The sequence below is a fragment of the Streptomyces niphimycinicus genome (assembly GCF_018883605.1).
GTDB classification, from domain to species: domain Bacteria; phylum Actinomycetota; class Actinomycetes; order Streptomycetales; family Streptomycetaceae; genus Streptomyces; species Streptomyces niphimycinicus.
In genome coordinates, this window is record NZ_JAHLEM010000084.1 from 1 (window position 1) to 55184 (window position 55184).

59 protein-coding genes and 2 pseudogenes (1 of these 61 running past the window's edge) are annotated in these 55184 nt (G+C 70.5%); 27 read left to right on the forward strand and 34 right to left on the reverse strand.

Annotation, left to right across the window (positions count from 1 at the left end; all coding sequences use genetic code 11):
- Positions 1–237: NAD(P)-binding protein (locus KN815_RS09955; RefSeq protein WP_216341403.1), on the reverse strand; the 237-nt coding region annotated here is incomplete at its 3' end.
- Positions 238–322: 85 nt separating this feature from the next.
- Between KN815_RS09955 and KN815_RS09960 the strand changes: the two genes are divergently transcribed.
- Positions 323–1000 carry a TetR/AcrR family transcriptional regulator gene (locus tag KN815_RS09960; RefSeq protein ID WP_253208870.1) on the forward strand — a complete coding sequence of 226 codons (678 nt, stop codon included), beginning with the start codon at positions 323–325 and terminating at the stop codon, positions 998–1000.
- A 41-nt stretch (positions 1001–1041) separates the two neighbouring features.
- Positions 1042–1548: a DinB family protein gene (locus KN815_RS09965; protein WP_216341404.1), complete on the forward strand. Its 507-nt coding sequence runs from the start codon at positions 1042–1044 to the stop codon at positions 1546–1548.
- Positions 1549–1575: 27 nt separating this feature from the next.
- Here the strand turns inward: KN815_RS09965 and KN815_RS09970 are convergent, their stop codons facing one another.
- Entirely contained in the window at positions 1576–1989 is a 414-nt protein-coding gene (locus KN815_RS09970) for a nitrile hydratase accessory protein (protein ID WP_216341405.1), read from the reverse strand.
- Positions 1986–2588 carry a nitrile hydratase subunit alpha gene (gene nthA, locus KN815_RS09975; protein WP_216341406.1) on the reverse strand — a complete coding sequence of 201 codons (603 nt, stop codon included), beginning with the start codon at positions 2586–2588 and terminating at the stop codon, positions 1986–1988. The genes KN815_RS09970 and nthA overlap by 4 nt, the downstream gene beginning before the upstream one ends.
- A gap of 233 nt (positions 2589–2821) precedes the next feature.
- Between nthA and KN815_RS09980 the strand changes: the two genes are divergently transcribed.
- Positions 2822–4072 carry an IS110 family RNA-guided transposase gene (locus KN815_RS09980; RefSeq protein ID WP_216341407.1) on the forward strand — a complete coding sequence of 417 codons (1251 nt, stop codon included), beginning with the start codon at positions 2822–2824 and terminating at the stop codon, positions 4070–4072.
- Between the two features lie 17 nt (positions 4073–4089).
- Here KN815_RS09980 and nthB read toward each other — a convergent pair whose 3' ends face one another.
- Together nthB and KN815_RS09990 are read right to left on the reverse strand one after the other, a co-directional pair.
- On the reverse strand, positions 4090–4761 hold the full coding sequence (gene nthB / locus KN815_RS09985; RefSeq protein WP_216341408.1) for a nitrile hydratase subunit beta: 672 nt from the start codon (positions 4759–4761) through the stop codon (positions 4090–4092).
- A 138-nt stretch (positions 4762–4899) separates the two neighbouring features.
- A complete protein-coding gene (locus KN815_RS09990; RefSeq protein WP_216341409.1) occupies positions 4900–5769 on the reverse strand; it encodes an alpha/beta fold hydrolase in 870 nt (289 codons plus the stop codon).
- A gap of 273 nt (positions 5770–6042) precedes the next feature.
- On the opposite strand from KN815_RS09990, the gene KN815_RS09995 reads away from it, so the two are divergent.
- Positions 6043–6558, forward strand: a complete 516-nt coding sequence (locus tag KN815_RS09995) for a CGNR zinc finger domain-containing protein (protein ID WP_216341410.1) — start codon at positions 6043–6045, stop codon at positions 6556–6558.
- Between the two features lie 58 nt (positions 6559–6616).
- On the opposite strand, the gene KN815_RS10000 is transcribed toward KN815_RS09995, so the two are convergent.
- A complete protein-coding gene (locus KN815_RS10000; RefSeq protein ID WP_216341411.1) occupies positions 6617–7081 on the reverse strand; it encodes a hypothetical protein in 465 nt (154 codons plus the stop codon).
- A gap of 26 nt (positions 7082–7107) precedes the next feature.
- Positions 7108–8160 (reverse strand): WYL domain-containing protein, encoded by a 1053-nt coding sequence (locus KN815_RS10005; protein ID WP_507229899.1) that lies wholly within the window; start codon positions 8158–8160, stop codon positions 7108–7110.
- Between the two features lie 160 nt (positions 8161–8320).
- Here KN815_RS10005 and KN815_RS10010 point away from each other — a divergent pair, with 160 nt between their 5' ends.
- A complete protein-coding gene (locus KN815_RS10010; protein WP_216341413.1) occupies positions 8321–8728 on the forward strand; it encodes a DUF3224 domain-containing protein in 408 nt (135 codons plus the stop codon).
- Between the two features lie 13 nt (positions 8729–8741).
- On the opposite strand, the gene ung is transcribed toward KN815_RS10010, so the two are convergent.
- The 5 genes from ung to KN815_RS10035 form a co-directional block, all read right to left on the reverse strand.
- Positions 8742–9422: a uracil-DNA glycosylase gene (gene ung, locus KN815_RS10015; protein WP_216341414.1), complete on the reverse strand. Its 681-nt coding sequence runs from the start codon at positions 9420–9422 to the stop codon at positions 8742–8744.
- A gap of 161 nt (positions 9423–9583) precedes the next feature.
- Positions 9584–10345 carry an SDR family oxidoreductase gene (locus KN815_RS10020; RefSeq protein ID WP_216341415.1) on the reverse strand — a complete coding sequence of 254 codons (762 nt, stop codon included), beginning with the start codon at positions 10343–10345 and terminating at the stop codon, positions 9584–9586.
- Between the two features lie 18 nt (positions 10346–10363).
- Positions 10364–11125: a 3-oxoacyl-ACP reductase FabG gene (fabG, locus tag KN815_RS10025; RefSeq protein ID WP_216341416.1), complete on the reverse strand. Its 762-nt coding sequence runs from the start codon at positions 11123–11125 to the stop codon at positions 10364–10366.
- Between the two features lie 205 nt (positions 11126–11330).
- Positions 11331–11726 carry a DUF3037 domain-containing protein gene (locus KN815_RS10030; RefSeq protein ID WP_216341417.1) on the reverse strand — a complete coding sequence of 132 codons (396 nt, stop codon included), beginning with the start codon at positions 11724–11726 and terminating at the stop codon, positions 11331–11333.
- The gene (locus tag KN815_RS10035) at positions 11723–12547 is read right to left on the reverse strand and encodes a HipA family kinase (RefSeq protein WP_216341418.1); all 825 of its coding nucleotides are present in this window, start codon (positions 12545–12547) and stop codon (positions 11723–11725) included. Before KN815_RS10035 ends, KN815_RS10030 begins: the two co-directional genes overlap by 4 nt.
- Positions 12548–13163: 616 nt before the next feature.
- Between KN815_RS10035 and KN815_RS10040 the strand changes: the two genes are divergently transcribed.
- Complete coding sequence (locus KN815_RS10040; protein WP_216341419.1) at positions 13164–13997, forward strand: PIG-L family deacetylase; 834 nt, start codon at positions 13164–13166, stop codon at positions 13995–13997.
- A gap of 180 nt (positions 13998–14177) precedes the next feature.
- Here the strand turns inward: KN815_RS10040 and KN815_RS10045 are convergent, their stop codons facing one another.
- From KN815_RS10045 to KN815_RS10065, 5 genes are all read right to left on the reverse strand, one after another.
- Positions 14178–14816: an NsdA family TPR-like regulatory protein gene (locus KN815_RS10045; RefSeq protein ID WP_216341420.1), complete on the reverse strand. Its 639-nt coding sequence runs from the start codon at positions 14814–14816 to the stop codon at positions 14178–14180.
- A gap of 171 nt (positions 14817–14987) precedes the next feature.
- Positions 14988–16289, reverse strand: coding sequence for an MFS transporter (locus KN815_RS10050; protein ID WP_253208871.1), 1302 nt, complete (start codon positions 16287–16289; stop codon positions 14988–14990).
- A gap of 445 nt (positions 16290–16734) precedes the next feature.
- Positions 16735–17136, reverse strand: a complete 402-nt coding sequence (locus tag KN815_RS10055; RefSeq protein WP_216341421.1) for a hypothetical protein — start codon at positions 17134–17136, stop codon at positions 16735–16737.
- On the reverse strand, positions 17133–19223 hold the full coding sequence (locus KN815_RS10060; protein WP_216341422.1) for a hypothetical protein: 2091 nt from the start codon (positions 19221–19223) through the stop codon (positions 17133–17135). Before KN815_RS10060 ends, KN815_RS10055 begins: the two co-directional genes overlap by 4 nt.
- The gene (locus tag KN815_RS10065; RefSeq protein ID WP_216341423.1) at positions 19220–19648 is read right to left on the reverse strand and encodes a hypothetical protein; all 429 of its coding nucleotides are present in this window, start codon (positions 19646–19648) and stop codon (positions 19220–19222) included. Before KN815_RS10065 ends, KN815_RS10060 begins: the two co-directional genes overlap by 4 nt.
- 384 nt (positions 19649–20032) lie before the next feature.
- Here KN815_RS10065 and KN815_RS10070 point away from each other — a divergent pair, with 384 nt between their 5' ends.
- Together KN815_RS10070 and KN815_RS10075 are read left to right on the forward strand one after the other, a co-directional pair.
- The gene (locus KN815_RS10070; RefSeq protein WP_253208872.1) at positions 20033–20614 is read left to right on the forward strand and encodes a DJ-1/PfpI family protein; all 582 of its coding nucleotides are present in this window, start codon (positions 20033–20035) and stop codon (positions 20612–20614) included.
- Positions 20615–20702: 88 nt separating this feature from the next.
- Entirely contained in the window at positions 20703–21251 is a 549-nt protein-coding gene (locus KN815_RS10075) for a GNAT family N-acetyltransferase (protein ID WP_216341424.1), read from the forward strand.
- Between the two features lie 131 nt (positions 21252–21382).
- Here the strand turns inward: KN815_RS10075 and KN815_RS10080 are convergent.
- The 3 genes and pseudogenes from KN815_RS10080 to KN815_RS10090 all read right to left on the reverse strand — a co-directional run.
- Positions 21383–21862: pseudogene (locus KN815_RS10080) on the reverse strand (MarR family winged helix-turn-helix transcriptional regulator); the annotation flags it as partial.
- A gap of 186 nt (positions 21863–22048) precedes the next feature.
- Positions 22049–22675 (reverse strand): HutD/Ves family protein, encoded by a 627-nt coding sequence (locus KN815_RS10085; RefSeq protein WP_216341425.1) that lies wholly within the window; start codon positions 22673–22675, stop codon positions 22049–22051.
- Positions 22676–22787: 112 nt separating this feature from the next.
- Positions 22788–23351, reverse strand: coding sequence for a TetR/AcrR family transcriptional regulator (locus KN815_RS10090; protein WP_216341426.1), 564 nt, complete (start codon positions 23349–23351; stop codon positions 22788–22790).
- Between the two features lie 74 nt (positions 23352–23425).
- On the opposite strand from KN815_RS10090, the gene KN815_RS10095 reads away from it, so the two are divergent.
- On the forward strand, positions 23426–24121 hold the full coding sequence (locus KN815_RS10095) for an alpha/beta hydrolase (protein ID WP_216341427.1): 696 nt from the start codon (positions 23426–23428) through the stop codon (positions 24119–24121).
- Between the two features lie 44 nt (positions 24122–24165).
- Here the strand turns inward: KN815_RS10095 and KN815_RS10100 are convergent, their stop codons facing one another.
- From KN815_RS10100 to KN815_RS10110, 3 genes are all read right to left on the reverse strand, one after another.
- Positions 24166–24519 (reverse strand): VOC family protein, encoded by a 354-nt coding sequence (locus KN815_RS10100; RefSeq protein ID WP_216341428.1) that lies wholly within the window; start codon positions 24517–24519, stop codon positions 24166–24168.
- Positions 24520–24624: 105 nt separating this feature from the next.
- Positions 24625–25188: a dihydrofolate reductase family protein gene (locus KN815_RS10105; RefSeq protein WP_216341429.1), complete on the reverse strand. Its 564-nt coding sequence runs from the start codon at positions 25186–25188 to the stop codon at positions 24625–24627.
- Positions 25189–25421: 233 nt separating this feature from the next.
- Positions 25422–25907 carry a GNAT family N-acetyltransferase gene (locus tag KN815_RS10110; protein WP_216341458.1) on the reverse strand — a complete coding sequence of 162 codons (486 nt, stop codon included), beginning with the start codon at positions 25905–25907 and terminating at the stop codon, positions 25422–25424.
- 484 nt (positions 25908–26391) lie between these two features.
- Between KN815_RS10110 and KN815_RS10115 the strand changes: the two genes are divergently transcribed.
- Positions 26392–27303 carry a universal stress protein gene (locus KN815_RS10115; protein WP_216341430.1) on the forward strand — a complete coding sequence of 304 codons (912 nt, stop codon included), beginning with the start codon at positions 26392–26394 and terminating at the stop codon, positions 27301–27303.
- 47 nt (positions 27304–27350) lie between these two features.
- Here KN815_RS10115 and KN815_RS10120 read toward each other — a convergent pair whose 3' ends face one another.
- The 6 genes from KN815_RS10120 to KN815_RS10145 form a co-directional block, all read right to left on the reverse strand.
- A complete protein-coding gene (locus KN815_RS10120; RefSeq protein WP_216341431.1) occupies positions 27351–28277 on the reverse strand; it encodes a LysR family transcriptional regulator in 927 nt (308 codons plus the stop codon).
- 64 nt (positions 28278–28341) lie between these two features.
- Entirely contained in the window at positions 28342–29733 is a 1392-nt protein-coding gene (locus KN815_RS10125) for an MFS transporter (protein ID WP_216341432.1), read from the reverse strand.
- A gap of 100 nt (positions 29734–29833) precedes the next feature.
- The gene (locus KN815_RS10130; RefSeq protein ID WP_308403645.1) at positions 29834–31054 is read right to left on the reverse strand and encodes a M20 family metallopeptidase; all 1221 of its coding nucleotides are present in this window, start codon (positions 31052–31054) and stop codon (positions 29834–29836) included.
- Between the two features lie 8 nt (positions 31055–31062).
- Positions 31063–31737, reverse strand: coding sequence for a DUF1028 domain-containing protein (locus KN815_RS10135; RefSeq protein ID WP_216341433.1), 675 nt, complete (start codon positions 31735–31737; stop codon positions 31063–31065).
- Positions 31734–32231 (reverse strand): RidA family protein, encoded by a 498-nt coding sequence (locus KN815_RS10140; protein WP_216341434.1) that lies wholly within the window; start codon positions 32229–32231, stop codon positions 31734–31736. The genes KN815_RS10135 and KN815_RS10140 overlap by 4 nt, the downstream gene beginning before the upstream one ends.
- A 10-nt stretch (positions 32232–32241) precedes the next feature.
- A complete protein-coding gene (locus KN815_RS10145) occupies positions 32242–33537 on the reverse strand; it encodes a flavin-containing monooxygenase (RefSeq protein ID WP_216341435.1) in 1296 nt (431 codons plus the stop codon).
- A gap of 214 nt (positions 33538–33751) precedes the next feature.
- On the opposite strand from KN815_RS10145, the gene KN815_RS10150 reads away from it, so the two are divergent.
- On the forward strand, positions 33752–34546 hold the full coding sequence (locus KN815_RS10150) for an SDR family NAD(P)-dependent oxidoreductase (RefSeq protein ID WP_216341436.1): 795 nt from the start codon (positions 33752–33754) through the stop codon (positions 34544–34546).
- 127 nt (positions 34547–34673) lie between these two features.
- Here KN815_RS10150 and KN815_RS10155 read toward each other — a convergent pair whose 3' ends face one another.
- Complete coding sequence (locus tag KN815_RS10155) at positions 34674–35807, reverse strand: alpha/beta fold hydrolase (protein WP_216341437.1); 1134 nt, start codon at positions 35805–35807, stop codon at positions 34674–34676.
- Between the two features lie 84 nt (positions 35808–35891).
- On the opposite strand from KN815_RS10155, the gene KN815_RS10160 reads away from it, so the two are divergent.
- Positions 35892–36938, forward strand: a complete 1047-nt coding sequence (locus KN815_RS10160) for a helix-turn-helix domain-containing protein (RefSeq protein ID WP_216341438.1) — start codon at positions 35892–35894, stop codon at positions 36936–36938.
- Here the strand turns inward: KN815_RS10160 and KN815_RS10165 are convergent.
- Both KN815_RS10165 and KN815_RS10170 read right to left on the reverse strand, forming a co-directional pair.
- Positions 36901–37599 carry a hypothetical protein gene (locus tag KN815_RS10165; protein WP_216341439.1) on the reverse strand — a complete coding sequence of 233 codons (699 nt, stop codon included), beginning with the start codon at positions 37597–37599 and terminating at the stop codon, positions 36901–36903. The two genes, KN815_RS10160 and KN815_RS10165, sit on opposite strands and share 38 nt — an antisense overlap.
- A gap of 86 nt (positions 37600–37685) precedes the next feature.
- Positions 37686–38139 (reverse strand): annotated as a pseudogene (locus KN815_RS10170) (Lrp/AsnC family transcriptional regulator).
- Between the two features lie 112 nt (positions 38140–38251).
- Between KN815_RS10170 and KN815_RS10175 the strand changes: the two are divergent.
- The 6 genes from KN815_RS10175 to KN815_RS10200 all read left to right on the forward strand — a co-directional run bounded on the left by KN815_RS10175 (position 38252) and on the right by KN815_RS10200 (position 44861).
- A complete protein-coding gene (locus KN815_RS10175; protein ID WP_216341440.1) occupies positions 38252–38872 on the forward strand; it encodes a LysE family translocator in 621 nt (206 codons plus the stop codon).
- Between the two features lie 94 nt (positions 38873–38966).
- Entirely contained in the window at positions 38967–40151 is a 1185-nt protein-coding gene (locus KN815_RS10180; protein ID WP_372458309.1) for a pyridoxal phosphate-dependent aminotransferase, read from the forward strand.
- Positions 40152–40623: 472 nt separating this feature from the next.
- Positions 40624–42051, forward strand: a complete 1428-nt coding sequence (locus tag KN815_RS10185; RefSeq protein WP_216341441.1) for a family 2B encapsulin nanocompartment shell protein — start codon at positions 40624–40626, stop codon at positions 42049–42051.
- Positions 42052–42150: 99 nt separating this feature from the next.
- The gene (locus KN815_RS10190; RefSeq protein WP_216341442.1) at positions 42151–43473 is read left to right on the forward strand and encodes a family 2 encapsulin nanocompartment cargo protein terpene cyclase; all 1323 of its coding nucleotides are present in this window, start codon (positions 42151–42153) and stop codon (positions 43471–43473) included.
- Positions 43474–43478: 5 nt separating this feature from the next.
- Complete coding sequence (locus KN815_RS10195; protein WP_253208873.1) at positions 43479–44390, forward strand: geranyl diphosphate 2-C-methyltransferase; 912 nt, start codon at positions 43479–43481, stop codon at positions 44388–44390.
- 87 nt (positions 44391–44477) lie between these two features.
- On the forward strand, positions 44478–44861 hold the full coding sequence (locus KN815_RS10200) for a VOC family protein (RefSeq protein WP_216341444.1): 384 nt from the start codon (positions 44478–44480) through the stop codon (positions 44859–44861).
- Between the two features lie 12 nt (positions 44862–44873).
- On the opposite strand, the gene KN815_RS10205 is transcribed toward KN815_RS10200, so the two are convergent.
- Positions 44874–46007: an FAD-dependent oxidoreductase gene (locus tag KN815_RS10205; RefSeq protein ID WP_216341445.1), complete on the reverse strand. Its 1134-nt coding sequence runs from the start codon at positions 46005–46007 to the stop codon at positions 44874–44876.
- 341 nt (positions 46008–46348) lie between these two features.
- On the opposite strand from KN815_RS10205, the gene KN815_RS10210 reads away from it, so the two are divergent.
- From KN815_RS10210 to KN815_RS10235, 6 genes are all read left to right on the forward strand, one after another.
- Complete coding sequence (locus KN815_RS10210; RefSeq protein ID WP_253208874.1) at positions 46349–48775, forward strand: SpoIIE family protein phosphatase; 2427 nt, start codon at positions 46349–46351, stop codon at positions 48773–48775.
- A gap of 103 nt (positions 48776–48878) precedes the next feature.
- On the forward strand, positions 48879–49016 hold the full coding sequence (locus tag KN815_RS10215; protein ID WP_216341446.1) for a hypothetical protein: 138 nt from the start codon (positions 48879–48881) through the stop codon (positions 49014–49016).
- A gap of 125 nt (positions 49017–49141) precedes the next feature.
- Positions 49142–49561 (forward strand): YciI family protein, encoded by a 420-nt coding sequence (locus tag KN815_RS10220; protein ID WP_216341447.1) that lies wholly within the window; start codon positions 49142–49144, stop codon positions 49559–49561.
- Complete coding sequence (locus KN815_RS10225; protein WP_216341448.1) at positions 49558–50772, forward strand: RNA polymerase sigma factor; 1215 nt, start codon at positions 49558–49560, stop codon at positions 50770–50772. Before KN815_RS10220 ends, KN815_RS10225 begins: the two co-directional genes overlap by 4 nt.
- Before the next feature lie 55 nt (positions 50773–50827).
- Positions 50828–51373 carry a YciI family protein gene (locus tag KN815_RS10230; RefSeq protein WP_216341449.1) on the forward strand — a complete coding sequence of 182 codons (546 nt, stop codon included), beginning with the start codon at positions 50828–50830 and terminating at the stop codon, positions 51371–51373.
- Positions 51374–51532: 159 nt separating this feature from the next.
- Entirely contained in the window at positions 51533–52315 is a 783-nt protein-coding gene (locus KN815_RS10235) for a DUF899 family protein (RefSeq protein ID WP_216341450.1), read from the forward strand.
- Between the two features lie 15 nt (positions 52316–52330).
- Here KN815_RS10235 and KN815_RS10240 read toward each other — a convergent pair whose 3' ends face one another.
- Entirely contained in the window at positions 52331–53254 is a 924-nt protein-coding gene (locus KN815_RS10240; RefSeq protein ID WP_301184564.1) for a LysR family transcriptional regulator, read from the reverse strand.
- 233 nt (positions 53255–53487) lie between these two features.
- Here KN815_RS10240 and KN815_RS10245 point away from each other — a divergent pair, with 233 nt between their 5' ends.
- The 3 genes from KN815_RS10245 to KN815_RS10255 all read left to right on the forward strand — a co-directional run.
- Positions 53488–54201, forward strand: coding sequence for an SDR family NAD(P)-dependent oxidoreductase (locus KN815_RS10245; RefSeq protein ID WP_216341452.1), 714 nt, complete (start codon positions 53488–53490; stop codon positions 54199–54201).
- Positions 54202–54300: 99 nt separating this feature from the next.
- Positions 54301–54681, forward strand: coding sequence for a nuclear transport factor 2 family protein (locus KN815_RS10250; protein ID WP_216341453.1), 381 nt, complete (start codon positions 54301–54303; stop codon positions 54679–54681).
- Between the two features lie 88 nt (positions 54682–54769).
- Positions 54770–55184 carry the beginning of a YbfB/YjiJ family MFS transporter gene (locus tag KN815_RS10255; RefSeq protein ID WP_216341454.1) on the forward strand. 842 nt of this gene lie beyond the right edge of the window, so the window shows 415 of its 1257 coding nt (coding positions 1–415); the start codon lies at positions 54770–54772; its stop codon lies off the right edge, out of view.

Genomic DNA, 55184 nt, shown 5'->3' on the forward strand with positions numbered 1-55184 from the left:
GGGGGTGCGCAGCCCGCCGCCGCCCTGCCAGGCGGCGAGCGCGCGGACGTCGTCGCCGAGGTCGACGGCGTCCAGGGCGCGCTGGGCGTTGGGGGCGAGCGAGATACCGGCGCCGACGGGCTCGAGGCGGGCGGCCCGCTCCAGGACGGTGAGGGACCAGCCGCGGCGGTGCAGGGCCGCGGCGGCGGTGAGCCCGCCGACTCCGGCACCGATGACGATGGCACGGGGCTGCTGCATGACTCCTCCAAGCCAACTACAGGTGTAGTACTCATGATGTTACTACATTTGTAGTGCGGGCGGCGGATGGGCTTAGGTTGGCCCCATGACCGCTGATCGAACCGCCGTCTCCGCATCGGCCGCGTCCGTCTCCGCATCGGCCGCGTCCGTCTCCGCATCGGCCACGTCCGCCGCCTCCCGTGCCGAGCTGATCGCCGACACCGCCCTGGGGCTGCTTGCCGAGCGCGGGATGCGGGGGCTGACGCACCGTGCGGTGGACGAGGCGGCCGGGCTGCCGCTCGGCTCGACCTCCAACCACGCCCGGACCCGTGCCGCCCTGCTCAAGGCGGCGGTCCGGCGGCTGGCCCAGCGGGAGGCGGAGGTGCTGACACCGGACGAGATGCCGCGCTCCGCCGAGGCGGCGCCGGACGGGGCCGATCCGGTCGTCGAGCCGGCCGACGCGCTCTCACTCGCCCTGCACCGCTCGCTCACCGGCCAGCGCGATCTGCTGATCGCCCGCTATGAACTCGCACTGGAGGCGACCCGCCGCCCCGAGCTGCGGGAGTTCTACGACGCGACGGGGCGCGGCTTCCGGGAGCCGCTCGAAGCGATGATGACGGCGCTGGGCTCCACCGAGCCCCGGCGGCACGCGCGGTCGCTGGTCGCCTGGTGCGAGGGGCTGATGTTCAGTTGCGCCGCGGGCGCCGACCACGACGCCGTACCCGACCGCACGACACTGCGCACCGGCTTCACGGAGCTGCTGCGCGGGATGCTGAACGAATAACGCGTGGCGGGCCGGGTGGCCGGACCGCCATCATGACCGCCATGACGACCACAGAACGCCCCGAGCCGCCCCGGACCGCCGATGAACGCACCAGCCTGGAGGGGTGGCTGGACTTCCACCGCGCGACCCTCGCCCTCAAATGCGAGGGGCTGGACGACAAGCAACTGCGCGAGGCGTCGGCGCCGCCGTCCGAACTGACCCTGCTCGGCCTCGTACGGCATATGGCCGAGGTCGAGCGGAGCTGGTTCCGGCGGGTGTTCGCTGACGAGGACACGCCGCCGATCTGGTACAGCGACCAGGACCCGGACGGAGACTTCCACATCGCCGACGGGGACACCGCGCAGAGCGCCTTCGCCATCTGGCGGGACGAGATCACCAAGGCCAGGGAGGCCGCCGCGGGCCACTCCCTGGACGAGGTCGTCACCCGTCCCGGCCGTGGGGACTACAACCTGCGCTGGATCTATGTGCACATGATCGAGGAGTACGCCCGCCACAACGGCCACGCCGACCTCATACGCGAGCGGATCGACGGCGTCACCGGCGAATAAGACACGTATCGAGGGCGCCCCGGGGTGTCAGTGGGCGTGGTGGTGCTCGTGGTCGTGGTCGTGGTCGTGGCCGTGGCCGTGGCCGTGGTCGTGGTCGTGGCCGTGGCCGGCGCGGTGGTCGTGGCCCGGGGGCCGTTGCGCCAGGGCGAGGGTGCGGGCGGTGACTTCGTCCGCGGTCACGGCACACCGCCCGGCGAGCGTGTCCTCCAGGGCGGCCAGCCAGAGCCGGTAGTAGTGGTACGGCTCGTCGGGTGCCGCCGCCTCCCAGGCCGCGATCCGGGCGATCAGCGCGGCCTGGAACTCCGGCCAGGTGAACACGCCCGCCTCGGACAGGCTGACGGCCATGCCGAAGGCACGGCTCTCCCACGGCTCGGCGAACACCAACTCGCCGTTGAAGCGCGGTGGTGCGGCCGGGCCCTCGATGTCCAGTGGCGCGGTCATGGTGCCGCCACCTTGGCCACGCCGACCATCGCCTCCCGGGTGACCAGCGGCACGAGCTGTTCCTCGGAGAGGTGCTCGGTGCCGGCCGGACGCTCGGGCAGCACCAGCCAGCGCACCTCGCTGGTGGAGTCGTGGACGGTGATCCGCACATCGTCGTCGAGTTCGAGGCCCATCTCGGACAGCACGGTACGGGGCTCCTTGACCACGCGGGCGCGGTAGGCGGGGTCCTTGTACCAGCTCGGCGGCAGGCCGAGCACCGGCCATGGATAGCAGGAGCACAGCGTGCACACCACCACATGGTGGGTGGTCGCGCTGTTCTCCACGACGACGATGTGCTCGCCCTGCGGCCCGGAGAAGCCGAGTTCCGCGATCGCCGCGGTGCCGTCCTGGAGCAGCCGCCGCCGGTACTCCGGGTCGGTCCACGCCCTGGCGACGACCTTGGCGCCGTTGAGCGGGCCCACGTTGGTCTCGTAGGTGGTGATGATCTCGTTCATCACCTTCGGGTCGATCAGGCCCCGCTCGGTGAGCAGTTGCTCGAGCGCCTCGGTGCGCAGGGCCACGGGAGGGGCCTCGCCCGGTCCGCCGTCGGTGGTGGTCACTGGTGGACCCTCCTTGCTGCGGGCCTCGTTGAGAGGTTCGTGGTTAGATGCCGGTGAGAGCCGGGGTGACGGCCCGTGGTGGTCGCCCGTTCAGGGCCCGCATGACACTGCCGCCCCCGGCTCTTCCGGAGCTGTCGACCGGCAACAGAGGGACGCGCCGCAGAGCGCCAGTCAGTGACCCCCCGGGGACCAGCTCCGTCACCGGCCTGTCGCTGATAGGCCCAAGGAGAGCTGTGGCACTGCCCGAGAGCGCGTACTACGTCGGGATCGACTGGGGCTCGGCCGAGCACGCGGTCTGCGTCCTGACCGAAGCCGGCCGCGTCAAGACCGAGTTCACCATCACCCACACCGCAACCGGGTTCGCCGACCTGGCCCGCAGGCTCGCCAGGCTCGGGGATGCCGAGGCCGTACCCGTGGCGATCGAACGGCCCGACGGACGGCTGGTCGACCTGCTGCTGGAGGCCGGGCACCCGGTGGTGCCGGTGAAGTCCAACGCCATCAAGGTATGGCGGGACGCCGAGGTCCTGTCGGGGGCGAAGTCCGACCCCGGCGACGCGATGGTCATCGCCGAGTACCTGCGGCTGCGGCACCACAAGCTCTCCGCCGCCCGCCCGTTCACCGGGCAGACCAAGGCCCTGCGGACCGTGGTCCGCACCCGCGACGACGTAGTGCGGCTGCGGGAGATGGCCACCAACATGCTCTCCGCGCTGCTGGACGCCTTCTGGCCCGGCGCGAAAACCCTGTTCGCCGATGTGGAGTCGCCGATCGCGCTGGACTTCCTCACCCGCTACCCGACCCCCGCCTCCGCCACGGCCCTGGGCGAGAAGCGCATGGCCGCGTTCTGCGCCAAGCACTCCTACAGCGGCCGACGCAGCCCCGCCGACCTGGTAAGACGCCTGCGCTCGGCGCCCGCCGGCGTCACCGGCGAAGCCGAGACCGAAGCCGGACGCGACGCGGTGATCGCGCTGGTCACCGTGCTGCGGACGGTGGGTACCGTGAAGAAGGACCTCGACCGGTCGGTCAACGCCCACCTCGGCCAGCACCCCGACGGACACATTTTCGCCTCGCTGCCACGGGCCGGACAGGTCAACGCCGCCCAGATCCTGGCCGAGTGGGGCGACTCCCGCACCGCCTACGACGGCCCGGACGCCATCGCAGCGTTCGCCGGTGTCGCCCCGGTCACCAAGGCATCCGGACGCATGCGCGGGGTGTCCTACCGGTGGGCCCGCAACAAGCGCCTCCGCCGGGCGGTGACCACCTTCGCCGACAACAGCCGCCATGAGAGCGCGTGGGCGGCGGACATCTACCAGCGGGCCCGGGCCCGGGGCCGGGGCCTGGACCACCCGCACGCCGTGCGTGTCCTGGCCCGCGCATGGATCCGCGTGATCCACCGCTGCTGGCTCAACCACGAGCCCTACCAGCCCGACCGACACGGCGGACTGCAACGTCTCACAACCCCACAACCACTCGCTCAAGCGGTCTGAGGTTGACACAGGGGGTGTCATGAGGTGGCCTCCAGGTAGTTCTCGAACAGCTCGGCGGTGACCGCGAAGGGCTCGGCGCCGGCGCCCCACAGCTCACGGGAGTCGAAGCGCACCGAGTAGACGTACTGCGGGTTCTCGCCCTGGAAGTGGGCGTTGGTGTCCGGCAGTACGAAGGCGGGCCGGACGGTCTCGACGACTCCGGTGTGTCCCCGTGCGTAGCCCGGCAGCCTGGTGTGCCCGGGCACCGGCATGGCCTTGGTCCGCACCCGCTCGCCGGCGGCGAAGGCGGGCTCGCGGTCCACCGGGCGCAGCGAGCCCGCGGCGCTCGGCGCGTAGTCGGGCACGGCGGGCTCGGGGATCGGCGGCTCCGCCACGCCTTCGCCCCGCAGATTGCGGGCGCGGGCACCGATCGCGCCCGGCGCGAGGATGCCACTGTCGGTGAGCATCAGCTCCGCGCCGCCCAGCCAGCGCCCGTAGTAGCCGTCGTCCAGGTAGGCGGCGCGGTCCAGGCGCTCGAGCCCGTGCCGGAAGGCGTCCACGTTGATGCCACCGGAGGCGATACGGCTGGAGAGGGTGGCCAGCGCGAAGGCCCGGCCCTGCCAGGGCTCGTCGAAGACCGGCTCATCGCGCCTCGGTGGATGAACGGGGCCCCATCCCGGGGTGCCGCCCATATCAGCGATGCCCTCCATGGCATGCCTCCCCATATGGCCACATAACGTAAGTATGGGCCCGAATCGTATGCGACGGGTGTCATCCGGGCCGCGATGACGGCGCCGCGAAGGCCCCGGGACCGCACCCGAACGCTGCGGTCCCGGCACCTGGGCGGGTCAGACCAGGACGCGGCCGAGGAAGTCGCGGATGTAGTCGGTGATGGGCCCCAGATGGCTTTCGAGGGCGAAGTGCCCGGAGTCGAGCAGGTGGATCTCGGCGTCGGGCAGGTCCTGGCCGAACGCCTCCGCGCCCGCCGGGCCGAAGATCTCGTCATTGGCGCCCCAGACCGCCAGCAGCGGGACCCGGGAGTCGCGGAAGTACTGCTGGACCCGCGGATAGAGGTCCACGTTGGTGGGGTAGTCGCGGAAGAGCCTGAGCTGGATCTCGTCGTTGCCGGGCCGGTCCAGGAGCGCCTGGTCGTGCACCCAGTTGTCGGGGCTGACCAGGGTGGGGTCGGCGACTCCGTTCAGATACTGCCAGCGCGTGATCTCGGCGGTCAGGGCACCGCGCACGGGGCCCTCGGTCTCCGGGCCGGGGGCCTCGGCGTAGGCGAACACACCGTCCCAGAACGGCTTGACGAAGCCGTCGACGTAGGCGTTGCCGTTCTGGGTGATGATCGCGGTGATGCGGTCCGGGTCGCGCAGCGCGAGCCGCCAGCCGATGGGGGCGCCGTAGTCCTGTACGTACATCGCGAACCGGTCGACACCCAGGCTCCGCAGCAGGCCCGAGGTGACCTCGGTGAGGGCGTCGAAGCTGTAGGGGAAGTCCTCCAGGGAGGGCATCGCCGACTGGCCGAACCCGATGTGGTCGGGGGCGATGACGCGGTACCGGTCGGCGAGCGCCGGGATCAGGTGCCGGAACATATGCGAACTGGTCGGAAAGCCGTGCAGCAGCACCACGACGGGCGCCTCGGGGTCACCGGCCTCCCGGTAGAAGACCTCCAGGCCATCGACGGTGGCGGTGCGGTGGTGGACTACGGCAGTCATCACTCTAACCTTTCTACGCGGCTTCAGCGGTTACAAACCCAGTCGAGCACGGCCGAGCTAACCAGTCAAGAAGATTTAGAGGGTTAGATTGAATCCTGGGTCGCCGTCTCCGTGCAGCGGCGCCCTGATTCCAGCCTCCGCCCGTCCGCGACCGTCGGCCAGCGCGGTCGGCGCGGTCGGCGCGGTCGGCGCCGAGTCGCCCCGCGACACCTGATACAACCGCTCGCACGCTGTGCTAACCTGTCACACGAGGCAAAACGGTTAGGACGTGTCATGGTGACCACGCAGGAGCAGCAGGACACGCTGCTGGAACTCCTCAACAGCACACCGGTGGTCTGCGGGGTCGTCCAGGACCAACTGGCGGATCCGGAGACGGCAAGGCCCTGGCAGCAGGCGCACGGCGGCAGCGGCACCGCCAAGGAGCACGCCTGGCTCCTGCGCGCGCGGGACGCGCTCCAGGACGTGGTGCGCGGCGGCCGGCCGGCCGATTCGCTGGCCCCGCTCCTCGACGGGGTCACCTCCCGCCCCGGGGTCTCCTCCGAGGGAGTTTCCTGGGAGCTCGACGCCCCGGAGGAGCGCCGGATGGCGGTGGAGGCGGTGCTGGCCTGGAGCGCGCTGCGGGAGACGATGTCCGGGCGGCTGCGGCCGTGCGCCAACCCGGAGTGCCGGCGCTTCCTCCTCGACCGCAGCAAGACCAACAAGGCCCGCTGGTGCTCGATGGCGGTCTGCGGCAACAGGATGAAGGCCAGGCGCCACTACCAGCGCACCCGCGACGGAGCGGCCGAGTAGCCGTCGCCGTAGCGGCAGCCTCGGCCCTGGTCGGCCACCGAGATCCGTCAGAAGGGCCCTAATCCTCGACGGCGCCCTCCAGAGCCAGCGTCAGCCGCAGGATGGCGGCTCGCACCCCGTCGCCGTACGGGTCCTCGCCGAGCGCACCGGCCGCCGCCCGGGCCAGCGCCAACTGGCCCCGGGCCGCCTCCTTCTGGCCCAGCTTCAGATAGCCGGTGGCCACATTGAGGTGGAGGGAGGGGAAGAACGCGCGCGGCGCCAGGGCCCCGGTGAGCCCGTCCGCGGCGGCGAGGGCCCGCAGGTGCCAGATCAGCTCGTCGAGCGGATCGTCCTGGGTGTCGGCCAGATAGTGGGCGAGGGCGCAGCGGTGGAAGGGGGCGCCGTCCCGTTCGATCTCCTGCCACAGTGCGGCGAGGCGGTTGCGCGCCTCCTCCCGGTCACCGCCCCGGTGCAGCATGACCGCCTGCCCGATCCGGGTCAGTACGGCATCGCCCTTGGGCGCCTCCCGCTGCGCTTCCGTCATCGCGGCCTCCCGTCCTTCGAGCGGAGCTAGGGGGTGTCCTGCGGATCATGCACCGTTCGCCCGGCCCCGTTCGGCGTGTCGTGGATCGGCGGGGCCCCGGGGGTGTCGTCCGTCGGCGCGCCGTAGCGGCGGGCGAGTTCGGCGACGGCGCGGGCGACGGCCGACCGCAGCTCGGGCGGCCCCAGCACCTCGGCGTCGGTGCCCAGCCGCAGCATGTCGTGGACCGCGACCGGCAGCGACTCCACGGGGAGGACGACACGCCGGCGCCCCCGGTCGTCGGGCGGGCCCGCCACGGCCACCGCCTCCGCGCCCACCGCCCCGAACTGCATCGGGAGCAGCTTCACCCCGCGCTCGGAGAGCAGGAGTTCGGCCTCGCCCTGGAAGCGCGAGGACTCCAGGCGGTGGGACGACTCCTCCCAGTAGGCGGCGAGGTCGAACCCGGCGGGCCGTTCGAAGACCTCCGCCAGCACCTCGGCGGTGAGGATCCGGGAGACCCGGTAGTTGCGCACGGTGTCCTCGACCCTCGCCACCAGGTACCAGATGCCGCCCTTGAGGACGAGGCCCAGCGGGCACAGCTCCCGCCGCACCTCGCCGCGCCAGCGGCGGTAGTGCACCCGCAGGAGCCGCCGCTCCCATACGGCCTCGGCGGCCGCCGCCAGATGGGGCACCGGCTCGGCGTCCCGGAACCAGCCCGGCGCGTCGAGGTGGAAGCGCTCCTGGATGCGGCGGGAGCGCTCCCCCAGCTCGGCCGGGAGCGCGGCCCGCAGCTTGAGCTGGGCCGTGGTGAGGTCGGCGCCCAGGCCCAGCTCGGCGGCCGGGCCCGGCATCCCGGCGAGGAAGAGCGAGTCGGCCTCGTCGCCGGTGAGCCCGGTCAGCCGGGTGCGATAGCCGTCGAGCAGCCGGTAGCCCCCGGCCGGGCCGCGGTCGGCGTACACCGGCACACCGGACGCGCTCAGCGCCTCCACATCGCGGTAGACGGTGCGCACCGAGACCTCCAGCTCGGCGGCGAGCTCGGGCGCGGTCATCCGGCCCCGGTTCTGAAGCAGCAGAAGCAGCGAGAGAAGGCGGTCGGCACGCATGCGGTCCATTGTGGCCGCCGTACCTGACAAAGGGTGTCAGGTACGGCGGCCAGGATGGTTTCCACGGCCGATCCACAGCCGATCCGGCCTCTGATCAGCCCCTGACCGGCCTTGACCGGCCTCCGACCGACCCTGACCGGCTCCTGAAAGGACATCCGCTATGACCACGCACACCACCGGCCACTTCACCTACGCCGACTGGAAGGAGACCGCCCTCGAAGAGGCCCAGGACGGCGGCGTGAAGCTGGCCCAGGCCGTGGTGACGAACGCCTTCTCGGGCGGCATCGAGGCACCCCGGACCAGTTGCGATTACGCGATCACCTATCTGTCCGAGAAGACCGGCGTCTGCTGCGGCTACGAGCTGCTGACCGGCACCCTCGACGGGCGCGCGGGCAGCTTCGTCGTACTACAGCACGGCAGTTGGGGCGAGGACGCCACCGTCCACTGCACCTTCGAGGTGGTGCCCGGATCCGGCACCGGCGAGCTGACCGGACTCACCGGATCGGGCACCTTCGCCGCCGTACGCGGGGAGACCGAGATCCCCTACAGCTTCGACTACACGCTCTAGCAGGGTGGTCCGGTCAGGCGCCGAGGTCCGGGATCCGCCAGTCGATCGGGGTGTGTCCCTGGGCCTTGACCGCCTCGTCGATATGGGTGAAGGGGCGCGAGCCGAAGAACTTCTTCGCCGACAGCGGGGACGGGTGCGCCCCCTTCACCACCGCATGCCGCGACTCGTCGATCAGCGGCAGCTTCTTCTGGGCGTAGTTCCCCCAGAGCACGAAGACGGCCGGATCGGGGCGCGAGGCCACCGCGTGGATCACCGCGTCGGTGAACTTCTCCCATCCCTTGCTCTTATGGGAGTTGGCCTCGCCGCCCCGGACCGTCAGCACCGCGTTGAGCAGCAGCACCCCCTGCCGCGCCCACGGCATCAGATAGCCGTTGTCGGGCACCGGGTGGCCGAGCTCCTCCTTCATCTCCTTGAAGATGTTCCGCAGCGACGGCGGGGTCTTGACGCCCGGCCGCACCGAGAAGCACAGACCGTGGCCCTGGCCCTCGCCGTGGTACGGGTCCTGCCCGAGGACGAGCACCTTCACCTGGTCGAACGGCGTGGCCTCCAGGGCGGCGAACACCTCCTCGCGCGGCGGGTACACCGGCCCCTTGTCCCGCTCCTCCTCGACGAACTCGGTGAGCTCCTTGAAATAGGGCTTCTCCAGCTCCTCGCCGAGGACCCCGCGCCAGGACTCGGGCAGCACATAGGGCACGTCTACAACCTCCGGTCGTGTTCCGTCTAGGGCACAGAACCTACCGGTGGCCACTGACACAACGCCTCGTATGGACCGGGCACCGGTCCACGGTGCCCAGCCTCATCTGGACCCGGCACCGGCCCGCGGCGCCCATGGCGCGGGGCCGGACCGGGCGCCGGTCAGCCGATCCCGGCGCCCAGCAGAATGCCGCCGTCCACCACGAGCGTCTGGCCGGTGACCCACGCCGCCTGGTCGGAGGTGAGGAACGCGGTCGCGCCCCCGATGTCCTCCGGCGCGCCGAGCCGCTTCAGCGGATAGGCCGCGGCGGCCTCCTCCTCCCGCCCCTCGTACAGGGCGGTGGCGAACTTGGTCTTCACCACCGCCGGCGCGATGGCGTTGACCCGCACCCGCGGGGCGAACTCCTGGGCGAGCTGCACCGTGAGGTTGATCATGGCGGCCTTGCTGACGCCGTACGCCGCGATGAACGGCGAGGACGACATCCCGGCGAGCGAGGCGATGTTGACGATCGTGCCGCCGTTCTCCTGCTGCCATGCCTTCCAGGTCCGCTGGGCGAAGCCCAGTGCCGAGACGACATTGGTCTCGAAGACCTTACGGATCACATCGAGGTCGAGATCGGCGATGGGCGAGTACACCGGGTTGGTGCCGGCGTTGTTGACCAGGTGGTCGATCCGGCCGAACGCCTCCATCGTCCGCTCGACGGCGGCCGCCTGGTGCGCCTGGTCGTGGGCCTTCCCGGCGGCGTAGATCGCACGGTCGGGCCCGAGCCGCTCCACGGCCTCCTTGAGCGCGTCCTCGTTGCGCCCGGTGATGCACACCCGGTCGCCGCGGGCCACCATCGCCTCGGCGATGGCGTAGCCGATCCCCCGGCTCGCCCCGGTGATGAGCGCGGCCTTGCCGCTGTCCTGTATCTGCGCGGTCATCTGGTGGGTGACTCCTGATCAGTTGAGCGGGCCGCCGGCCACGTACAGGACCTGGCCGGAGACGAATCCGGCCGCCTCGCCGGTGAAGAAGGCGACCGCGTTGGCGATGTCGCCGGGCTCGCCGACCCGCTGCACCGGGATCTGGCTCGCGGCGGCCTTCTGGAAGTCCTCGAAGCCCATGCCGACGCGCTGGGCGGTCGCGGCGGTCATGTCGGTGGCGATGAACCCGGGGGCCACGGCGTTGGCGGTGACGCCGAACTTGCCGAGTTCGATGGCGAGGGTCTTGGTGAAGCCCTGCATTCCGGCCTTGGCCGCGGAGTAGTTGACCTGGCCGCGGTTGCCCAGCGCCGAGCTGCTGGAGAGATTGACGATCCGGCCGAAGCCGGCGTCCACCATGTGCTTCTGGCAGGCGCGCGACATCAGGAACGCACCCCGCAGATGCACGTTCATCACGGTGTCCCAGTCGGACTCGCTCATCTTGAAGAGCAGATTGTCGCGGAGCACACCCGCGTTGTTGACCAGGATCGTCGGCGCGCCGAGTTCCTCGGCGACACGCGCGACGGCGGCCTCGACCTGCTCGGCGTCCGACACATCGCAGCCCACGGCGATGGCCTTGCCGCCCGCCTCGGTGATCTTCGCCACGGTGTCCGCGCAGGACCCCTCGTCGAGGTCGAGCACGGCGACGACGCGACCCTCCTCGGCCAGGCGCACGGCGGTCGCCGCGCCGATGCCGCGGGCCGCGCCCGTCACGATGGCAACGCGCTGCTCGGTGGTGGACATGCGGGTTCTCCCTCGCATCGATGGCGGCTCACCGTCCCGGCCCGGGGAGTGAGCAACCGCTTAGTCTCTCCTGCGCACGAGACGCTATGAGGCCCGCCACCGCCTGTCAACGACCGCCCTTATGTACTCGCTCACCTCGGGGCGCTTTCACCCGGTGTGTCACCACGCCGGCACCGGGTGTGTCACCGCACCAGCAGCCGGTGTGTCACCGCACCAGCAGATCGAGCAACCGCTCGACCTCCGCCTCCGCGTCCGCCGTCAGCCCCGTGTGCACCGGCCCCGGCTGGACGACCGTGGAGCGCGGCGCCACCAGCCAGCGGAAGCGCCGCCCCGGGTCGTCCTCCGCCGCCTGACCGGCCCGCTCTCCCCCGCAGCAGACGCACTCCACCGCGCGCAGCGCGGCCCGTACCGCCTCCACGTCCGCCGAGGGGTCGAGGGCGCGCAGCCGGTCCTCGTCCAGATGGACCCGGGCCGCCACGAAGGACGTCGCGCGGCAGTAGACGACGACGCCCGCGTTGATCTGCTCACCGCGCTCGACCCGGGGCACGACCCGCAGCACGGCGTACTCGAAGACATCCCGGCCGTTGTGGAACCCGCTCACTTCGACGCCTTTCCATCGACCCACACCCGCAGCCACTCCGGGGCCCTGGACGGCTCCTCACCGGCGCGCTCGCCGAGCGTGATCCCCGCGCCGACCGTGGCCGCCCGCTCCAACAGCACCTCGACATAGGCGCGGCGCACCGCGTCCGGCCCGTCGAAGCCCGGCTCATCGGTCAGCCACTCGTCGGGGACGTCCGCCACCACCTCGGTGAGCAGCTCCTCGGTGATCTGCGGCGCCAGTGCCTCGGCCGCCGCGGCGACGTCCGGTGCGAACGGCGCGAGCACATGCTCGGAGGCGTCGTAGGGCTTGCCCGCGGCCTTGTCCAGGCCGCGCCAGCCGTGGTGCCAGATCATCGTGGCGCCGTGGTCGATGAGCCACAACTGCCCGTGCCACACCAGCATGTTGGGGTTGCGCCAGGAGCGGTCCACATTGCCGATGAGCGCGTCGAACCACACCACCCGGCCGGCCTCCTCCGCACCCACCTCGAAGGCGAGCGGGTCGAAGCCGAGCGACCCGGGAAGGTAGTCCATGCCCAGGTTGAGCCCGCCACTGGCCTTGAGCAGCTCCTGCACCTCCTGGTCGGGCTCGCTCAGACCGATCACCGGGTCGAGCTGGATCCGCACCAGATCCGGAACCCGCAGCCCCAAACGACGGCCCAACTGGCCACAGACGACCTCGGCGACGAGCGTCTTGCGCCCCTGCCCGGCGCCGGTGAACTTCATGACATAGGTGCCCAGATCGTCGGCCTCGACGATGCCCGGCAGCGATCCGCCCTCACGCAAGGGCGTGACATAGCGAATCGCGGTGACTTCGGTCAACATTTTCCCAGGCTATCCGACATACTGACCTTGCAATTCACAATCGACTCCGGGCAGAAACAGACCGAGAAATCCGCTGCCATAAGCCCTGGGGAGAATCCGGAGCATTTCGCCCGGCCCGCCGATCCCCCGCCTCCCCAGCAGCCCGTCAAGCACGGTGCGGCCCCCGGCTGTCGGCCCTGACGGGGACGGTCCAGTTTGATCATCCCGTCGGGGAACACCCGTGGATCCCTGGGATCAATCCAGGTCAGCCCCTGGCCACCGGTCAGCACCGGCTACCCGTTGGGGCGCGGCGGTTGGCCGCTGGTGGCCTGGCTGGAGGAGATTGCTGCGGCGCTGGAGGAGGGCCGCTGTCTGCACCGGCCGTCTCAGGTTTGAGAACCTGCATCCCCATCGCCCGGTCGCAGTTCGCCGAGGCCAGAGTTCTCACGCCCACGCCGGGGAGGGCCAAGCGGCCGCGCCGGGAACAGCCGGTCCGGCCGGCATGTTGCATCGACCGAGGACCGGCGTCGCACGGGTGGGAACAAGGTCATCCGCCCCGAGAGAATCCGGGCCCCGGGATCGCGGAACGCCCGCCGCGCACTCGGACCAAGACGTATTCATGCAGGAGGACTGTTTTATGACTGACCGGCCCTTGACGCTGATGGCAGTGCATGCCCACCCCGACGACGAGGCCACCCAAACCGGAGGGGTCCTCGCGCGGTACGCGGCGGAAGGCATCCGTACGGTTCTCGTGACGTGTACCGACGGCGGTTGCGGTGATGGACCGGGAGGTATCAAGCCGGGCGATCCCGGGCACGATCCGGTGGCCGTTGCCTCGATGCGCCGTCAGGAACTCGAAGCGAGCTGTGAGGTCCTGAAGATCAGCGATCTGGAGATGCTGGACTATGCCGACTCCGGGATGACGGGCTGGCCGAGCAACGACGCCCCCGGATCCTTCTGGCAGACCCCCGTGGCGGAAGGCGCCGCCCGACTCGCGGAACTCATGCGGCACTACCGCCCCGATGTGGTCGTCACCTATGACGAGAACGGCTTCTACGGCCACCCCGACCACATCCAGGCCAACCGCATCACGATGGCGGCGCTGGAGATGACCGCGCTGACACCGAAGGTGTACTGGACGACGATGCCCCACTCGATGATGCGGCGGTTCGGCGAGATCATGCGCGAGTTCAATGAGGACATGCCTGAGCCGGATCCCGCCGAGGCCGCCGCGGTGCCCGAGATCGGCCTCCCCGACGACGAGGTCACCACGTGGGTGGACACCACCGCATTCAGCGATCAGAAGTTCGACTCGCTGGCCGCGCACTCCAGTCAGGGCGAGAACATCTTCTTTCTCAAAATGGGCAAGGAGAGGTTCGGCGAGTTTATGGGCATGGAGACCTTCCTACGCGTCCAGGACGCCACCGGCGCGGCCCTACCCGAGAACGATCTCTTCGCCGGACTGCGCTGACCCGACCCCACGCGAGTTCCGCCCCGGCAGCCCGCGACCACCTGCACGGTTACCAGGTGGTCGCGGGCTGCCGACTCGGATAGGTGCGCGGTGCCCGGACGGGCGCTGTCGCCGAACCATGTCTACGCGCTGCTGGTCCTCCCATGTCTGGGTACGCGACGCCCAGGACAGGGCAGGAGGTCAATTGGCCCGTGCGAGTTCCAGGAGTTCTTCGACGCCTTCGGCTCCAGCGAACTTCTTGAACCCGGGCAGCAGGTCGCGGACGAGGGTGACGCAGCGCGGGGCGCCGATCCGATTGGCCAGCAGGAGCGATTCCTTCGCGGCGGCTGCGGCGTGGTCGGCTTCGCCGGCTTGGAGGAAACTCCCGGCCTGATAGGTCAGGAAGACGGCGCGCGTCTTGTTCCGGGCTCCGGGAAGCAGCAGCATCCCTTCCCCGACCAACTGGTGGGCACGCGCGGGCTGTCCGAGATCGAGCAGGCATTGGCCGGAGTCCACCAGGACATCGGCCGACTGCATCCAGGTGCACCAGGCTGGTGCGGGCTCGCCACCTGCGGCCTCCAGTTCGGCCTCGGCCGTGGATAGGGAGCGATGGCATGCGCGGGATTCCCCGAGCGCGGCCTGGGCTCGTGCGAGCCGCAGGTGGAGCAGGGAGCGGGCGGTGGGGTGGCGGGTGTGGAGGATGGCGCTGTGCAGAATGTTCGCCGCGTCCTTCGGCTCGTTGAGCCAGGTGGCCTGGTAAGCGAGGTTGTGGCCGTCCTTGAGAACTGACCGTTGACCGCTTTCCTGGCCTGGCTCCGACGGCGAGGCGCTTCCTATCACATCTCGCCAGAGTCGGAGCACCGACGAAAGTGCTGCTGACGCACCGACGGAACGGGTGGCATCGTGGTCACGATGCCACCCGTTCCGTGTTGTCAATCGTCGCGGCGGCCGGGCAGCTCCGGGCGGTGGTCCGCAGGCGGAAGACAGCCCAGGCACAAGCGGCCCGCGCCTCTACACCCCCTTCGGTCCCGAAACACGCGGCGGCGAGCTTTCCGCCCTGCCGTGGGGAGATCCGGTACTGTCCATCTGCCTCCAGGCCGGGAAGATCGCCGGGCACAGCGTGGCGAGCAGATACACACCGCCAACCGTCAGCAGCGTGGAGGGCAGGCCGACCGAATCCACAAGGAAGCCCGCAGCCAGTCCGCCCAGCGGAGTGACCATCTGGACTGCGGCTGTCGTCGCACTCAGCACGCGGCTGCGCAGTTCTTCCGGCACCGTCTCATACGTCACTGTGGCCATGATGGGGTTGAGCACACCGCAGGCGAGGCCCTCAACCGCCATGATCATGGCCAGCGGTGCGAAGGTGTCGGTGGAGGCGGCCACCACGAAGCGCGGCAGGCCCACGATGAGAAACGCGATCGTGAACACGGGCCACCGCCGAAAGCGGCTGCCCACCGCCCCATAGACCAGCGCCCCCGTGAGCGCGCAGACCCCGAACGCCGCGTTCAGCAGACCGAGATCGATGGAACCATCAAGCTCCTGACGGGCATCCACGGGGAGGAGCACGGCGCTCCAGCCCTGATCGAGGCCTCTGGTCATCAGCGTCATCAGGCACAGGCCCAGCAGCAACGGCGTGGCCGCCACGAAGCGATAGCCTTCCGCGAGTTCACGACGGTAGGCACGCAAGGATGCTGGCTCGACCCGCCGTTGGGCCTGCGCCTCCGGCAGGCCGCGCACCCCGAACGCGAACAGCGGCGCGGACACAGCAAAGGTCGCGGCATCCACCAACAGGACGTTCTCGGCACCGAGTACGGCGATCAGCACACCTCCGAGAGCGGATCCAGTCAGCGCCGCACAGCGTGCCGCACCGTCGTACAACCCGGCAGCCCTGGTCAGCGGCATTCCGGCGCGTTCGGCGAGTGTGGGCAACAGCACGCCGCGGGCCGTTTCACCCGGCGAACGGAACAGCCCTGTCATCGCCATCAGCACGCACAGCATCCAGAACTGCAGGATGCCGACGAACTGCAGCAGCGGGATCGCCGCAACCGCGATCCCGCAGGCGAGATCCGAGGCGACACTCACCCGCCGTCGCCCGATCCGGTCGATGACCGGACCGCCGACGAGCGCAGCGAGCACTACGGGCAGCAGTGTGCAGAACGCGACGATCCCGGCCTTGGCGGCACTGCCCGTGCTCTGCAGCACAAACCACGGCACGCCCATGTACGTGAGGCAATTCCCAGTGATCGAAACGAGGTTGGCGGCAAGAACCGCTGTCAGAGCACGGCGATCACCCGTCAAGAAGTCTTCGGGCACTACGGTGGTCTCCCATAAGGGGAAGCGCCCACCGCGAACGAAGCAGGTCAGCCGGTGGGCGAAGCGAAGTGGTCAGCGTCTGGCGCGCATAGCAAGGCGCACCGCGATGCGGTGTTCACAAGCAGCGCCTCCAACACTTCGCCGGGATGACCACCCGGCACCTCCACGTATTGTCACCTCGGACACCGGTCCTCCGCAACGACGACCCGTTCGCAATGGGTGGCTCGCACAGGGAGTCGTCCGAGATGCGCAGATGAAGGCAGGACCTGCTGACGACCTGGATCCGGGGCGACGTCGGCCTTGAGCGTTCCCGGTTTCGGAACATCCACCGATGGGTCACACCATGCAGGCCGGGAAACGATCAACGTGCGCGTGGGAACTGCCACGGAAACCCGCAGCCATGTGCGCTGATCAGTAGATTCCGTCGGTGCCCCGAGTCATTGGCTCAGCTAGGGGGCCTCTTGCCGCGGATGCTTGTGATCGTGGAAGCGTTCTCCAGTGCCTCTCGAAGTCGTTCGTTGGTCATGGCGAGGTGCTGGAGTTGGGCTGTTGCGAGAGCCAGCTCGGAGGCCAGCTCTTGGTTGCGGCGGCGGAGCTTCGCGTTCCTGGCCATGAGCCTGTCGTGCTCGCTGGGCCCGTCGGCGGGAATGGCCGGAGCGGATCGGAGGGTGCCGAGCTCGCGAGCGATGTCGGGGAAGCGTCGGCGAAACGTGGTGTTGCTCAGGCCAAGCTGGCGGGCCAGCTTCAGGACGCTGGGCTTGGTGTTGGTCTGCTGGCAGATATCGAGCATCTCGTTCATCCGCTTGCGGGCCAGGGCCTCTGGCGGATCCGAGACGCGGGTGGTCATGAGAGTGGCTCCGTTCGTGCGTTGTTGGTGAGGAACTCGGTGATCTCGGTGCGACGTTCCTGGAGGCGATGCCGCAAGAGGGGAGGCATGGCCGGACGGGTGGCCATCCTCTTCTCAAGGCGAGCCAGTTCCCGGGTCCATGCGGCGACGTTTTCAGGAGTGAGAGCGACATTTCTGCAGGACAGGGGCTTGCAGCCGCCGTGGCTGGGGAGTCCCTCGCTTCTCCCGCGTTTCGCTTTCTCGCAGAGCGCCTTGGCCGGGTCGTGGACGCAGGTGATGTATTCGCCGGGGTAGATCGCCGGATCGTGTCGTTTCATGATCCTCTTCAGCCGGTGCTTGTCGAGGACGATCTGGCCCTGGAACTGGGCTCGTTCGCCGAACTCGTCCAGCCGACGGGCGACCTCTTCGGCGGAGGGGCCGGTCAGGCCGGTGTGCTCGTGGGCGTCGATCATCGCGATGTAGGTCTCGCCGCGGGCGAGGGCCTGTTCGCTCTCGACCTCGGCCCGGAACCCGGAGGCGCTGGTGCCTGCATATCCTTCGAACATTTGGATTGATTGATGCCGATATTGCAGGGCGCCGGCGATGACTCCGCCGGGGCGCCGGGCGATGAACCAGGCGAGTGTGCGGCGGAAAATGCTGGTCTTGAACCCGGTGCGGCTTCGGCCGGCCGCGGGGATGGTGTCGGATCGGTTGGCGGCCGCACAGAGCTGGTTGACGTAGGTGATGAACTTGTTGATCTGGGTGCCCGTCGCCTTGGTGGTGAGAGCCTCGGCTGAGCCCTTCTTGGCGTCGGACCCGTGGCGAAGGCGGGCGAAGAGGTAGTCGGTCTCGGATGGCTGGAGGCTTTCGAGAATGTTGATGGCCCTGGCAACGGGCTCGCCGACGACCCAGGTCGCCTCGACTCCTGCGTCGTCGTCCTCGCCTTTGAAGGCCAGGCTGGTGATGGTCCAGCGGTAGGGGGTCTTGTCCTTGTCCCGCTTGATGTTTAGGCATCCGCGCCGGAGATGTTTCGATTCCGAGTCGCGCATGCCGCTGAGGAAGGCGATCACGATGTAGCAGGCAGCCTGCAGGTGACGGCCCAGCCGGGCCAGGCTGTGGGTTGCCGTGTGATGGGTCGCGATCCCTTCGATCCAGGGGACACCGTCGAGTCGGCCGTTGATCGGGCTGTCGAAGTAGCTGTCGGTGCCGATGCCGACGATCTCGGCGGTCGCGGCCAGGACGTCGACGTGACGGTCGACGCTGGTGCGGTCGCATCGCAGAGTGCGGGCGAGATGAATCACGTTGGGGCGCCCTCGATAGCCGGGCAGCGGGCGCCCGGCCGCGATGTGCTTGTCCATGAGGGTGCGGATGCGGAGCCCGATGTCCGCGAGGTCGTCCGGCTGCCGGAAGGTGTCGGTGCGGGTGGCCCGCCAGTGGCTGTCAGCGGCCAGGATGTCGGGAGCGAACTCGTCGATGAACTTCAAGGCCCAACCCAGGAGGGGCCCCATGGATTCCTCGGGAAGGCGGTCGGTGGCGTTCTCGCTGCGGCGGACTGCCTTCGACTCGCCCCACTCTGGAAGGTGGAGCGGGTCGAAGGAGAGCGCGTGTTCATCGAGGTGGGACCGCCAGCGCCAGAGAATGCGGACGACGCCGCGGGCGAGTGTCCGGCGGTCGGAGGACCGGGGATAGACCACAGTGAGGCGCTTGCGGTAGTCGTTCAGGTCGTCCGCGGTCAGGGTGGACAGGTCCGTGCGGTGCGGTTCCCAGCGCTTGTCCAGCCAGGTCAAGAACGCCTTCATGTGGGTGAAGGTGATCCGGATGGTGGTGATGCTCGGTGGGTCTTCACCGTCGGGCGGTGCGACGGACGGCAGGTGGTAGAAGAGCTTCTTCGCGGCTGGCCGGAAACGCTGCGGGAGGGTGGGGAAGTTCACGATAAGCGCGGTGTCGTGCTCTTTGAGTTGTGCGGGCCACAGGCGCCAGATGTCGTCGCCGTAGCGGGAGGTTTCTTCCAGCCGGGCCGTGGGCCGCAGTTGGCGGCCGTGCAGGACACAGATGTTCTGCAGGGCGAGGCCGGCGGGCGGGGAGGCGGCGAACGTGGCGAGGCTCACGGCTGTTCCCAGGGGGCTTCGACGAGGTCGAGGAGGGCGTCGGGCAGGGGATGCTGGCGTACTTTGTCGACTTCGGCAGGGGTGAACTTGGTGAGGATGTCGCGCCGGATCGCGAGCCAGGCCGGGCCGTAGCGCTTCCACCAGTCGATCTCGTTCATCTGCTGCCGCAGGGCGCCAAGGCTGTCGAGGAGGCTGAGGAGTCTGGGCAGGTGAGTGCGGGTGACCAGGCAGCTTCCGCAGTGGAAGCAGTCGAGGAACGAGTCGCCGCAAGGCGCCCCGGTCTCCGGGTTGTGATCGTGGTCCTCGCAGGCCGTCCAGGCAGTGTCCAGTTCGCCGCCCGCAAGTCTCCCATTTCCGGATCCGCTGTCGTTCGACGCCGGAACGGAATGCGCGCCGCGGCGCCGCCCACCGGACCTCACCAGCAAGGTCGGGCTGGGTCCATCCGCGCCCGAACCGGGCGTGGGCAAGTGGGTGGCGGATCAGGTCGTCCACGACGCAATCCCATCATCCTGCGTGACCAGAAGCGTACTGCGCGTGGCACCGGACTGCAGCGGAACTACACCTGACTCCCGATCCTGGCCGAACAGTTGAGCTGTACCTCCAGAAGGACGCGGTGATCCTCAGCCACGGGCCCCGGGGATGGCCGGACGGGAACTATTCGGCCGGTGCGGCCGACTTGTAGGGCAGGGCAGCACTCCCTAGCCGCGACGGCCGGTCTCGGTTCGGTCGTTCGGTCGGGACCCTCGCAGTGCCCGCAGCGCCCACAGCATCCGCGGACGTTACACCAACCAACCAAGGAGACATGGCCGATGCCTCTACGCGTTCAGATCCTCATGTACGACGGGGTGGAGGAACAGGACGTCATCGGGCCGCGTGACGTTCTCGGGCACGCCGAGGCGGCGGGCGGCGAGATACGAACGACGCTGGTGCGGCCATCGGCTCCTGGGGAGGTGACATGCTTCTTCGGCACCAAAGTCACGGTGCCGGCCGCATGGGAGCCCACCGACACCGATCTCCTGATCGTGCCGGGCGGCAGCGACCGGCTGATCAACGATCCGGATGTCCTACGGGACCTCGTACGGGCGCAGCGGGCCGGAGTCATCGTCGCCGGTGTCTGCACAGGAGTCATGGTGCTCTCCGCGGCGGGCTTGACCAAAGGCCGCCCGTGCACGACACACCACCTCGCCAAGGCCGCTCTGGCCGCCCAGGGAGGCAAGGTGATCGACGCACGAGTCGTTGACGATGGGAACCTGGTGACCACGGGCGGTGTCACCAGCGGAATCGATCTGTCGCTATGGATGATCACCCGCGAGTGCGGCGCATCCATCGCCGCAAGCGTCGAGTCCGTCATGGAGTACGAGCAGCGCGGTGTCGTCTGGCGAAGCGCCTGATCGCCATCGCACGGAGCATCTTCACTGAATCACTGAATCACTGAACTCGGCACGTGCCGCTCGGCGAGCGTGCGGTAGGTTCCCGGCCATGACTGAATCAGGGTCCGTCGCCTGGCCACCTGCCCCGATCAAGACCGAGCGGCTCGTACTCCGCGAGTCCGAGGCCCGGGACCGTGCGGCGTTCATCGAGCTGTTCACCTCGCCGGAGGTGAACACCTACCTGGGCGGCCCTCGACCGCGTGATGAGTGCGAGCGCACGTTGCCTGAAACGCCCGAGAGGCGTCCCGGCCTTTTCGTGGTCGAGCTCGACGGAGCGATGATCGGCACCATCGAGCTCAACCGGCGCGACGCGGAGCGTCGGAGTCATGTCCGTCCGGATGCCGGGGAGGCCGAACTCGGCTACCTGCTCCTGCCAGAGGCGTGGGGGCACGGGTACGCCGCCGAGGCGTGCGCGGCGGCGCTCGGCTGGTTCGCCGACGCGCTTCCCGGCGAGCCGGTGGTGCTCTGCACCCAGACCGCCAATGACCGCTCGATGCGCCTCGCGGCGAAGCTGGGTTTCACCGAGGTGCACCGGTACGAGGCGTGGGGCGCCGCACAGTGGATGGGCGTGTGGTCCCCGGACACGCCGCCCGCTTGAGCTCGTGCCCGGAAGGGGTGGTGTGCCGGCCGTCAGCCTTCGTCGGCTTCGACGGTGTCCGGGTGCTCCCGAGCCGCGGCTGGTCCTCGGTCAGTCGGGGCCGGGGGCGGGGGCGGGGTCGAGGTCGAGGTCGAGGTCTCGACGTTGAAGATCATCCTGCGCAGCACCTTGAGCGCGGCCACGTATTCCTCGTCGCTGATGCCGTCGTGGACCACAGCACGAAGTTCGGTTACCAGCTCGCGCAGCCGCAGCCTGGCGGCTTCTCCTGCGTCGGTGAGATACAGACGATGTCCGGCGTCGGTCCGTAGCCAGCCGCGGTGGAGCAACTGGGCGACGACACGGGGGATCTCGTGGTGTCCGTCTGCGAGGGGCGAAAGCTGGGCGGCTATCTCGTCGCGGCTCGGGGCCGCGGGCCAGTACTTGACGCTGTTGAGTACCCAGTACTGCGGCTGCGTGACGTCGATCCCGGCCATGGCGTCACGCAGATGCCGGGTAACGACCGCGTGCACCTGACCACTCCAGTAGCCGATGGGCTGGCCGGCCAGCATGTCGTCAGTGGCAGCCGGATCGGCCGGCGCCTGGTCGGTGGTGGTGCCAGTCGGGAAGTCCATGATCATGACGCTACATCCGCGCGCCCGGCCTGAACACTGCCGAAAGGCGCGTCAACCGCCGTCGCGGTGGCGCGGCGCATCGATATCCGGGCCCGGAATCCCTCCGGCGGACGAGATCCGCGGAGAACGGGTCGGGTAGGCGCAGCGGAGGGTGAGGTGAGCGGTCAGGTGTGAGTTCGGGCGGTGCTAGGCGGGGGCGGGCGTGGCATCCGTCGCCGCCGTCTCGACACGCACCCGGGCCACGGTCGCGTCCTGGAGAGTGAGTGGTGTCTCTTCGGCGCCGGGAAGGATCGTGTCGAAGCGCTCCAGCCGTCGGCCGCCGAGCGCGACGGTGCCGTCGAGGACCACCAGAGCGGTGGCGAACGCGGCCGAGACCGACAGTTGCGCATCGCCCCCGAGGAGGTCGAGGCTGCCGCGGATGTCGCTGCGCACCATGAGGTTGAGCGCCTGCGCCCTGCCGTGAACGGCGGTCGTGGCCACTTCGGCGGTCCCGGCGAACGTGACGATCTGGGTGTATCGCAGATCGTGGACGGCGCCGTCGATGGAGAGCTGAAGGGGCACGGGGGCGGCCGACAGCAGATGGCGCTGCACCCCGGGAAAGGGTGAGAAGGGGCCGGTGTCCTCGATGTCCGCGAGGCTCAGCCGCCACGCGGCCGTCTCCGGGGAATCCGCGGCGGGCTCACGGTGGATCTCGCGGGTCCAGCCTCGTCCGTTGGCCCACCGCTGGGGTTCGAGCGTGTCCATCGGGATGATGTGTGCGGTCTCCGCCGAGCCGTTTCCCGGTTCTCCGGTGGGCTTCTTCGGTGCTTGCATGTCGAGTTCGTCTCCATCCGGGCCGGCTTGGCCGATCGGGGTCAGTGGCAGGAGTGTCGGAGTGTCGGGGGTACGGCTTGGGCCCGGGGCGGTACGGGGGCGGTGCGGGTGCTCAGCTCTTACTCCTGGACAGGTGCTCGATCGTGCCGAGGAAGTCGCCAAAGGCCCGGTCGGTGCGGGTGGTGTCGCCGGTGGCGTCGAGGTCCATGAGGAGACCGCGGATGACGGCGAGAACGAGCGTCGCGAGATCCGGTCGGCCGATGTTGCGCAGGCCGTCTTCGAGCGGCCCGAGCCAGTCGGTCGTCGCGGTGCGCCGGAAGTTGGGCCACAACTGCTGCTCCGCGCTCTCGCGAAGCTGTCCGAACATCCGCAGGTAGGGCTGCCCGTCCGGGCCGGTGATGGAGATCCAGGCACGGTTCAGGGTGGTCGTGTACGGCTCGTCGGGGCGCGCCCGCAGCAGGTCGCCGAATGTGTCGAGCTGCCGTTGCCGCGCCCGCCCGAGGACGGCCCGCAGCAGGGCGTCGCGGGTGCCGAAGTGATAGATCAGCATGCGGGCTGAGGTGCCGGTGGCGGTGGCCAGCGGCTCGAGCCGGTCGGGGAGGCCATGCGCGAGGGCGTGATCGGCGCAGGCGTCGAGCAGCCTCTCCTTGATGTGCGGTTGCGGTCGTCTACCCACGGTTCCACTTTTTCACGTAACGGCTACTACGTCTATATTCGACAGGGGCGGTCGGGGCCGACGTGGAGGTGGCCATGAGGGTTGTGTTCGTGCACGGGGCGTGCGTACGGGACGGGTCGTGGTGGTGGCACCGCACCGCCGAGCTGCTGAAGGAGCGAGGGGTACCGAGCGTGACACCGGCGCTGCCGAGCTGTGGCGAGGCGGGCCCGCCCGGTGGTGTCGGCGGGCCGGGGCTGCCCGAGGATGTCGCCGCGGTGCGGCAGGTGCTCCAGGCAGGCGACGAGCCGACCGTCGTGGTCGCCCACAGCTACGGCGGCATCGTCACCGCGGAAGCCGCCGCGGGAGTCGGGTCGGTGCGCCACCTGCTGCTGGTCTCCAGCTACCTGCCCGAGGTCGGGCAGAGCCTGTCGGATTTCGGGGACGGCGGCCCCGCCCCGTTCCTCGACGTCGATCCCGACGCCGGCACGTTCGGGGTCCGCCCCGAACGGCTCGTGGACACGTTCCTGCAAGACTGCGACCCCGAGCTCCAGGCACAGGCGGCGGACCACCTCGCACGGCAGAGCGTGCGGGTGACCGGGCAGCCGGTCGGGGCGGCCGCATGGCAGCGGTTGCCCTCGACGTACCTCGTCTGCGCCCAGGACCGGGGCACCCCGCCGCGGCTACAGCGGGAGTTCGCCCGCCGGGCCGACAGCGTCGTCGAACTCGACGCCGGCCACCACCCGTTCCTCTCCCAGCCCGAAGCGGTCCGGGACCTGCTGCTGAGCCTGTGAGCCTGTGACGGCAACTGCGGACGAGCCGGGCCGACGGCACTCAGTTACTGGCACCGCCGGCCGAGGACACAGAACTCGTTGCCTTCGGGGTCTGCCATGACAACCCACGACTGGTCACCCTGACCGATATCGACACGCTGTGCGCCAAGAGCCTCGAGGCGAGCCACCTCGGCGTCCTGATCGTCAGGGACGAAGTCGAGATGCAGTCGGCTCTTGGCCTTCTTGGGCTCGTCAAGCAGGACGAACTCCAGCCCCGGCACGCGATCCGGCTCCGGGCGGATCTCGAACTCCACATCGGAGGAGTGGACCACAACCCAGCCAAGCGCCTCGGCCCACCACTGCCCCAGGGCCGCCGGATCTGCCGAGTGAACGATTACCTGTCGCCATTCCAAGGTCACCAGCCGAGCCTAGACCAGCCAGGAGTTCAAAAACAGGCAAGCGTGAAGAGGACCTCCTGACGTCTCCTCGGCCACGACCATTTCCGGATTCGGCGGACGAGTCGGCTAGCGCGCCACGCGGTAGCGGAGGTAGACGACTTTCGAGCTGAAGGTGCGGGTCTCCACGAGCTCGAGATCCACCCGGCGCTCGTGCTGGGGAAAGAACGGAATGCCACCGCCGACCAGCACCGGGTAGACCCTGGCCCGGTACTCGTCGATCAGACCCGACGCGGCCGCCTCGGCGGCGAGGGTCGCGCCACCGATCGCGATATCGCCCTCCCCCGGCTCGGCTCGCAACCGCTCGATCTCCTCCGCCAGGCCGCCGGAGACCAGTCGGGCATGGCCCTGCACCGCCGACAGCGTGGTGGAGAACACCACCTTGGGGAGCGGCTTCCAGAGCGCGGCCCACTCGAGCATGGAGTCATCGAGCGATGGATCCTGGTCGGCGGTCTCCCAGTACAGCATCGTCTCGTACAGTCGGCGTCCCATCAGGTGGACGCCGACCTCACGGATCTCGTCGATGGAGAGACGAAAGACGTCCTCGCTGGGCGCCGTCCAGTCGAAGCGGCCGTCCGGCCCGACGATGTAGCCGTCCAGTGAGACGCCCATCGAATAGGTCACGCTGCGCATCGGAAGTCCTCCTCGGTAACGGGTTCGACAGTACGACTGCCGAACGCCGCAGGACTCATCGCGACTCGCGGGCGCATCCGAATAGCCATGCTCAGGTGGTCGCGCCGTCTCCCGCCTGGTTTGCGGAGCATGATGCCTCCGGGTGGTGGCCTGTGCGACTGTGCGCCGCATCCTGACCGGCGACCGGGACCTCGACGACCGCCGCGTGGCCGTATTGCCGCGAGCCCCTCCCGTCAGGTGAGCGGATTCCGGCCGGCGGGGACTTCAAAGATGAGTTCGAGACCATCCTCCTCGTCCCACTGTTCCCCGACCTCCACGAAACCGAAGCCGGCGATCGTGGCCAAGGACGCGAGATTGTCGGGACTGATCGTCGCCCGCACGGTCGTGACCGCAGGCTCGGCGGCGGCCCGACGCAGCAACTCGATCAGCATGGCCCGCGCATACCCCTGACGGCGAAACTCGGGAGCAACCGAGTAGCCGATCTCGACCATGCCCACCTCATCGGGTGGTCCGTGGAACCCCGCGTGTCCGACGACGAGACCCTCATCCCCGACTGCCACCTGCCGCACCATCCACCGGGCCTGGCCGGGATCCGCGTCCATCTGTCCAAGTCGCAACCTCCACAGCCACCGCGCCCTGTCGCTGACGAAGTCCCCGGTAAGAGCCACCCCGGCCGTCCTGCTGGCCGCGGGCAGGTCCCCGTCGAGCAGAGCGGACATCACCTCGCCGGACAGCTCGACAAAGCGCGGGCGCTTGCGACTGGCGGGGAACGGCCTCTGGCGATCGGCTTCATCTGTCACGGCGTGAATGATCGTGGAATGCGCGGAAGGCGTCCAGCCAATTCCGGAGTGATCCACATGAGATCCGCCTTCGCCGCGCCTCGCCGACGCGACAAGGCGGGGTGGAGGGTACTGTCCCTGAGGCGGCCGGGCGGTGGCCGTCCTGGAGAGTCTGGGCGCGGCGTTCCGCCTGAGCTGCCGCACGGCCACAGCCGACCCTGCTGCGAGCGTTCGTGTCCGATTCGCAGGGTGGCGTGGGGGCGCGCAGCATGGAAGTGGCGGCTGCCATCGTTTCGCGAGGTGACAGGCCATGACTGGTTGAGCCCACTGGAAGCGACGGCCGAGGCCGTGTGGCCGACGGGCGTGGACGCCGGGGGACGCTCCGGCGCGATGTGCCGGTCGGAGGAGCCATAGGAGGTCGGCGATGGCGCACGCACAGGGAGATGAACCGATCGTGGTCGGCCTCGACCCCGATCCGGGCAGACGCGCGGCGCTCGGCTGGGCGGCCGACGAGGCGGACCGGCGGCGGCTGCCGCTGCTGCTGGTCCTCGCGCAGAACCTGCCGACCCCCGGGTACCGGCCGACGGGCGGGCGGCCGTCCTGGGAGGAGTGGAACGAGTCGCTGCACACGACGGGGGATCGCATGCTGAAGGAGGCGGTGGCCTTCGTCGAGTCCCGGCATCCGCGGGTGCGGGTATCGGGGCTGCTGGCCGAGGGGCATCCGGCGTGGGTGCTGCGTGAGCAGGCGCGGAACGCCACGGTGGTGGTGGTCGGGTCCTGGCGCCTGAGCGCTGTTCAGGAGGTCTTCACCTCCGCCGCCGTCGCCCTGCCGCTCATCGCCCACGCGCCCTGCCCCGTGGTGGTCGTGCCGGAGCCGGAGCACGTCCCCGAGGCGGAACACGTCCCCGAGGCGGAACGTGTCTCCGAGCGGCAGCAGCATTTCGTGGTCGGGGTCGACGGCAGCCGTCATTCCGCGGCCGCCGTCGACTTCGCCTTCGACGAGGCCGCCGTGCACGGCTCGGCCCTGCGCGCCCTCTACGTATGGCAACCTCCGCGGCTCGGAAACCCGGACGAGGAGGCCGCCGTCCAGGAGTGCCGTCGGCTGCTGTCGGAGACCGTCGCGGGGCGTACCGCCGACCATCCGGAGGTGGAGCTGCGCCAGGAGGTCGTACCGGGCCATCCGGTACAGGTCCTGACCGAGGCGTCCGAACACGCCCTCGGCCTGGTCGTGGGCACACGCGGACACGGCGGGTTCACCGGCCTGCTGCTGGGCTCCGTCAGCCAGGGCGTGACGCAGCACGCGCGCTGTCCGGTCATCACCGTCCCGAGCGCCTGACCACGGCCGCGGCCCCAAAGGCCCGGTCCGGTCCGATTCCGTGTTGTTCAGGACCCGGCGGGGCGGGGGGCGATCTCCCGCAGCAGCTCCATCACCGCACGGGCGCGGGCGGTCTGGGTCATACCCTTCACCGAGGCGATCTTGACTTCGAGCGGGGGGCTTCCGTCCCGCAGCTCCAGTTCCGCGATCTCGCCGCCGCCGTAGGTCTGGCCGGTCGCCGGCCGCTGGTTCAGCACGGAGTATCCGAGCCCCCGGGCCACCAGCGAACGTACGGTTTCATAGCTCCGGGTGCGGTAGCGGACATCGGGTGCGGTGCCGGTGGCGGCGACCAGGGAGCGGAAGTAGTCGCGGCTGTGGGGCAGATCGAGCAGGACGAGGGGTTCCGCGGACAGTTCCGCCAGCTCCACGGAGCCCTGCCGGGCCAGCGGGTGGTCGGCCGCGACGATGACATACGCCGGGGCCCGCGCGATCGTCTCGCTGCGCAGGTCCATCTCGGCCGTCAGCCCGAGGTCGTAGGTGAGGGCGAAGTCGATGCGTCCCGCGCCCAGGGCCTGGACGAGCTGGTCCGTCTCTCCCTCCACCACGTCGATCTCGATGCCCGGGTGGCGGTCGGTGCATTCGCTGAACAGGGGCGGCAGATAGTACGGGGCCAGCGTCACGAAGCAGCCGACGGCCACCGGCCCGGAGATCGTCTCGCCGTCTCCCCGGGCCTCCCGCTCGATCTCGCGCGCACGGGCCAGCATTTCCCGCGCCTGCTGCTGAAGCCGCTCCCCCGCGGGTGTCAGGGTCAGTCCCCGGCCCCTGCGGCGGATGAACAACTGCACCCGCAGGTCGCGCTCCAGGTTGTGGATGGCCGCGGACACGGCGGACTGCGCGATATGGAGCGCCCCCGACGCCTCCGTCATCGAACCGCACTCGGCGGCCACGAGGAAGTAGCGAAGCTGGAGGAGGGTGAATCCCACCGGTGACGTCATGCCTGACCCTCGCGCCTGGTGATCGGTGTCCATGCCGCTGCCGACCCTATGCGGCGGCCGGACCCTATGCGGGCGGTGCCTGGTGGCGCTCCGCGGGCGCGTCGGAGACGTCCTCGGGGCGCAGCTCGGAGACGTCCTCGGGGCGCAGCAGGGCGGAACCGGCGGTCTCCTCGAGGGACAGGGCGGCGATGAGGCCGCCGACGGCGAACACCATCAGGTAGGGGCCGGGCAGCAGGGTGCTGCCGGTCGCGGAGATGAGCACGGTCATCAGGTACGGCACGGTGCCGGCGAAGAGGGCGGCGGTGAGGTTGTAGGCGATGGACAGGCCGCTCTGGCGGGTGCGGGTGGGGAAGATCTCCGCCGACCACACCGCGTAGGTGCCGAGGATCGCGGCGAGGATCGCGCCGAGCAGCAGCCCGGCGACCCAGGTTCCGGCGAGCCCGGTCCGCATGAGGAGGAACGCGGGGGTGGCGAGGACCAGGAGGGCCGCGGTGGCCCCGACGAAGACCGGTTTGCGGCCCACGCGGTCGGACAGCAGCCCGAACACCGGGACCAGCACCAGCCCCAGCAGTGAGATCACCGTGGACAGCAGGGCGGCGCTGCCGGCCGAGTGTCCCAGGTGGTCGGTCTCGTAGGTGACCAGGTACGTCAGCACCATGTAGAAGGGCACGTGCATGGCGGCCATCAGGCCCGCGGCCTGGAGCAGATGCCGCTTGTGGCCGCGGAGCAGCTCCCGTACGGGGGTGCGCGGCACGGTGTCGTTGGCTTCGAGCGTCCGGTACTCGGGGGTGTCCTCGATCTTGTTGCGGATGATGAAACCGATGACGCCGAGCGGGGCGGAAACGAGGAAGGGGACGCGCCAGCCCCAGGCGGTCAACTGCTCCTCGTCGAGCCCCGTGGACAGCAGCAGATAGACGAACGAACCGGCGAGGAAGCCCAGCAGCGAGCCGACCTCCAGCCAGCTCACCCCGAATCCGCGGCGGCGCCGGGGTGAGCTCTCGGCGAGGAAGCTCGCCGCGCTGCCGAACTCGCCGCCCGCCGCGAATCCCTGGATCAGGCGCAGGACCACCAGGAGCACCGGGGCGGCGACCCCGATCGCCGCGTAGCCGGGCAGCAGTCCGATCGTCAGGGTCGCGCCGGACATCATGAAGATGACCAGCGACAGTGTGCGCTTGCGGCCGATCCGGTCACCGAGCGGTCCGAACACCAGGGCGCCGATGGGCCGGATGCCGAAGGACACGGCGAACACGCCGAACACGGCGAGCAGTCCGGTGGTGCTGTTCTCGTCCGGGAAGAACACGGTCGCGACGGTGCCGGCGAGATAGGCGTAGGCGGCCCAGTCGAACCAGTGCACAAACACGCCGACGGCTCCCGCGGCAACGCTTCTGCGCAGTGCGACGACGTCGGTGGCCACGTCGACCTCGGACGTGGTGTCGTCGGTGTGAGTGGTGGGCATGCGCGCCTCCTTGGGGATGGGGTGGGAGAAGCCGGAGCTGTGCGGGTGCCATGTGTGGGGGGGCGCCTCGGTCAGGAGGCCGTGTACGGGTCCGCCTCGGTCAGGAGCTCGCGCTCGCGTATCGGCTCGAACTCCGGTCCACACCGGTCCAGGCCAGCGCCACCGCCCCGTCGAGCAGGGCCCGCTGGGCGTTTGCGCCCACGCAGTGCGCGGCGAACTCGTGCTGGTGGTTGGTGGCGGGCAGGGAGCCGATGCCGATGTACGGGTGGATGGCGGGCACCGTCTGCGAGACGTTGCCCATGTCGGTGGAGGCGCGGTTCATCCGGGCGGCCTGGCCCGGCGGCGCGAACTCCCGTCCCAGGGCGAGGGCGTTCGCGCGGTAGTGGGCAAGAGCGGCCTCGTCGGTGCGGAACTCCGCGTACGGCTTGCTCTCCGGCTCGATCTCCAGCTCGCACCCGGTGGCGAGGGCGCCCGCCTCGAAGGCCCGGATGACCCGTGGCTCCAGCTCGGCCAGTTCGGCGAGGGTCTCCGCCCTGACGTACCAGCGGCCGGTGGCCCGCTCCGGGATGGCGTTCGGGGCGTCCCCGGCGTGGGTCACCACACCGTGCACCCGGGCGGAGGCGGGCAGTTGCTGGCGGAGCAGCCCGATCGCGACCTGGGCCACGGTGAAGGCGTCGGCCGCGTTGATCCCGGCCTCGGGGTAAGCCGCGGCGTGTGCGGACCTACCGGTGTACGAGATCTTGGAGTGGCTGACCGCGAACGGACGGGCCTCGGCCACGTCGACCGGCGCCGGGTGCACCATCATCGCGAGGTCCGTCCCGGCGAAGGCGCCCCGGTCGAGCATCTCGATCTTGCCGCCGCCGCCCTCCTCCGCCGGGGTTCCGTAGACCTCGACGGTGAGGCCGGCGTCGTCGGCGACGGCGGCGAGGCCGAGCGCGGCGCCGACCGAGCTCGCCGCGATGAGGTTGTGCCCGCAGGCGTGGCCGAGGCCGGGCAGCGCGTCGTACTCGGCGCACAGCGCGATCCGCACGGGCCCGCTGCCGAACCGGGCGTGGAAGGCGGTCTCCAGGCCCAGGTAGGACGTGGTGATGTCGAATCCGGCGCGCTCCAGCGGCTCGGGTACGGCGGCCGCCGCCCGGTGTTCCTCCCAGGCCGTCTCCGGGTCGGCGTGCAGCCGCTCGGACAGCCGGATCAGCTCCTCGGCGTGCCGGTCGACCTCGCGCCGGGCGGCCCCTTTGAGCCTGCCCATCGCCCCCGGGGTCTCCGTCGCCCCCGTGGTCTCCGTCGTCCCCGGGGTCTCCGTCGTCCCCTTGGTCCCCATCGTCCCCATCACAGGTCGCCCGGGACGCCGTACGAGGGAGCGGAGGCGGGGTCGAGTCCACGGCGCACATAGTCGTCCCGCTGCGGGAGCCAGACGGCGAGGAGTCCGGCGAGCCGGTCGACGGGGTCGTCGGCCCAGTCCACGCGCAGGTCGGTCACCCGCCAGTCCACGTCCGCGACGACCGCGAGGCCCGCGGAGTGCACCGGCCCCTCCTCGCCACCGGCCTCGACCGCGGCCTTCAGGGCGGTGACCAGCCGCTCCTCCAGCTCCCCCGGGGCGGCGGAGTACGCGTCGAGGAGAACGCCGGGGATGTGCTCGCCGCACAGCATGTTGCCCGCCGCCACCGCGCCGTCGGCGGTGGCCGAGGCGTGCTTGCCCAGGGTGTGCGCGCCGCTGTAGACGAACCCGGGCCCGGAGCGGCCCAGCACGGTGAGCTGACGGTGGGCGATGGACTTCACGTTCCGCGCCGCGCCGGTGACACTGGCCAGGGCGCGTTCCGCGTCACCGTGGTCCGCCAGTTCCGCCAGCAGGCTGGTGCCGAGCGTGGGGTCGGTGACGTTCTGGGACGCCGCCGCGCCGACCCCGGGCCGCAGATGGGCGACCCGGGCGGCGACCGCCGGACTGGACGAGCTGACCGCGATGCCGAACCGCTCGCCGTCGCGGACCACCAGGGAGAAGGTCATGCCCGCGCCTCCTCGGGACGCACGGCGACGGCGGGGATCACGGCGACGGCGTCGATCTCGCACAGCCACTCCGGACGGGCCAGGGCCGAGACGACCAGGCCGGTGGAGATGGGGTGGACGCCCTTGGTCCAGCGGCCCACGGTGCGGTACACCGCCTCGCGGTAGCGCGGGTCGATCAGATAGATGGTCAGCTTGACCAGGTGTTCCATCCGGCTGCCCGCCTCTTCGAGTAGCGTCTTGATGTTCGCCATGGCCTGTTCGGCCTGTGCCTCGGCGTCGCCGATGCCCACCGATTCGCTGGTGTCGAGGTCCTGGCCGATCTGGCCCCGGACGTACACGGTGTCGCCGGCGACGACGGCCTGGCAGAGGTCGTTGTCGAGGTTCTGCTCGGGATAGGTGTCGCGGGTGTTGAACGGACGGATCCGGGTGTGTCCGCCGGCAACGACCGGGGCCTTGACGGCGTTCGCCCGGCGGCCTTCGCTCGTGGAGGTCATCGTCTGCTCCTCAGTTCTTCCAGGCCGCCGGCGTGGCGCCGGGCCGGTCGGTGGTGCCGTACGCGAGATAGCCCCGCTGGGTCGTGATGTGATCGGCGATGTATCCGGCGTCGTGCCACACGCCCCAGATGAAGCTCGATCCGCGGCGGGACAGCCAGGGCAGGCCCAGGAAGTACACGCCGGGCTCGCGGGACACCCCGCGCCGCTGGTCCGGCCGGCCCCTGTCGTCGAACGCGTCCACCTCGAGCCAGCCGTAGTCGGTGGCGAAGCCCGTCGCCCAGACGATCGAGGTGACACCGGCCGCGGCGAGGTCGAGCTCCAGCCGGGGGTCGGCCACGCCTTCCGGTTCCGGCCCGAGGTCGTGGGCCCGCGGCTCCTCGGGGAGGTCGAGCCCATTGCGCTCGACATACGCGTCGGCTGCCCGGAGGAGCTCGAGGTACTTCGCGTCGCCGAGCGCGATGTTGGTGGCGAGATCCGGCGCGAAGCGCAGCACACCGTTCTCGTAGGACGCGGTCAGACCGACGAGTTCGACGCCGTCGGCGGCCAGGGCCCGGAAGTCCACGGTGTGGCCGCCGCGGGCGCCGCTCACCGCGATGGTGACGTGTTCGGCACCCTGGGGAGGCGTCTCGGCGTCCCAGCGCCCGAGCACACCGAGCCACCAGCAGAAGTCGCGTCCGCGGTACTGGCGGGCGGGACGGTCGTGCGGGCCGACGGAGAGGAAGACCCGGCGGCCGGAGCGGCGCAGCTCATCGGCGATCTGGACCCCCGAGGAGCCGGCCCCGACCACGAGGACCGCGCCCTCGGGAAGCTGCTCCGGGTTGCGGTACCCGCTGGAGTGGAGCTGCGCGGGGACGGCGCCGTCCGGGACGATGGGCGGGATCACGGGCCGCTGGAACGGCCCGGTCGCGGCCACGACGAAGCGCGCGTCGATGGGGCCCTGCGAGGTCTCGACCCGGAAGCCGGGCCGACCGGTCCGCCTCCGTACCGAGGTCACCTCGACACCGCACCGGATCGGGGCGCCTATCTTCTCGGCGTAGGTGACGAAGTAGTCGGCGATCTGCTCCTTCGAGGCGAAGGCGTCGGGATGGACGTCCGGGTCGACGTCGGAGAACTCCAGCCCCGGGAACCGGTCGTGCCACGCGGGCCCGTTCGCCACCAGGGAATCCCACCGCTCCGAGCGCCATCGCTCGGCGATACGGTGCCGCTCCAGGACGATATGCGGCACCCCGTGGGCTCCCAGGTGCTCGCTCATCGCCACGCCCGCCTGGCCCGCGCCGACGACGACTACCTCAGTCTCTTCACTCAACTTTCAGCCTCCACTCAGGCGGTAGCGCATCCCGGTGTCGCGTCGACTGTGCTGTGGGTGCTACCGCACGAGGGATCCTTGGGCATGGCCGTAGTGCTGTCCAACAGATGTTTCCGCTATAGGCGATCTGATTTTCAGATTTGGACACCCTGCGAGTGGGGTCGGGTGGTGGTCGACGAACGCCTGTCACAGGCCCGGACTAGCCTCCCGAAATATGAACCTGGAACTGGCGGGACGACGGGCGATGGTGACGGGGAGCAGCGGAGGGATCGGCGCTGCGGTGGCTCAGCGGCTGGTCGATGAAGGGTGCGCCGTTTTGGTGCACGGTCGCGACCCCGAGCGTGTCGGCGGGGTCGCGGCACGGCTTCGTGCCGCCGGCGGGGTAGTGGACACCGTGCTGGGGGACCTCGCTGATGACGATGCCGCCGGGGCGGTGGCCGAGCAGGCCCGCGCGTGGGGCGTGGAGATATTGGTCAACAACGCCGGCCCATTCGCCGAGCATGACTGGGAAACGGCGGAGCCGGCGGCGTGGTTGGACGCGATCAACGGGAACGTCGTGTCCGCCGTGCGGATGATCCAGGCCCTGGTGCCTCGGATGCGCGAGCGCGAGTGGGGGCGGGTGGTCAATGTGGGAAGCCGGGCCGCGACAACTCCGTTGCCGAACATGGTCGAGTATTCGGCGGCGAAGGCGGCGGTGGTCAACATGACAACCAGCCTGGCCCAGCATCTGGCCGGATCCGGCATCACCGCGAACACGGTGAGCCCCGGAGTCATCGTCACGGACGGCATGCGGCGGATGTTCGAAGAGGGAGCGGCGGCACGAGGCCGGCCAGGGCAATGGACGGAGTTGGAACCGCTGGTGGTGGCCGAGTACGCCCCGAACCCGACGGGCAGGCTCGGACTTGCGGAAGATGTCGCGGCAGCGGTCGCGTTTCTCGTCAGCCCGCTGGCCGGCTACATCAACGGCATCAACCTGCGCGTCGACGGAGGCATCGCGTCGGTGCCGTAACGGCCTGGTGGAGCAACTTCTCGAGGGGAACGATCTCGAGTAGGCAGTCATCGCTCAGCGTGCCCACACCACAGAAGTTGAGCCAGAACCATTCAAGCGACGGCGTTGGTCATCGGTTTGGCGGCGCTCACTTCGGCAGGTGGCGGGCGAAGAACGAGCGTAGGAGGTGGCGCACGGCGGGCACGGTGGCGCGCGGGTCGGCTCGGCCCACCATGGCGGCGCGTCCGGCGGCGGTCATCAGGCCGGCCCGCTGGAGCTGGGGGACGAGGGACGCGTAGTCGGTGAAGGCCCAGTGCTGGGTGTTGTCGAGCTGCCGCCGGGCGACCGGGCCACCGTGGGCGAGGAGCGCTGCCCAGGAGCGGTCCAGGCGGGCGTCGCGGAAGCCGTCCGTGCCGGCCAGGAGCAGCGGCCGGTCGCTCGCCTGCCTGGCCACCGGGAGGAGTTCGCCGTCCATCTGGTCGAGATATCCCTCCAGGTTGACGGCGGCGGCGATCCGCCGGTCCTCGTGGAGCGCCTGTGCGACCGCGGTGCCGCCCGCGGAATGGCCGTAGACGCCGACCCGGTCGAGGCCCAGTGTGTCCAGGACGAAGCGGAGGTCGGCGACCCGGGTGTCGATCATGGTGCGGAAGGTGGCCGCGTCGGGTGGGCCGAGCAGTACGGTCTCCCGTACCCGTTCGCGGTTCGGCCGCTCGTCGGGGAACTCCACCTCGCTCGCGTCTCCGGGGTGGTCGACGGTGATGACCGTCCAGCCGTACGAGGCGAGGTCCACCGCGAGGGAGCTGCCCATCGTGCGGGCGTCGCCGCCGCCGGGGCTGTAGAGCAGTACGGGGCGCCCACGCACGGGCCGGGGCCGGGCGCCGGTCCCTGCGTGGGTGAGCGTGGCCGCCCAGTCGACTCCCGTCCGCGGCAGCGGCTGGTGGATCCAGTGGGCGAGGTCGGTGAAGGACGCGGCGGCGCCCGGGGTCATCTGCGGAGCGCGCGGGAAGCGGTGGCCGGGGGCGGCCGGCCGCAGGACGGTGACCATGAGTTCGCGTACGCCGATCTCGCGGTCCCAGGGGTCGTTGCGGGAGGGGTCGGCGAGGTATCGCGTGGCGGCGCGGACGGGGTAGGGCCCGCCGGGCGCCGGCAGACGCAGTCGCAGGAGCGGGGCCGCGTCGCGGGCGGCGGCCGGGGCCGGGACGGCGCCGGACAGCAGGGCGGCGGCGCCGGCGAGGGCGCCCTTGAGGAGAATGCGGCGGCCGGGTGCGGAGGAAGAGGTCATGGACGGCATCCTGGGGGCGGGCGCCGGGCCGGGGCGAAGCTTGCGGCGGGAGCCCAAAGGCTGGCGCGGAGCAGGGGGATGTGCGTGATCCGGATCCATTTCACGGCGGACGATTTCGCCCGGGTGCGGTTCGCGCCGCGGCCCTCGCCCGTGCCCGAACTGCACGCCGCCCTGATGATGCTGGGCGCCCCGCATGAGGCGCTGCTGTTCGGGCGCTGGCGGAGCAGGCTGCTGCGGAGCCTGCCGAGTGCGGTCGAGCCGCTCGCGGATCTGGTGCCGGACGGAGTGGCCCCCGCCTTCCTCGACGTTCTCGGCGACACGCTGGACGAGGGGGTCGAGCTGATCAGGACAGCCCGTGCCGAGTTCGTGCGGGCCGGGATCGAGCAGGTGTACGCGCGCCGTCCGGCGCCGCCGTGGATTCGCGCCCTGCACGGTGGGGACGCCGGTGCCTGGCGGACGCTCGGACGGGCGCAGCGGGCGGCGTACGAGACGGTTCTCGCGCCGGTGTGGCCGCAGGTTCAGCACCTGCACCGGGCGGAGTTCACCCGCCATGCGGTGACCGTCGCCGAACAGGGCCTCGGCGTCGCTCTGACCGGCCTGGCCCCGGGGTCACGGCTGCGTGACACGGTCTGGGAGTGGCCCCTGCCGGGCGCCCCGGGCGTGCGGGAGGTCCGGCTCGGCGGACGTGGGCTGATCCTGCGGCCGACCTTTCACTGGCGCAGCACCCCGCTCATCCAGGACCTGCCGGACCGTCCGGTGTCGTTCGCCTACCCGGCGGGCCGGGGGCTGCCGCTTCTCCCGGATGGGAGCGACGCGCTGGACGAGCACCTCGCGGGAGTCCTCGGGCGCACCCGGCTCGCCCTGCTGCGCGCCTTGGACGAAGCCCGTACGACCACGGGCCTGGCCCGCCGTATCGGCGTCAGCGCCGCGACGGCCTCCGCCCACGCCTCGGCCCTGCGCGCCGCCGGTCTCCTCACCACCACCCGCACGGGCCGCTCGGTGCGGCATGAGCGGACGGCCCTGGCGGAACTGCTGCTGGCCGGCGGCGTGGCCGACGGCGGGAACGCCTCGACGCCGATCCAGAACCGGGGCGCTACGAACCCGGTGGCAGGAGTCCGCGGGCCAGGGTGAAGGCGGCCGTCGCGGTGGACAGGAGGGCGTTGATCCTGCCGAGGATGCGAGCGGTCCTGTCGGTATCCTGCGCATCGACGGCCGCGGCGAGGTCGTCGGCGTACTCCCGGGCCCTTACCGCCTCATCGGACGTCGCGGTGTCCGCGTCCGTGCGCAGGGCGTCGATCAGTTGCTGATGGGGGATGTCGGGCGCGTTGGCCCGATTGCCGTAGCCGCCGTGGACCACCGAATGGTGGCTGTTGACGTTCGCCACGACGAAGCCGCCCGGTCCAGTGGAGATGTGCACCCCTTCGCCTCCCGTCCAGATGAACTTGCCCTCGTACTCGGTCCAGCCCTTGTACGTCACGCTGTATCTGCCGAACCGCCAACCCTCCACATCGATCAGCTTGTGCTTGAGCGGCTCGGCCAGGATGCGCATGGCGTCCGCCCGGTTCCATCCTCGCTGGGCGAAGTAGTCGGTCATCGTCACGCGCCGGCCCGGGTTCGCCGCCCGTCGGCAGATCTCGCGGAATGCCTGCCCCTGATACATCTCCAAGTGGCCGGGAGCGACCGACGGCTCCGGCAGCCGCCGCCGATGCACGATTCCGCGGATCCATACGAACAGGGCGTAGATCAACCAGCAGAGCAAGGCGATCACCACCAGCCCCGGTGTCAACTCCACGCTCGTCACCTCTCCCCCGACGGTCCCAAGCCAACCCATTTTAGGACCAGTTGGTGCGCCGCGACCCTGGCTTGTCCGGCAATGGGCTACTGGGGCAGGGGGCGGTCGCGGACGACGTTCTTCATGACGAGGGTGGAGTTCAGGCGCTGGACGCCCGGGAGTTTGGCCAGCCGCTGGTCGTAGAGCTGCTGGTAGGCGGACAGGTCGGTGGTGGCGACGCGCAGCAGGTAGTCGGGGTCGCCGAAGAGCCGCTGGGCCTGGATGACGTGCGGGATGGCGGCCACGGCCTCTTCGAAGGTGGTGACGGTGTCGGCGTCCTCCCAGCGCAGGGTGGCGAAGACCACGGCCTCGAAGTCCAGGCCGACGGCGGCCGGGTCGAACGACGGCGCGGTAGCCGCTGATGGCGCCCTCGCGTTCGAGGTCCCGCAGGCGGCGGTGGCAGGGCGAGACGCTCAGCCCCACGCGGGCGGCCAGCTCGGTGATCGTCAGGCGGCCATCGAGCTGTAGCTCGGTAAGAATTTTCCGGTCCAGGGCGTCCACGGAGAAGATTCTCCCTCATTCGGCGCGATTGTGAGACTGAAGCGCAAACACTTTCGGGCAAATCGCACGTAATCTTCCCCCTCGGAACAAGGAATGTGAGAGGGATCGGTCGATGGACACGACGACGGTGGCGGCTTTCCTGGCAGTGGACCTGCTGCTGGTCTTCACCCCCGGCGCGGACTGGGCCTATGCGATCGCGGCCGGGCTGCGGGACCGTTCGGTCGTCCCGGCGGTCGCCGGGCTGATAGCCGGATACGCGGGGTACACGCTGCTCGCGGTGGCCGGTCTGGTGGTGCTCGTGGCGAGTTCGGCCACGGTCCTCACCGTGCTCACCGTCGCCGGGGCCGGCTATCTGATCTGGCTGGGCTGTGGCGTACTGAGACAGCCCGCCACCTTGACCGCGTCCACGGAAACCATGGCCTCCTCACGCTGGCAGATCGCGCTCAAGGGGGCCGGTATCAGCGGCCTGAACCCGAAGGCGCTGCTGCTGTACTTCTCGCTCTTCCCGCAGTTCATCCACCCCTCGGGCGGCTGGCCCGTCGCCGCGCAGACCGGGCTGCTCGGCACGGTCCACATGACGGCCTGCGCGGCCGTCTATCTCGCCGTCGGCGTCCTGGCCCGCACCGTGCTGAAGACCCGGCCCTCGGCGGCCCGGGCGGTGACCCGGGTCTCCGGTGTCATGATGATCGCCATCGGCGGTCTTCTGCTGGTGGAACGCCTGGCGGGCTCGTGAACCCGCCCCGCCCGTACGAACCATGTGATGAGGGAAGGCCAATGGGAGTCGTGGTCCCGGCAGTTACGTCCGCCATCGATCCGGAGGTCGCGGCATGAGCACCATACAGATCTCGCAGCGTGCCCGGGCCGTAGCCCCGTTCTACGCCATGGAGTTCGGCAAGCAGGCCGCCGCGCTGGAGGCCCAGGGGCATCACATCGTCAAACTCAGCATCGGCGAACCGGACTTCGGCGCGCCCCCGGCCGTCCTGGACGCGATGCGCGGGGCAATGGACGGGCGGCCCATGCCCTACACCGAGGCCCTCGGACTGCCCGCTCTGCGGCAGGCCATCGCGCGGTTCTACCGGGACGAGCACGGTGTCGAGGTCGCTGCTTCCCGGGTCGTCGTGACGGCCGGGGCCTCGGCAGCCCTGGTGCTGGCCACCGCCGCGCTCGTCGATCCCGGCGACGAGGTGCTCATCGGCGACCCGTCGTACCCCTGCAACCGGCAGATCGCCGAGAGCTTCGGCGCCCGCGTCACGCTCGTACCCACCACGGCCGGAACCCGCTTCCAACTGGACGCGGAATCGGTGCGCTCGCACTGGACGGACCGCACCCGCGGGATCATGATCGCCTCCCCCTCGAACCCGACGGGCACATCGGTACCGGCCGACGAACTCGCGGCCATCTGTGACATGGCGCGCGAGCGCGGCGCATGGCGCATCGTCGACGAGATCTACCTCAACCTCAGCGACCATGACGCACAGGGCCAATCCCCGCGCAGCGCGCTGTCGTACGACCCCGACGCCATCGTCATCAACAGCTTCTCGAAGTACTTCGGCATGACCGGCTGGCGGCTGGGCTGGTGTGTCGTACCCGAGACGCTCGTACCGGCGATGGAACGCCTGGCACAGAACTACTTCCTCTGCGCCTCCGCCCCCGCCCAGCACGCCGCGCTGTCCTGCTTCACCAGCGAGTCCCTCGCGGTCTGCGAGGCCCGCCGCGCCGAGTTCGCCGAGCGGCGCGCGCTCGTCCTCGACGGCCTGGCACGGATCGGCCTGCCGGTGCCGGTCCCGCCCGACGGCGCCTTCTACGTCTACTTCGACGTCAGTGACACGGGGCTCACCTCGTGGCAGTTCTGCGAACGGGCGCTCCAATCGGCGCATGTCGCCCTCACTCCGGGCAGGGACTTCGGCGTCCACACGGCGGACAGCCACGTCCGCCTCTCGTACGCGGCGTCGGCCGACGAGCTCCGCGAGGGGATCGCCCGGCTCGGGACGTTCGTGGCCACGCTTCGGTAGGGCGGGCGGCAACCCGTCCTGGCACATCGGGGTCCATCGTGCCGTTGTCGCCGGGAACGCCGACGAGCTCGGCACCGGCGGTGCGGAACTCGGGTGCACCGCATTCGTCGTGGCTGCCCGCCCGGTGGAAAACAGCCAGTCCCGACCGGGTGGACCGATTGTGCCGGGGCGGGGAGAGAGCGGGCCGGATCCCGCGCGAATGGCGGCACATCCCGTGCCGACGCTCACGCCCGCCTCGACACCCATGTCCCGTGACCGCGTCCGAATACCGTCGGCCACCGGGGCAAACCCCAGGCGGGGCACGATCATCTTATCGAGTTAATGCCAGCGGCTCTCCGAGGCCGAATGGGCGCACCGGCCACTACTGTTCCCGGGGTCTGGGCGGATTCCCGGATGTTTGCCCCCTCCTTTCCTCTTTGCCGGTGACGCGCACGCACGCCAGCCATCGCCCTCACGAAGGAGAGCTCGCCCGATGACTGTTGGTACCAGCTCGGAAGCGCCTCTGGAGCCGCCTCGGCAGTCCAGCCTGAGCACGGCGGCCGCCCGCAACCTCGCCACCACGACCAAGTCCGCCCCGCAGATGCAGGGGATCACCTCGCGCTGGCTGCTGCGGACGCTCCCCTGGGTGGAGGTCAAGGGCGGCACCTACCGGGTGAACCGCCGGCTGAGCTACACCGTCGGCGACGGGCGCGTCGAGTTCGTCCAGGACGGTGCCGAGGTCCGGGTGATCCCCCGTGAACTCGGCGAACTGGCCCTGCTGCGTGGCTTCGAGGACGTGGAGGTGCTGACCGCCATCGCCGACCGGTGCGTCCAGCGCGACTTCCGCGCGGGCGAAACGCTGGTGGAACGCGGCCGGCCCGCCGGGGAGTTCCATCTGATCGCCCACGGCCGCGTCAGCCAGACCTCCGTCGGTCCGTACGGCGACGAGACCGCCGTCGCCGTACTGGCCGATGGCGACCGGTTCGGTGAGGGCGCTCTGCTCAACGAGGACGCCCGGTGGGACTACACCGCCACCGCCGAGACCTCCGGCACCCTGCTCACCCTCTCCCGCGCCGACTTCGCCGCCGTGCTGTCCGCGGCGCCGAGCCTTCAGGTCCACATCCGGGAGTTCAGTTCGCTCCGCGGCCACGCACAGAACCATCGGGGCGAGGCCGAGATCGCCATGGCGGCCGGTCACACCGGCGAACCCACGCTGCCCGGCACGTTCGCCGACTACGAACTGAAGCCGCGCGAGTACGAACTCTCCGTCGCGCAGACCATTCTGCGGATCCACACCCGGGTCGCCGACCTCTACAACGAGCCGATGGACCAGACCGAGGAGCAGCTCAGGCTCACCATCGAGGCGCTGCGTGAGCGCCAGGAGCATGAGCTGGTCAACAACCGCGAGTTCGGCCTGCTCCACAACGCCGACTTCAAGCAGCGCATCCAGACCCACTCGGGCCCACCCACCCCGGACGACCTCGACGAGCTGCTGTGCCGCCGCCGCGGCTCGAAGTTCTTCCTCGCGCACCCCAGGACGATCGCGGCGATCGGGCGGGAGTTCAACTCCCGCGGGCTCTATCCGACCCATGTCGACCTGGGCGGGCAGCAGGTCCCGGCCTGGCGCGGCGTCCCGATCCTGCCCTGCAACAAGATCCCCATCACCAAGGAGAACACCAGCTCGGTCCTGGTCATGCGCACCGGCGAGGACAACCAGGGCGTCATCGGTCTGCGCCGGACCGGTCTGCCGGAGGAGTACGAACCGGGTCTGTCGGTGCGCTTCATGGGCATCGACGAAAAAGCGATCATCTCCTACCTCGTCACCACGTACTACTCCGCCGCCATCCTGGTGCCGGACGCACTCGGTGTGCTGGAGAACGTGCAGATCGCCCGCAGCCGCGACCAGGGCCAAGGAGCCTAGAGGTCCCGCCCTGCCCGGCGGCTACGAGGCCCCTGGCTCCCAGTCGGCCGAGCATGTCCGCCATCCGGGACAGCCACCCACCCCATCGAGGAGCTATGGATGCCCGCGCCTGAGCCTTCCCCTCCGCAGCCGAGTCCGCCCGCGGCCGGTTCCCCCTCCGGGGCGCGTGTCCTCGCTGAGGCCGCCGCCCGCGCCCGCGACATCAGGACCGCCTTCGGCAGCGGCAGATCCCCCGCGCCGTCCTTGCCCGCACCGCCTCCCACCGAGGCCCCTGCCGCCGACGTTCCTGCCGCCGAGGTGCGCACCGCGGGCGCCGGTCTGGGTCGGATCCTGCGTGGCCCCAGTGGCCTGGGCACGGTGGGTCTGCACCTGGCCCGGTGCGAGAACACATCGGCGCCGGTGGAGCCGCTGGAGCCGCCGACGGCTCCGGCGGATCCGGCGGAAGGCACCCCGGTCCCGGGCCTCTACCACCATCCGGTGCCGGAGCCCGACCCGGTACGGGTGGAGGAGGTCAGCCGCAGGATCAAGACCTGGGCGCTGGACGAGGTCGATCTGTACCCGCAGGACTGGGAAGACCAGTTCGACGGCTTCTCCGTGGGGCGTTATATGGTCGCCTGCCATCCGGACGCTCCCACCGTCGACCATCTGATGCTCGCCACGCGCCTGATGGTCGCCGAGAACGCGGTGGACGACTGCTACTGCGAGGACCACGGGGGATCGCCCATCGGCCTCGGCGGACGGCTGCTGCTGGCGCACACCGCCCTCGACCCCTTGTACACGACGGAGGAGTACCAGCCGCGGTGGGCGGAGTCGCTCCATTCGGACGCGCCCCGGCGCGCGTACCGCTCCGCCATGGAGTACTTCGTCCAAGCGGCCGGCGCCTCCCAGTCGGACCGGTTCCGGCATGACATGGCCCGGCTGCACATGGGGTACCTCGCCGAGGCCGCCTGGGCCCAGACGGACCACGTGCCCGAGGTGTGGGAATACCTGGCGATGCGCCAGTTCAACAACTTCCGCCCCTGCCCCACCATCACGGACACCGTCGGCGGCTATGAGCTGCCCGCGGACCTGCACGCCACGCCCGCCATGCAGCGCGTCATCGCGCTCGCCGGGAACGCCACCACCATCGTGAACGACCTGTACTCGTACACCAAGGAGCTCGCCTCCCCCGGGCATCACCTGAACCTGCCCGTGGTGATCGCCGAACGTGAGGGCATCTCCGACCGCGATGCCTATCTGAAGTCGGTCGAGGTCCACAACGACCTCATGCACGACTTCGAGGCCGCGGCCGCGGCCCTGGCCGCCGACTGCCCCGTCCCGAGCGTGCAGCGCTTTCTGCGGGGCGTGGCCGCGTGGGTCGACGGCAACCACTACTGGCACCGGACCAACACCTATCGCTACAGCCTGCCCGACTTCTGGTAAGAAGAATGGACTTATCTGTGACCAGCACCGACTTCACCACCGACGCCACCCTCTCCACCAGCGCCGCCTCCGTGTTCATCCCCGCCCCGGCGACGCCCTACCAGGGGGACATCGCCCGCTACTGGGACGGCGAGGCCAGGCCGGTGAACCTGCGTCTCGGCGATGTCGACGGCCTTTACCACCATCACTACGGCATCGGCGCCGTTGACCGCAGCGCCCTCGGCGACACCGACGACAGTGCGTACGAGAAGAAGCTGATCGCCGAACTCCACCGCCTGGAATCGGCGCAGGCCGAACTCCTCCTGGACCACCTCGGCCCCCTGGAGCGCGACGACACGCTGGTGGACGCCGGCTGCGGTCGCGGCGGCTCGATGGTCATGGCCCACCAGCGCTTCGGGTGCAAGGTCGAGGGCGTCACCCTGTCGGCCAAGCAGGCGGACTTCGCCAACCAGCGTGCCCACGAGCTCGGCATCGAGGGCCATGTCCACGCCCGTGTCTGCAATATGCTCGGTACGCCCTTCGGGACCGGGCAGATCGCGGCCTCGTGGAACAACGAGTCGAGCATGTACGTCGACCTGCACGACCTCTTCGCCGAGCACTCCCGCATCCTCGCGGTCGGCGGTCGCTATGTGACCATCACCGGCTGCTGGAACCCCCGTTACGGCCAGCCCTCGAAGTGGGTCTCCCAGATCAACGCACACTTCGAGTGCAACATCCATTCCCGCCGGGAGTATCTGCGCGCCATGGCCGACAACCGGCTCGTACCGCAGGCCGTCGTCGACCTCACCGCTGCGACCCTGCCGTACTGGGAGCTTCGGGCCACGTCCTCACTGGTCACCGGCATCGAGGAGGCGTTCATCAACTCCTACAAGGACGGCTCCTTCCAGTACCTCCTGATCGCGGCCGACCGCGTCTGACCGCCTCCTGGCGCATCGCCCCGTCGCCATGTGGCGGGGCGACGTGCTGTCGGCCGACTCCCGGGTGGTCTCCGTACACTGACGGGCATGGCATGCCGCATCAGTGAACTGGTCCTCGACTGCGCCGACGCCGAGCGGCTCGCCGCGTTCTGGAGCGAGGTCCTCGGCTACGTCGAACTCGGCCGGGAAGCCGACGGAAGCATCGAGATCGGGCCGCCCGACACCGGTTTCGGCGGTCCGCAACCCACCCTGGTCCTCAGCCCCAGCAGCGACCCGCGGACCGGGAAGCTCCCTCTGCACATCGACGTCAACGCCACCGACCGCGACCAGGACGCCGAGCTGGAGCGGCTGCTCGCTCTCGGCGCCCGGCCCGCCGACGTCGGCCAGACCGGCACCGAGAACTGGCACGTCCTGGCCGACCCGGAAGGCAATGTGTTCTGCCTCCTGCACGCCCGGCTCCAGCACCCCTGACCAGCGCGCCTCTCACGGGGTCCGCTCGTGGCCGGTGAGCATGTCGACCAGGCTGTGGGGTGCGCCCGCTCCGTAGAACATCTCGTGCACCTGGATTCCTTCGGCGGCGGCCGCGGCACTGCGGGGGAACATGGCCTGCTCGTACTCGGTGAGCGCGGCCTCGACGTCCTCGGGGTGCGCGGCGAGGGCCCTGCCCAGTTCGGCGCCGTCGTACATGGCCAGGTTGGCGCCCTCGCCGTTCGGGAGCGAGAGGTGGGCGGCGTCGCCGAGCAGGGTCACCCCCGGCTGCCGCTCCCACCGGTGCTCGATGGGCAGGGCGTAAAGGGACCGCAGGACCGGTGCGGCGTCACCGTCGGCGATCAGCGCGGTGAGTTCCGGTGCCCAGCCGTCGAATTCCTGGGCGATCCGTACGGTGGCCGCGGCGGAGTCGGCGAAGTCGATGGCCGCGAACCAGTCCCGTGGCCGGGCGAGCATCACGTAGACGTGCAGGGTGCCGGCCCGCTCCCGGTGCGCCAGGAATCCCTTGCCCGGCGCGACCGCGAACAGCGATCCGCTGCCGACGGCTTTCGCGCTGGCCGGGTGCCGGGTGTCGGCGTCGAACAGGCAGGTCTCGACGTACGACATGCCGATGTACTCGGGTGCCGCGCGGGAGAGCAGTGGCCGGACTCGGGACCACGCGCCGTCGGCGCCGACCAGCAGGCCGGTGGAGACGGTGCTGCCGTCGGCGAAGGTCACCTCGTGGCGGCCCGCGCCGAGGGCACGGGTACCGCTGACCTTGTGGCCCCACCGGACGGTGCCGGCCGGGAGCGAGTCGAGGAGCATCTGCCGCAGCTCGCCGCGCAGCACCTCGGGGTTGCCACGCGTACCGTCGTCGGCATGGTCGACCAGGACGGTCCCGTCCGGGTCGAGAACCCGTATCGCCTGGCGGCCCTCCAGGACGAGGCCGCGGAACTCGTCAATCAGACCGGCCGCCCGCAAGGCGGGCTGTCCGCTGCCCTCGTGGATGTCGAGCATTCCGCCCTGCGTACGCGCCGTCGGAGAGACCTCCGCCTCGTAGACCGTGGCCGGGATGCCGTGGAGGTGCAGGACGCGGGCGAGCGTCAGGCCGCCGAGTCCGGCACCGATGATCGTGACGTGAGTGGTCATGGTGGTTCCTCGCTGTCGCACGCCTGCCGAATGGGCATCCGGCAGGATCTCCTGAAAAGTTCCAGATCCCGCCGACACGCCACCGACAACGCCACCGACAACGCGACCGACAGCCACCGACAGCCACCGACAGCCACCGACAAAGGGCATGTGCGTACCGGGGTCGCCGTCACCCCTGACGGGCGTAATGTATGCATATGGGTGATGTTCGGTGCGGTTGGTGCGATGCGCCGCTACCGAATCAGTCCGGCCGCAACCGGCGGTATTGCAGTCCGGCACATCGGCAGGCGGCCTGGCGGGCGCGGTCTCGGTGGCCGGCGGCGGCCGAGACGCGGCAGGCGATGGTCCTCGCGGGCACGGATCTGCTGGACCGGGTGCGGGCGGCGGCGCAGCAGGCGGGTGAGGTCCCCCCGGCGCGGGAAGCCGCGGTGGGCCGCCACTGTGCCGCGGTGGCGGAGGTTCCCGGGCTGGCCGAGCGGCTGGTGCGGTCCGCGGTGCTGGCCGATCGGCAGGCCGGGGTCGGCTGGGCACGGATCGGTGCCGCCTTCGGGATCAGCGCCGAGGCGGCCAGGCGCCGCTTCGGGCGGGCGCGGCACATCGCGGAGGAGGGGCACAGCTCGGAGGCGGGGCAGGGGACGCGAGAGGGTGCCATGCCCGCCACCGACTCCGGTATGGAGCCGCTGGATGCGCTTCTGTGCACGGCGGTACGGGAAGCGGGCGCGGCCACGGGCCTGGTGTATCTGCTGCCGCCCGGCGGACAGGTGCTGCGGCTGGCCATGATGACCGGGATGCCGCCGAAGGTTGCCGAGCTGTGGGAACGGCTGCGGTTCCCGGCTTCGGGTCCGTTGGCGGACGCGGTGGGTGAGCGGCGCCTGGTGTGGCTCGCCAGCCAGGCGGAGCTGGCGCGCCGCTACCCGAGGACAGCGCTGGTATGGCCCTACCCGGTGGCGCTCGCCGCCGCACCGATCACCTCCGGCACCATTGTCTGGGGCGGACTCGCGCTGCTGTGGCCCAGTCCGCGCCGCCCGCACCTGAGCGCCCATGACCGCGCCGTGATCGGCTCCACCTGCGACCGGATGGGGGCGTTCCTGCGGCATGCCGCCGCGGACGGGCACCCGAGGGTCCCCGAAGAGCCGCATGTGGCGGCCCCGCCGCGAGTGTGGACCGCCGGGCCGGTCCAGGCACAGGCCGCGGTGGACTTCGCCGACCGTCTCCCGGAGGGCTGTTGCGCGCTGGACGTGGCGGGCCGGATCACCTTCCTCAACGCCACCGCCGCCGAGCTGGTCGGTGGGAGCGTCCCGGAGCTGCTCGGCGCACCGCTGTGGGAGGCGCTGCCATGGCTGGACGGCCCGGTCTTCGACGACCGCTACCGGGCCGCGGTGCTCGGCCACCGGCCCACGTCCTTCACCGTTCTGCGCCCGCCGGACCGGTGGCTGTCCTTCCAGCTCTGCCCGGATGCCTCCGGTGTCAGTGTGCGCGTCTCCCCCACCGACGACACCGACGACACCGCCCCCATCGACCGCCCGGGGCGCGGGGCGGATATCGCCACACCGACCCGGTCCGGCAGGCTGTACGACCTGATGCACCTGGCCGGCGCGCTCACCGAGGCCGTCGGCGTTCAGGACGTGGTCGAGCTGACCGCCGACCTGGTCCTGCCCGCCTTCGGCGCCCAGGGCTTCGTCCTGTCCGTGGCGGAGGGCGACCGGCTGCGTATCGTCGGCGAGCGTGGATACCCACCCGAGCTTCTCAACCGCCTCGACATCCCGGCGTTCCGGGACGACACGTCCCCCAGCGTGCGCGCCGTGACCAAGGGAGCACCCCTGTTCTTCGCGTCCCCGCACGAGTTGAATCAGCTCGCCCCGCACATCCCGCGGCTGACCAAGAGGGCGGCCTGGGCCTTCCTGCCGCTGCTGGCCTCCGGTCACCCGGTCGGCTGCTGCGTGGTCTCCTACGACCGGCCCCACGACTTCACTCCCGACGAACGCGCCGTCCTGACCTCGCTGGCCGGACTGATCGCCCAGGCCCTCGACCGCGCCCGGCTCTACGACGCCGAACACCAGCTTGCCCACGGTCTCCAGAGCGGTCTGCTCCCCGCCTCGCTTCCGACGGTGCCCGGGCTGGAGGTGGCGGCCCGCTATCTGCCCACGGCTCGCGGCATGGACATCGGCGGCGACTTCTACGACCTCATCCGCTGCGACGCCACCACCGTCGCCGCGGCCATCGGCGACGTCCAGGGCCACAGCGTGAACGCCGCCGCCCTCATGGGACAGGTCCGCACCGCCGTCCACGCCACCGCCGGGGCACATCCCGGGGAAGTCCTCGCCCGCACCAACCGCCTGCTCACCGACCTCGACCCCGGCTTGTTCACCAGTTGCCTGTACGCCCACATCGACCTGGCACACCACGTCGCCCATCTGGCCACGGCCGGGCATCCGCCCCCGCTCCTGCGCCACCCCGACGGACACACCGAGGTCCTCCATCTGCCACCCGGCCTGCTGCTGGGCATAGATCCGGGCGCCGACTACCCGGCCACCGAGATCCCGCTGCCGCCCGGCGCCGTGCTGGCCCTCTACACCGACGGCCTCGTCGAGAGTCCCGGCGTCGATCTCGATGACGCGACCGCCCGCCTCGCCGACCAGCTCGCACAAGGCTGCGGCCAGCCCATGGACACCCTCGCCGACGCCCTCGTCCACCATGACCCGCACACCGATCCCCACAGCGATGACATCGCCCTGCTTCTGCTCCATCCGCAATCGGTCGTCGGCTGACAGAGCCCGCTGACGCGATACCGATCGCGGAGCCGCTCGACGAGCGCCGGTATCTGCTGGATGTCGCCTACTGGATGCTGGGCGGCCGGCGCGGGCGGGGCTGGTGGAGGAGGTCAGCCGGGTGCTGCTGAACGCCCTGGACTGCCTGCCGCCGCCCGAGCGCGCGGTGTCCGTGCTCCATGGCGCCTTCGGCATCACCGACCACCGCGTCGCACAGGTCCGGGTCGTCCTCGACCCCTAGAAACCGCGCTCCTGGAACCAGCCCCCGAAAAAACTTCTCGCGGCGATGTCGAGAACCCGTGAGCGGCTCCGTCCCCGAGGTGAACGCGACCACAATGGGTCGCATCAGCACCGAGGAGAAACACGATGGCCAAGTACCTGCTGCTCAAGCACTACCGTGGCGCTCCGGCCGCGGTCAACGACGTCCCCATGGACCAGTGGGCGCCGGAGGAGGTCTCCGCGCATCTGAAGTACATGAACGACTTCGCGGCGCGGCTGGAGGAGACCGGCGAGTTCGTCGGCGGCCAGGCACTCGCCCCCGAGGGGACATGGGTGCGGTACGACGGTGAGGGGCGCCCGCCGGTCACCGACGGTCCGTTCGCCGAGACCAAGGACCTCATCGCGGGCTGGATGGTGATCGACGTCGACAGCTACGAGCGCGCCGTCGAGCTGGCCGGGGAGCTGTCGGCCGCTCCCGGGGCGGGCGGCAACCCGATCCACGAGTGGCTCGAGCTGCGCCCGTTCCTGGCCGAGCACTCCACCGTCACGGAGTGCCCGCATCGATGAACGAGGCCCTGATCCGGAGCCTCACGCCGAGCGTGCTCGCCGTCCTCGTCCGCCGCGGAGCCGACTTCGCGGCGGCCGAGGACGCCGTACAGGACGCACTGGTCGAGGCGGTCCGCGGCTGGCCGGCCGACCCTTCCCCAAGCTCTCGGCTGCGCTCGAGCAGGGGAGACCCCATTCGGGATGCGAAGGGCTGGCTGGTCACCGTGGCCTGGCGCAAGTTCCTCGACGCCTCCCGCTCGGATGCCGCCCGCCGCCGGCGTGAGGACCGCGTCGAGGAGGAGCCGGCGCCCGGGCCCACGCCCGCGGTGGACGACACGCTCCAGCTCTACTTCCTGTGCGCCCATCCGTCGCTGACGCCGTCGTCCGCGGTCGCGCTCACCCTGCGCGCCGTGGGCGGGCTCACCACCCGCCAGATCGCCCAGGCGTACCTGGTGCCCGAGGCGACCATGGCGCAGCGGATCAGCCGGGCCAAGCGCACCGTCTCCGATGTGCGCTTCGACCAGCCCGGCGACGTCGCCACCGTGCTGCGCGTCCTCTACCTGGTCTTCAACGAGGGCTACTCCGGCGATGTCGACCTCTCCGCCGAGGCCATCCGGCTCACCCGGCAGCTCGCGGCCCGGATCGACCACCCCGAAGTGGCGGGGCTGCTCGCCCTCATGCTGCTCCACCACGCCCGGCGCGCCACCCGGACCGCGCCGGACGGCAGTCTGGTGCCGCTCGCCGAGCAGGATCGCGCCCGGTGGGACACCGGGATGATCGCCCAGGGCGTGGCGATCCTTCAGGCGGCCCTCGCCCGCGACCGGCTGGGCGAGTTCCAGGCCCAGGCCGCCATCGCGGCACTCCATGCCGACGCGCCCACCGTCGAGGAGACCGACTGGGTGCAGATCCTGGAGTGGTACGACGAGCTGGTGCGCCTGACCGACAGCCCGGTCGTCCGGCTCAACCGCGTGGTGGCCGTCGGCGAGGCCGACGGCCCGCGCGCCGGTCTGGCCGCGCTCGCGGAGCTGAACGACTCCGCGCCGACCTCTGCGAGCAGGGGGTCGCCCATGCCCCGCCACACCGCGGTGGCGGCGTACCTCCACGAGCGGGACGGCGACCTGGCGACGGCGGCACGGCTGTACGCCGAGGCGGCCCACCAGGCACCCAACCTCGCCGAACGCGACTACCTGACCCGCCAGGCCGCCCGGCTCAACACCCTTCGGCGCGGCTGACGAACCGCGCCGAATTCCATTGAGGCGCCGCCGTATGTCGGGGAGGGTCGGCGGCATGGATTTCTTCTGCTATCACCGCGATCGGCCCGGCTCCCTCACCTTGCGCAAGGAGCTGTCGGAAGAACACTGGTCGTATATGGACCGGTACGCGGCGGAGATGATCGCTCGCGGCCCGACCTTCGCCGACGGCGAAACGCCCACCGGCAGCGTGCACATCCTCGGCCTGCCGGATCCCGCCGCCGCCCGCGCGTTCGCCTTCGACGAGCCGAACTACCAGGCCGGCGCGTACCGGGACGTGCTGCTGCGACGGTGGCGCAATGTGCTGGGGCGCACCATGTGGGACTTCCCGGGCGGCCGGACCGGTGGCCGGCGGTATCTGGTGCTCGGCCTCGGCTCGGGGGAAGCCGCCGACCTCGCCGTGCCGCCGGGCCGGGACGAGCTGATCGCGTACGGACCGCTGCTGTCCGACGACGGCACCGGCTGGCTGGGTACGGCGGTGCTGCTGCGGGCCCCGGACCCGGACACGGCACGCGCCGTCCTGACCCAGGACCGGTACGCCGCCATCGAGGTCCATGACTGGGAGTTCGGCGGGCGGCGGTGACGCCCGGCGTGGTCGGTGCGGGCTCGGCCGAGTGCGCGCCGCTGCCGCGATGAGTTCCGGCCGGGACACGAGTCTGTTCCGGTGACCGTCGCAAGGACGCCGTACGACGCCGCCCGGCACGAGACACCACGCCCGGCACGAGACACCACGGAGGACACCATGACGACCGCACCGGACGACCCGACCACCGCGCTGCCCGGCCGCCCGCCCATCGTCGACCTGGCCACCTGGCAGGCCGCCCGTGACGAGCTGCTGGTCCGCGAGAAGGCCCACACCCGCGAGGGCGACGCCATCGCCGCGGCCCGCCGCCGGCTGCCGATGGTGGAGTTCGACGGGACGGTCGAGGTCGTGGGGCCCGATGGCCCGGTCCCGTTCCTGGACCTGTTCCAGGGCCGCGACGAGCTGGTGGTCTACCAGCACATGTGGCACGACGGCGCGCCGCACCAGGGGCAGTGCGAGGGCTGCACCACCACCGCCTGGCACCTTCAGGACGCCGCCTACCTCAACGCCGGCGGCGTCTCGTTCGCCATCCTGACCACGGGCCAGTGGGACGAGGTGGCCTCCTACGTGGAGTTCATGGGATACACCGAGCCCTGGTACTCGGTGCGCGACGTGGCCGCGCCGGTCGGCGGGGACATGGGCTACCTCACCTCCTTCCTGCGCGACGGCGACCGCGTGTTCCTCACCTACTCCACGACGGGCCGTGGCAACGAGCGGGTCAACGGCTCCCTCGGCCTGCTCGATATGACGCCCTACGGCCGCCGCGAGGCGTGGCAGGACGACCCCGAGGGCTGGCCCGAGGGGCACGGCCCGTGCTGGTCCTGGCGCACGGACGCGGATGGGACCGCCACCTGGGGCCCGACCAGCCGCCCGGTGCCGCAGTGGACCCGCCCCGGCGCGACGCCGGTGGAGACCCTCGGCCGGCAGGGCCACCACCACTGACGAATCCGGCCCGGTCTACCGCTTGTACGGATCCCCGTCGGGGAGCCATGCGTCCGGTGCGTGGATGCCGAAGTCGCCGACGCCTTCCGTCAGGGCCTCGACGGTGCTCAGTACGGCCGGGCGGAGCTCGTCCCGCCGCCAGACGAGAGACCAGGTCCAGTAGACCTTCGGCCCGGTCACGGGGCGTACGGCCAGATCGGGCGGCAGTGGAGTGGTCTGGCCCTTGGGCGAGTTGAGGATGGGCCGCCTGCTCCGGCGCACATGGTCGAAGAAGACGGGACCGGTGATGCCACCGTCCGTGATGCGCACGGCGGGGACGCCGGCCTCCTCGGCCAATCGCTCCGCGTAGTCGTTCCAGGACAGCCAGGTGGTGGCGTCGTCGTCCAGCAGAACGTCGGTGTCCTGGGCGCGGACCTCGCCGGTGTCCTGCCCGGCCGAGACGGCGTAGAGCCGCTCCGCGCCGATCAGCCGGGCGCTGAGTCCGAGCTTCTCCAGGTCGCCGGTGCGGATCCAGCACACCGCCAGGTCGAGGCCGCCGTCCGCGACGCGGGCGGCCTGGGCATGGGAGGGCGCGACCCATGCGTCGATGTGCAGACGCGCCACGGACGAGGCGCGGGCGGTCAGGTCCGCGGGCAGCCAGTTGACATAGCCGAGCCGGACCGGTTCCGAGCCCGCGATCCTGGCGGCGCGGTTACGGAGGTCGTCGGCGCGCTCGAGCAGGGCCCGGGTGTGCGGGAGCAGGGCCGCTCCGGCCGGAGTGAGGGCCACCGAACGGCGGTCGCGGTCGAAGAGCCGGACGCCGAGATCCCGTTCCAGCGACTTGATCTGCTGGGACAGGGAGGGGCCGGCGATCAGGAGCCGCTCCGCGGCCCGGCCGAAGTGCAGTTCCTCGGCTACCGCGACGAAATACCGCAACTGGCGCAGCTCCACGCCCGCAATGCTACCCGCGGCCGGGGCCACGGCCCGTCCCGCCCTCGGCGGTCTCGTACTGGGGCGTCCGTGTGACCGACTTCCTCCCATCTGCTAGGCGCTGCCTCCCACCGCAGGTCACAGCGGTGCCGGGGCGGGTGGGAGGCTCTTGCCTTCCTTGGGTTTTTGTCGACCGGTCGTCTATGTTCATGGGGGCCGGTCATGCACACCGGTCCGGACATCCCTCACTGGAGACAGTCACCATGAGCACTCCTGACCAGAAGGTCGCCATCATCACCGGCGCGTCCCAGGGCATCGGCGCGGGCCTGGTCGATGCCTATCGCAAGCTCGGCTACGCCGTCGTCGCGACCTCGCGCGGGATCGCCCCCTCAGCGGACCCGCAGGTCCGCACCGTCCAGGGGGACATCGCCGACCCCGCCACCGCCGAGCGAGTGGCCGGGGCCGCGATAGAGCGCTTCGGCCGCATCGACACCCTGGTCAACAACGCGGGCATCTTCGTCGCCAAGCCGTTCACGGAGTACACGGAGCAGGACTACGACGCGGTCACCGGCGTCAACCTGAGCGGTTTCTTCCGCATCAGCCAGCTCGCGGTCGAGCAGATGCTCCGTCAGGGCGGCGGGCACGTCGTCCAGATCACCACCAGCCTGGTCGACCACGCCAACTCCGCAGTCGCCTCCGTACTGGCCTCCCTGACCAAGGGCGGACTCCAGTCCGCGACCAAGGCCCTGGCCATCGAATACGCGACCCGCGGGGTGCGCAGCAACGCCGTATCGCTCGGCATCATCAGGACACCGATGCACCCGGCGGAGTACCACGACACCCTCGCCGCCCTCCACCCGGTCGGCCGGATGGGAGAGGTCAGCGACATCGTCGACGCCGTCACCTACCTGGAGAACGCCCCCTTCGTGACCGGCGAGATCCTCCACGTCGACGGCGGCCAGAGCGCCGGCCACTGACCACACACCGCCCGGGCGTCGCACCCCGCCGCCCGGGCGCCCTCCCCGGCGTCGGCTCTCAGACGACGCCGCCCTCTTGTCACTGTTGGAGCTGACACCATGAGTACCGACGTACTGAACGACCCCCTGCACGAGGTGCTGAGCCGCTGGCAGGCCGCTTTCGACGGCCACCAGACGGACGCGATGGCCGACCTGTTCACGCCCGACGCCCTCTTCCAGGGGTTCGGGCCCGAGACCCTCTCCGGCCGGGACGCGGTACGCGGCTACTACGCGGCCGTTCCGGACCACCGCAGGGCCCATCTGGGGAACGTCCACGGCTACCGGATCGGTGAACACGTGGCCGGTGGCTTCGCCGACGTCACCTTCCGGGATCCGACGGGCTGGGAGGCCCCGGTGCATCTGTCGTTGGTCCTTCAACGCGATGGCGGCAGTTGGCGGATCCGCCAGTACCACGTCTCTCGAATCGCCGCTGATCACTGAGGCGGCGGTGCCCGTAAGAGGCCGGGCCTACCAGCAGGGAGGAAGCCGATCCTGGCATTCTCCCTGGTGGCGGCCCCAGTCTGAGACCATGCAGCAGCATGTCACCGCCTCCCGAGGCGTACTACGCCACTCACCCTGGGCCCATGTCGTACAGGCCGCCGCCGCACTGGGGGCGGGCATGGGTGTGGGCCGTTTCGTCTACACCCCGATTCTTCCCCTGATGCACGCTCAGGCCGGGCTGTCCGCCGCCACGGGGGCGAATCTCGCCACCGCCAACTACGTCGGCTATCTGCTCGGCGCGCTCGCCGGAACCTTCCTGCCCCGACTGGTGCGTTCCGCCGCCGTACTGCGGAGTTGCCTGGTGGTGCTGACGGTGTCCCTGGCCGCGATGCCACTGACCCACTCCCCCGGCGTATGGCTGCTGCTCCGGCTGTGTGCGGGCGTGGCCAGTGCGCTGATCTTCGTCATCGCCGCCGGCTCCCTGCTCAGCCATCTGCGCGACC

Bases quoted from the DNA above. Each gene is read 5' to 3' on its own strand.
- KN815_RS10150 (WP_216341436.1), top strand. From the start codon at position 33,752: ATGAACCTGGAACTGGCGGGACGACGGGCGATGGTGACGGGGAGCAGC.
- KN815_RS10040 (WP_216341419.1), top strand. From the start codon at position 13,164: ATGACTGACCGGCCCTTGACGCTGATGGCAGTGCATGCCCACCCCGAC.
- KN815_RS10140 (WP_216341434.1), bottom strand. From the start codon at position 32,231: ATGACCTCCACGAGCGAAGGCCGCCGGGCGAACGCCGTCAAGGCCCCG.
- KN815_RS10075 (WP_216341424.1), top strand. From the start codon at position 20,703: ATGACTGAATCAGGGTCCGTCGCCTGGCCACCTGCCCCGATCAAGACC.
- KN815_RS10245 (WP_216341452.1), top strand. From the start codon at position 53,488: ATGAGCACTCCTGACCAGAAGGTCGCCATCATCACCGGCGCGTCCCAG.
- KN815_RS09960 (WP_253208870.1), top strand. From the start codon at position 323: ATGACCGCTGATCGAACCGCCGTCTCCGCATCGGCCGCGTCCGTCTCC.
- KN815_RS10180 (WP_372458309.1), top strand. From the start codon at position 38,967: ATGAGCACCATACAGATCTCGCAGCGTGCCCGGGCCGTAGCCCCGTTC.
- KN815_RS10135 (WP_216341433.1), bottom strand. From the start codon at position 31,737: ATGACCTTCTCCCTGGTGGTCCGCGACGGCGAGCGGTTCGGCATCGCG.
- KN815_RS10190 (WP_216341442.1), top strand. From the start codon at position 42,151: ATGCCCGCGCCTGAGCCTTCCCCTCCGCAGCCGAGTCCGCCCGCGGCC.
- KN815_RS10175 (WP_216341440.1), top strand. From the start codon at position 38,252: ATGGACACGACGACGGTGGCGGCTTTCCTGGCAGTGGACCTGCTGCTG.
- KN815_RS10005 (WP_507229899.1), bottom strand. From the start codon at position 8,160: ATGCGTGCCGACCGCCTTCTCTCGCTGCTTCTGCTGCTTCAGAACCGG.
- KN815_RS09970 (WP_216341405.1), bottom strand. From the start codon at position 1,989: ATGACCGCGCCACTGGACATCGAGGGCCCGGCCGCACCACCGCGCTTC.
- KN815_RS10120 (WP_216341431.1), bottom strand. From the start codon at position 28,277: ATGACGTCACCGGTGGGATTCACCCTCCTCCAGCTTCGCTACTTCCTC.
- KN815_RS10095 (WP_216341427.1), top strand. From the start codon at position 23,426: ATGAGGGTTGTGTTCGTGCACGGGGCGTGCGTACGGGACGGGTCGTGG.
- KN815_RS10195 (WP_253208873.1), top strand. From the start codon at position 43,479: ATGGACTTATCTGTGACCAGCACCGACTTCACCACCGACGCCACCCTC.
- KN815_RS09965 (WP_216341404.1), top strand. From the start codon at position 1,042: ATGACGACCACAGAACGCCCCGAGCCGCCCCGGACCGCCGATGAACGC.
- KN815_RS10085 (WP_216341425.1), bottom strand. From the start codon at position 22,675: ATGCAAGCACCGAAGAAGCCCACCGGAGAACCGGGAAACGGCTCGGCG.
- KN815_RS10185 (WP_216341441.1), top strand. From the start codon at position 40,624: ATGACTGTTGGTACCAGCTCGGAAGCGCCTCTGGAGCCGCCTCGGCAG.
- KN815_RS10010 (WP_216341413.1), top strand. From the start codon at position 8,321: ATGACCACGCACACCACCGGCCACTTCACCTACGCCGACTGGAAGGAG.
- fabG (WP_216341416.1), bottom strand. From the start codon at position 11,125: ATGTCCACCACCGAGCAGCGCGTTGCCATCGTGACGGGCGCGGCCCGC.
- KN815_RS10070 (WP_253208872.1), top strand. From the start codon at position 20,033: ATGCCTCTACGCGTTCAGATCCTCATGTACGACGGGGTGGAGGAACAG.
- KN815_RS10115 (WP_216341430.1), top strand. From the start codon at position 26,392: ATGGCGCACGCACAGGGAGATGAACCGATCGTGGTCGGCCTCGACCCC.
- KN815_RS10130 (WP_308403645.1), bottom strand. From the start codon at position 31,054: ATGGGGACCAAGGGGACGACGGAGACCCCGGGGACGACGGAGACCACG.
- KN815_RS10230 (WP_216341449.1), top strand. From the start codon at position 50,828: ATGGATTTCTTCTGCTATCACCGCGATCGGCCCGGCTCCCTCACCTTG.
- KN815_RS09995 (WP_216341410.1), top strand. From the start codon at position 6,043: ATGGTGACCACGCAGGAGCAGCAGGACACGCTGCTGGAACTCCTCAAC.
- KN815_RS10105 (WP_216341429.1), bottom strand. From the start codon at position 25,188: ATGCGCAGCGTGACCTATTCGATGGGCGTCTCACTGGACGGCTACATC.
- KN815_RS10035 (WP_216341418.1), bottom strand. From the start codon at position 12,547: ATGTTGACCGAAGTCACCGCGATTCGCTATGTCACGCCCTTGCGTGAG.
- KN815_RS10220 (WP_216341447.1), top strand. From the start codon at position 49,142: ATGGCCAAGTACCTGCTGCTCAAGCACTACCGTGGCGCTCCGGCCGCG.
- KN815_RS10225 (WP_216341448.1), top strand. From the start codon at position 49,558: ATGAACGAGGCCCTGATCCGGAGCCTCACGCCGAGCGTGCTCGCCGTC.
- KN815_RS10250 (WP_216341453.1), top strand. From the start codon at position 54,301: ATGAGTACCGACGTACTGAACGACCCCCTGCACGAGGTGCTGAGCCGC.
- KN815_RS10210 (WP_253208874.1), top strand. From the start codon at position 46,349: ATGGTCCTCGCGGGCACGGATCTGCTGGACCGGGTGCGGGCGGCGGCG.
- KN815_RS10000 (WP_216341411.1), bottom strand. From the start codon at position 7,081: ATGACGGAAGCGCAGCGGGAGGCGCCCAAGGGCGATGCCGTACTGACC.
- KN815_RS10110 (WP_216341458.1), bottom strand. From the start codon at position 25,907: ATGTCCGCTCTGCTCGACGGGGACCTGCCCGCGGCCAGCAGGACGGCC.
- KN815_RS10020 (WP_216341415.1), bottom strand. From the start codon at position 10,345: ATGACCGCGCAGATACAGGACAGCGGCAAGGCCGCGCTCATCACCGGG.
- KN815_RS10200 (WP_216341444.1), top strand. From the start codon at position 44,478: ATGGCATGCCGCATCAGTGAACTGGTCCTCGACTGCGCCGACGCCGAG.
- nthB (WP_216341408.1), bottom strand. From the start codon at position 4,761: ATGGAGGGCATCGCTGATATGGGCGGCACCCCGGGATGGGGCCCCGTT.
- KN815_RS10125 (WP_216341432.1), bottom strand. From the start codon at position 29,733: ATGCCCACCACTCACACCGACGACACCACGTCCGAGGTCGACGTGGCC.
- KN815_RS10235 (WP_216341450.1), top strand. From the start codon at position 51,533: ATGACGACCGCACCGGACGACCCGACCACCGCGCTGCCCGGCCGCCCG.
- KN815_RS10155 (WP_216341437.1), bottom strand. From the start codon at position 35,807: ATGACCTCTTCCTCCGCACCCGGCCGCCGCATTCTCCTCAAGGGCGCC.
- KN815_RS10055 (WP_216341421.1), bottom strand. From the start codon at position 17,136: ATGACCACCCGCGTCTCGGATCCGCCAGAGGCCCTGGCCCGCAAGCGG.
- KN815_RS09990 (WP_216341409.1), bottom strand. From the start codon at position 5,769: ATGACTGCCGTAGTCCACCACCGCACCGCCACCGTCGATGGCCTGGAG.
- KN815_RS10205 (WP_216341445.1), bottom strand. From the start codon at position 46,007: ATGACCACTCACGTCACGATCATCGGTGCCGGACTCGGCGGCCTGACG.